We start from the raw sequence: 55,518 nt of genomic DNA, 5'->3' as shown, positions 1-55,518 counted from the left end.
AGCCGGTCGACCGAAACGACCTCCATCGTGATGCTGCCCTTGAGCGGCGCCAGGTGGTCGTGCAGGTCGGCGAAGTGCACCTCGCTGCCGCCGAAGCCGAACTGGAAGAAGTCGGGGTGGACGTACCGCTGCCACTGCGCGGCGTCGTGGCGCACGTCGTCACGGAGCATCAGGCGGGCCCGCTCGATGACCTCGAGCTGGTCGTCGTCCAGGGCAGCGGGAGCCATGTCAGTCATGGTCAGCATTATGGGCCACGGCATCGGCTCGCGAAGGGGATTCGGTGAGCACCTACGATGGCCGACATGAGCAGAGCTGGCTGGTACCCGGATCCGGGTGGCGCCCCGGGCATGTTCCGGTACTGGGACGGCACCTCTTGGGCGTCCACCGTCAGTTCGCAGCCCTTCGGCCCTCCTCAGCCGGACGCCGGTGGCGGCCAGCCGCTGACGTCGCGTCCGCAGCCGACGTACGCGTCGGCGTCCTATCAGCAGCCCGGAAAGCCCACCTCGGGGCTGAAGCAGCTCGCCTGGGGCGTGCTCGTCCTGGCCGTCGTAGGCGCGCTGGTGTTCGGCGGGCTGCAGCTGCTGCGCAGCATCGGGCTCAGCCCGTTCGAGCCGAACACCCCCAGCAACCCGAGTACCAACCCCTGCCCGCCCGAGAAGCTGACGCCGCCGACCATTCCGCCGCCGGCCAACGACGGACGCGTCCACGGCGGCAAGCTGTCCTATCCGATGCTCGGCTCCCCCTGGGGCGCGCCGAAGGACGACCAGCGGCTGCCGTTCGGACGGGACGTCTCCGTCCAGGACGTCATGGTCGAGCAGAACTTCGACGGCAAGGGCAGCTCGTGGGTGGCGTCCGTGCTGGTGGGCGAGCTGATCGCCGGTGACGGCTTCTTCAGCCCCAAGGAGGGCGCCGACCTGATCGCCAAGTGCGCGATGGCGCGGTTCTACAGCGACGCGCTCGTGCAGCGCAACGACCAGGTCAGCAAGGCGATCACCATCTCGGGCAAGGAGGGCTGGGTCATCGAGACCCACCTGACCTTCGACATCAAGGGTCTGCAGACGAAGGGCGAGACGGCGATCTTCCTGGTGATGCCGACGTCGGCGACGTCGTCCAGCATCTACTACGCCTCGATCCCAGACACGACGCCGCAGTACCTGAGCGTGGCCCGCGACGTGATGGCCCAGCTCCAGGTCGACCCCTAGCGGGGGCCTAGCCTCGGACGGCGATGCAGTCCGACAGCCCGACCTTCGACTTCAGCGCCAGCACGTTCGCCGTCGCCGTCGCCAGCCGCTTGGCCAGGTCCGGGTCGGACGCCGCCGCTGCGGCCAGCCCGCCGATGGCGGCCTCGGCCACGCTCGGATCGGACACCACGGCGAGTTCTCCGCCGACCTTGATGAAGCGCCAGACCCGCTCTGACGCCGGCACGGCGGCCAGCGACTTCGCCGCCAGGTCGTCGCTGAGCAGGACGCCGTCGAAGCGAAGGTCCTCGCGGGCCATCGCCATGACGGCGGCCGAGTACACCGCGGGCGAGGCCGGATCGATCTTCGCGAACGTCGCCGTCGAGACACCGATGGCGTCAGCGCCCGAGCCGGACGCCATCCGGTAGGTCGCTTGGGACTCGTCGGCGGGAGCAACGGTCGTGTCCGTGGCCGGTCCGGCGTCGGTCGCGTCCGGGCCGGCGGGCAGGGCGCCCATGCCGGGATAGTGGGTGACCGCGACCGCGACGCCAGTGTTGTCAGCGCCGGCGAGGATGCCGTCGAGCAGGTCGGCGACTGTGTTGACGTCCTTGCCGAGCAAGCGCGGGTTCTTGGTGGCGCCCAGCGCCAGGTCGCCGGACGGCGCGAGGTTGAGGTTGACGCCGGCGTCCGCCAGCTGGCCGTACCAGGTCTGCCAGGACGTCTGGGCCTTGTCGGGCGGCAGCACGCCCTGGTCGGCGGGCGCCGGGATGGCGTCGAAACCGGGTCCGGACAAGGACTGATGCGCGCCGCCCTCCTGGGCGACGGCGACGAGCAGCCCGGCGTCCGTCAGCGGCTTCGTGACCGCGCTGATGGCGCCGACGCCGGTGCGGAAGGTGCCCGTGAGGACGACTCCCCCGGCATGCGTCTTGGTGAGCAGGGCGGTCGTGGCGGCGTCCGGGGCGTGGGCGAGCCCGATGAGCACGACCTCGCCGGCCTGCTGCTGGACGGTGAGCTTGGTCGCGGCCGCGGCGCAGTCCTGGTCGGAGAGGTCGAGCGTGGGGCCGTCGGACGGCCCCGGAGACGCCGTGGTCAGCGACGGCTCCGGCTGCGTCGGACGCGTCTGCGCGCAGCCCGTGAGGGCCAGCGAGCCGACCGTAAGGGCGGCGGCCCAGCGACGTGCGCTCATGCGGACTCCTCCGTCAGGTTCAAGGCCAGCAACGCGTTCTCGACGACCTCGGTCAGCGCCGGATGGATCCAGTACTGACCGCGCGCCATCGTCACCACGTCGGTGCCCAGCGTCATCGCCTGGATCAGCGGCTGGATCAGCAGCGACGCCTGCATGCCGATGAGGTGGGCGCCGACGAGGCGTCCCGTCGCGCGGTCGGCGACGAGCTTGCAGCAGCTCGTGTCGTCCGCGGTGGCCCAACCGTAGGCGACCGAGCCGAACTCCTGGACGGCGACCGCGACGTCGAGACCGGCCGCGCGGGCGGCGTCCTCGGTGAGCCCCACGGAGGCAATCTGCGGGTGCGTGAACACCGCGTGCGGCACCGGGCGGTCGTCGTTGCTGCGGGGCGCGTCCGGGTGGAGCAGGTTGTGCTGGACGATCCGCGCCTCGTGGTTGGCGACGTGCTTGAGCTGCCCATGGGAGCAGACATCCCCCAGCGCCCAGACGCCCTCGGCGGTGGTCCGCTGTTGGGCGTCCACGACGACGTAACCGTCGGCGTCCAGCTCGATGCCCGCGGCCTGGACGCCGAGCCGGTCGCCGTTGGGGTGGCGTCCGGTGGCGATCAGAACGAGTTCGGCGGTCACCTCGGACGGCCCGTCGGGGCCGTCCAGCGACAGCCGGACGCCGTCGGCGGCGGCGTCCGCCCTGGTCACGCGAGTGTTCAGCCGGAGGTCGACGTAGGACGCCGCGGCGCGCGTGTAGCGGCGCGCGATCTCGGCGTCCTCGCGGGCGAGCATCCGTTGGCCGCGGTGGATCACGGTCACGTGGACGCCGTACGCCGAGAACACGTGTGCGAACTCGGCCGCGATGAACCCGCCGCCGATGATCGCCAGCGACGTCGGCAGGGCGTCCAGGCGCATGATCGTGTCGGAGGTGTGCACGCGGTCCGCGACGGCGTCCAGGCCCTCGATGTCGGGCCGCACCGCGCGGGAGCCGGCGGCGATCACGAACCGGTCCGCGGTGATCGTCTCGTCGCCGATCTGCAGCGTCTTGGGGGCGACGAAGCGTGCGGTCTGCCGGTACAGCGTCAGGTTGGACGCCGACGCGCGCCACCGCTCGCCGCCCTCCGCGATGGGATCGATGCGTCCGAAGACGCGGTCGCGGACGCCCGCGAAGTCGACGCTCGGGGCGTCCATGGAGACGTTGACGCGGGCGGCCTCCCCGGGCGTCCGGAGCAGGTCGGCCGGGTAGACGAACATCTTCGTCGGGATGCAGCCCTTGTTCAGACACGTGCCCCCGAACGGCACCCCGTCGTCCACAAGCGCGACGGACAGGTCAGCGAACCGCTCGTCGATCAGGCTGTTGCCCGATCCCGAGCCGATCACGCAGAGGTCGAAGTGCGGCATGGGTCGAGTCTTTCACGCGGACAAACACTGGCAGGATCGGCTCTCATGGGGATCTCAGAGACCGACTACGCCTTCCTGGTCCGCTCCGTGGACCTCGCCGAGCAGGCACTGGACGCCGGGGACGAGCCGTTCGGCTCGTTGCTGGTGGACGCCTCCGGTGCGGTGCTGCGGGAAGAGCGCAATCACGTCGGCGGCGGCGACCACACGAGGCATCCGGAGCTGGCGCTTGCCGTGTGGGCGGCGTCCGAACTCGGCCACGAGGAGCGGGGCCGGGCGACGGTCTACACCTCCGGCGAGCACTGCCCGATGTGCGCGGCCGCCCACGCCTGGGTGGGCCTCGGGCGGATCGTGTACGCCGCTTCGTCCGCGCAGTTGGGCGAGTGGCTGGCCGAGTGGGGCGTCCCTGAGGGGCCGGTGAACTGCCTGCCGATCTCCGAGATCGCGCCCGGGGTGCCGACCGATGGGCCCGCTCCAGAACTCACCGGACGCCTCCGCGAGCTCCACCGGCGCTCCCGGCAGCGCTGACGGCGCAGGGGCCTTGGTCAACGATCATCGGTTGGCCGAGGGCGTCGGGTTCACGGCACCTGGGGCTTCGGCAAGCTCAGCCATCGGCACGATGTGGGGCTACCGGCGTCCGAAGGGCAGCAGCACCGGCGTCCGACGCTTGTACTCCTCGTAGTCGGCCTGGCCGCCCCACTTCTTGTCGGCCTTCGCCTCCAAGAGCGGGATGCCGGACAGCTTGATGAGCAGCAGCGCCACGAACACCGGCGACAGCAGCGCGATGTACTGCCAGCCGCTCAGGGCGGGCAAGGCGATGATGGCGACGCCGATCCAGAGCAGGATCTCGCCGAAGTAGTTCGGGTGGCGCGAGACGGACCACAGGCCAGTACTGATGAAGCGTCCGGCGTTGGCGGGATCGGCCTTGAAGCGCGACTTCTGCAGGTCGGCGACGACCTCGAAACCGAATCCGATCAGCCAGACCACGAGGCCGACCGCAGCGAAGGCGTCCAACGGCACCTTGGACGCCGACGTCATGGCGATCCAGGCGGCCGCGGCGGTCATGGTGACCCAGAGGCCCTGGATGGTCCAGACGGACAGGAAGCGGGTCAGGTTGGGCTTGATCTCGTCGAACCGATCGTCGGCGCCACTACGCCGGACGCGTGTGAACAGGAACGAGCCCAGCCGGGCCGCCCAGATGACGACCAGTGCCCCGAGCAGCCAGCCGCGGGCGTCCTGGCCGGGCGTGAGCAGCGCGATGAGGACCGTCAGCGAGATGTAGGTGAGGCTGCCGGTGAGGTCGAAGAAGTGCTCGGTCTGCGCCCGGTACGAGGGCACGAACACGATCCACTGGATGACGAACGCCGCGGCGACCGCGAGTGCGAACACCGGCCAGCCGGCGACGCGCGCGCCACCTTGGCTGCCGGCGAGGGCGACGAGGGCGCCCAGGACGACGACGATGAGGGTCCGGACGAGTCCGGCGCGGTCGAGTTTCATGGCAGCTCCTCGGATGGCACACGTTTGAAAGTCATGAACTATTCAATCCGTGAACATAGTGGGTTATTCCGCGTCCCGCCAGATCATCGGCCACGAGCAACGGTGCGCGAGAGGTGTCCGAGAGGTGTCCGTGAGTGAGGAGGCGAGCAGAGGCGTCCAAGCTCGTCGACGCAGGCGTCCGAGCAGGTGAACTCAGCGGAGGCGTCCGAGCAGGTCGACGAGCGACACCCCGTCGGGACCCACCTCGACCACCACCGCACCGGACGCCCGCGCAGACTCCAGTCCGCCGGGCGAGTCCTCGACGGCGAGGCAGCGCTCGATCGGGACGCCGAGGCGCCGAGCCCCCTCGAGGAACGGATCCGGGGCCGGCTTGCCGCGCGCGGTGTCGAGCGGGGTGACCAACACTGTCGGCTCGAAGCCGGCGGCCCGCAGCCGGACCCACGCCAGCCGCGGCACCGCGCTGGTGACGACCGCCCAGGGCGTCCTGCGCTCGTCCAGCCAGGCGATCAGCTCGTGCGCTCCAGGTAGCGCCCGGACGCCGTCGGTCACTTCGCACTCCCGGTCGAGCAGGCGATCGAACTCGGCGGCGATGAACTCGGCGGACGCCTCGGGGAAGAGTCGGCGCAGCGAATAGTCCGCCGGGACGCCGTGGATCATCGCCAGCACGGATGCCGGGTCGAGGCCGTGCCGGACGGCGACCTCGGTCCAGCAGCGCTCGACGACGGGATAGGAGTCCAGGAGGGTGCCGTCCATATCGAACAGGACGGCGTCCAGGACGCCGACGTCGACGTGGTCCAACCGGTCGCGAGTCATGAGCCCATTCTCACCCGAGCCCGCCGCCTGTCCGGACGCGTCCGGGCTCGCTCGCCCCGGGAGGGCTGAGGCTGGACTCAGCAGCAGCCGGACGCGCGCTCGTCGGGCGAGCAGCACGGCACGATGTCAACGACCTCGACGCCCAACTCGCCCAGCAGCTCGGCCACGCGGGCCTTGATGTCGTCGCGGATCGGCCGGACGGCGTCCACGCCCTGCCCCGCGGGGTCGGCGAGCGTCCAGTCGAGGTAGCGCTTGCCCGGGAAGTACGGGCACGTGTCGCCGCAGCCCATCGTGATGACGACATCGGACGCCTCGACGGCTTCGGCGGTCAGGACCTTCGGGACCTCGGCCGAGATGTCGATCCCCTCCTCGAGCATCGCCTCACGGACGGCGGGGTTGATGGACGCCGCGGGCGCCGATCCCGCCGAGCGCACCTCGACGGCGCCCCCGGACAGGTGGTGGGCGTAGGCCGCGCCCATCTGGGACCGTCCGGCGTTGTGGACGCAGACGAACATCACGGACGGCTTGGCGTGGGTCATGGCGGCTCCTTCGAGGGCTGGCTACTGGGGTTGGTTAGTCGGGCGGTGGATCGGGATTCGGGTGGTGTCTGAGTGCTCACTGTGTCGGATATCCGAAACCTCGGGCACTCAGTCAGCCCCGATAGGGGCCGGAAGCAGTGGGGTCAGCGACCTGGGTCGCGGCGGGAGCCGGGAACAGCCGCGGACGCAGCCACAGCGAGACGTAGACGAGGGCGACCAACACGGGCACCTCGATGAGCGGACCGACCACCCCGGCCAGCGCCTGCCCGGACGTGACCCCGAAGGTGCCGATGGCGACCGCGATGGCGAGCTCGAAGTTGTTGCCGGCCGCCGTGAACGCGACCGTCGTGGCGTGCGCGTAGTCGAGCCCGGCGGCCCGGGAGGCGAACAGCGAGCCCGTCCACATCACCGCGAAGTAGGCGACGAGCGGCACCGCGATGCGGGCCACGTCGAAGGGCCGCGATGTGATCGTTTCCCCTTGCAGGGCGAACAGCAGCACGATGGTGAAGAGCAGTCCGACCAGCGCCCAAGGCCCGAGCTTCGGCAGCAGGACGGACTCGTACCAACGGCGTCCCTTGGTCTTCTCACCGACGTAGCGGGTCAGGAAGCCGGCCGCCAAAGGAATCCCCAGGAACACCAGCACCGAGACGAAGATCGCCCAGAACGAGAAGTCCGCGGACGCCGTGGGCAGGCCCAGCCAGCCCGGCAGCACGACCAGGTAGAACCAGCCGAGCGCCGAGAACGCCAGCACTTGGAACACCGAGTTGATGGCCACCAACACCGCGGCGGCCTCCCGGTCGCCGCAGGCGAGGTCGTTCCAGATCAGCACCATCGCGATGCACCGCGCGAGCCCCACGATGATCAACCCGGTGCGGTAGGCGGGCAGGTCGGGCAGGAAGACCCAGGCCAGGGCGAACATCAACGCCGGCCCGAGCACCCAGTTGAGCACCAGCGACAGGCCCATCAGGCGGCGATCGGCGGTGATCCGGCGGGTCTCGTCGTAGCGGACCTTCGCCAGCACCGGGTACATCATCACCAGTAGTCCCAGCGCGATCGGCAGCGAGACGGAGCCGATCTTGACGGCGTCCAGGGCGGAGTTCAGCCCGGGGACGAGGCGTCCGAGGGCCAGCCCCAGGGCCATGGCCGCGAGGATCCACACCGGCAGGTAGCGATCGAGAAAAGACAGCTGCTTCGCGACGGTCGGGGCAGGTGAGGTCACGACGCTCCTTGGTGATATCGACGGTTGTCGATCCGATCCAACCAGCGCGTATCGATTCCTGTCAATGTGACCCAGGCCGTCCACGTCAGGGGGCGAGGCGTCCGCAATTGGGGTCGCACACCCATGGTCGACCGGCGCAGGCGTCCCTAGGCTTGCCGACGTGAGGCGTCCGCCTCGGAAAGGCCGCAGCATGAGCGACGACAAGCAGACCCCCAGCCTCGAGGACCTGGCCGGCACCTCCCGGTTCGCCATGTTCACCACCACGGACGCCGAGGGCCGGCTCGTGAGCCGCCCGATGGCCGTGCAGGAGTACGCCGACGGGGTGTTCCGCTTCATCACCCAGGCCGCCAACGACGTCGCGCGCGACTCGGACGGCAAGCAGGTCAACCTGACACTGGTCGACTCGACCACGTGGGTGTCGGTCTCGGGCACCGGCGCGATCAACACCTCGGTCGAACTCAAGCAGCGCCTCTGGAACGTCTTCAACGACGCGTACACCACGGGCGGCCCGGAGAACCCGGACAACATCGTGCTCGAGGTCGACCCGGGCACCGTGTCGTACTGGGACAGCCCCAACGCGGCCGTCCAACTGCTCGACATGATCAAGGCCAAGGTCACGGGCACCATGCCTACGGCCGGCGATCACGGGACCTTCGACGCGTGAGCGACAGCGTCCGGCGCTGGGGAGTCGCCTACCTGCTGGCCGCCGCGACCTTCGCGGCCCTCGACGTCGTCTGGATCAGCCTCGTCGCTGGCCAGCAGTACCGGAGCCAGATCCCGCAACTGATGGCCGACAGCCCCAACGGAGCCGCCGCGGGCTTGTTCTACGCCCTTTTCGTCTGCGGCATCGTCGCGTTCGGCGTCCGGCCCCACGACCCGGACGCCTCGCTGGCGTCGCGGGCGGCGTCCGGCGCGCTCTTCGGACTGCTCGCCTACGCGACCTGGGGGCTGACCGGGGTGGCCGTGCTGAAGGGCTTCCCGTGGGGCCTGGCCCTGCTCGACATGGCGTGGGGCGCCGTCGCGAGCGGCGTCGTGACCGCGGTCACGGCGACGATCCTCGGACGCCTCAAGGCGCTCGGGTCCGGCGCTAACTGATCGCCCGCCTCGGCTTCGGCGCCGCCGTGCGGCGTCGCCACACCCAGAGCGCCACGGCCGCCGCCGGGGCGAGGAACGACGCCCAGCTGTAGTAGAAAGTGCCCGCGTCACGGACGAGGCCCCAGACGGCATAGGCGATCAAGGCTGCAGCGGCTACCGCCAGCAGCGCGCGCTCGACGGTCGGCCGGGGCAGCACCGCGGTGCCGAGCAGCAGGCCGGCCACCGCCAGGGTCGAGATGACACCCACCGTCCACTGCATGACTACCTCCGCACGTCCGTGATCACCAGGTCAGCAGGTTCGACGTGACGCCGTTGCACACTGCCCACACCTGACGACCGGCCTGGCCGAAGACCCAGAGCGGTCTATTCGTAGCACCTCCGGTGAGGACCGACGTCGTCCAGACGCTGCCATGGTCGAAAGCCCGGCACGTGTAGTCGCCGCTGAAGCATGTCGTCGACACCTGGACCCAGGCGCAGCGCATCGCTGGCAAGTACCGCGCAGATGATGTTTGTCGCCCCCCTCGGGCGCGGATTAGGGTCGCCTCACCCGGACCGTCGGTTCGGGACGGGTTGGGAGGCGTTGTGGGCAGGCTGGAGATCACCGTGAACGGGATCGTGCGGGACGCCACGGGGACGCCGCCACAGACCAACCTACTGACCTGGCTCCGCTCGATCGGCCTGACCGCCGCGAAGGAAGGCTGCGCCGAGGGCGAGTGCGGCGCCTGCGCGGTGCTCATCGTCCGCCCGGACGGCGCCCGCAGCCGTCTCGACTCCGTCAACTCGTGCCTGGTGACGCTCGGCTCCCTGCACGGCGCCGAGGTCGTCACCGTCGAGGGGCTCGGGACGCCGGATCGCCTGCATCCCACCCAGGCCGTCCTCGCCGCCGCCGGCGGCTCCCAGTGCGGCTACTGCACGCCGGGCTTCGTCTCCAGCCTCGCCGGCGAGTACTACCGCGCCGACCGGACGCCCGGGCAGCACGGCTGCGGCAACGGCGTCCACCTAGAAGCCCTCGCCGGCAACCTGTGCCGGTGCACCGGCTACCGGCCCATCAAGGACGCCGCGCTGGCGATCGAGTCGCCGCCCGCGGACGATCCTTGGGTCGAGCGCCTCGCGCAGCCCAGCTCGTGGCCCAGCCCCGTTTCGGTCTCGGACGCCGCGGGTGCGGTCGTGCGTCCGGCCAGTCTCGCCGAGGCCTTCGATGCCCTGGACGCCGACGGTGCGGCCCCCCTGGCCGGCGGCACGGACCTGAACGTGGAGCGCAACATCCTCGGCCGCACCAAGGCGACGCTGGTCGCCGTCGAGGCGCTGCCCGAGCTGCGCTGCCTGGAATTCACTGATGACCACATCGAGATCGGCGCCGGGCTCACGTTGAGCGAGATCGAGCGCCGCCTCGCCGGACGCGTCCCGCTGCTGGACGCCCTCTGGCCGCAGTTCGCCTCGCCGCTCATCCGGAACGCGGCCACGCTCGGCGGCAACCTGGGCACGGCGTCCCCGATCGGCGACAGCCCGCCGACGCTGCTGGCCCTGGAGGCGTCCGTGGTGTTGATCGGACGCCGCGGCGAACGCGAGGTGCCGCTCGCCGACTACTTCACCGGCTATCGCCAGACACTTCGCGAACCGGGAGAACTCATCAAGAGCGTGCGGGTTCCGCTGCCGCTGGCCCCGCTGACGGCGTTCCACAAGATCGCCAAGCGCCGCATGGACGACATCTCGAGCGTCGCCGTCGGCTACGCGGTCGAGCTGAGCGATGGCGTCGTGAGTCGCGTCCGGATCGGCCTGGGTGGCGTCGCCGCCACCCCGATTCGCGCGCTGGCTACCGAGGACGCCCTGCTCGGTTGCGCCTGGACCCCCGAGACGGCCGCGGCGGCGGCGTCCGTGATGAAGACCGAAGGGACGCCGATCAGCGACGCCCGGGCGAGCGCGGCCTACCGCAGCGCCATGCTGGAACAGTCGCTGCTGAAATTCTTCGCCTCGACCCGTGAGGAGGTGGCCCGATGACGAGCCTGTGGGAGCGTCCGGACGGCCCCGTCGTGGGCCAGGCCAAGCCGCACGAGAGCGCGGTCGGCCACGTCACCGGCACGGCGTACTTCACTGACGACCTCGTTGGACGCCTCACCGGCGTCCTGCACGCGTACCCGGTTCGGTCCCCGCAGACGCACGCGCTCGTCACGCGACTCGACACCGAGCCCGCGCTCGGCGTCCCGGGGGTCGTCCGAGTCCTGACCGCAGCCGACGTGCCCGGCGTCAACGACGCGGGGATTCATCACGACGAGCCGCTCTTCCCGTCCGAGGTCATGTTCCGCGGCCACGCGGTCGCCTGGGTGCTGGCCGAGTCACTCGAGGCCGCCAAGGCGGGTGCGGCGGCGGTCGTCGTCGAGTACGACCCGCTGCCGTCCATCGTTTCCATCGCGGACGCCGAGGCCGCCGGCTCGTTCCAGGGCACCACGTCCGTCGTCCGGCGGGGCGACGTGGACGCGGCGTTCGCGTCGGCGTCCCACGTCTTCTCCGGCGAACTGGAGATCGGCGGCCAGGAGCACTTCTACCTCGAGACGCACGCGGCGCTGGCCATGGTGGACGGGTCCGGGCAGGTGTTCGTGCAGTCGAGCACGCAGCACCCGAGCGAGACCCAGGAGATCACCGCGCACGTGCTCGGCCTCGGCTCGCACGCCGTCACCGTCGAGTGCCTGCGGATGGGCGGCGGCTTCGGCGGCAAGGAGTGGCAGCCCCACGGGCTGGCCGCGATCGCCGCACTGGGTGCGGTGCTGACCGGACGACCCGTCCGGCTGCGGCTGGAGCGCTCGCTCGACATCACGATGACCGGCAAGCGGCACCCCTTCCTGGCGCGCTGGAAACTCGGCTTCGACGACGAACTCCACCTCGTCGCCATGAGCGGCGAATTCATCGCCGACGGCGGCTGGTGCCTGGACCTTTCGGCCCCCGTCCTGGCCCGCGCGCTCACCCACTGCGACAACGCCTACAACATTCCCAACGTCGAGGTCGTCGGCCGCATCGCCAAGACCAACAAGACCTCGCAGACCGCCTTCCGCGGCTTCGGTGGTCCGCAGGGCATGTTGTTCATCGAGGACGCCCTGGGCCGCTGCGCGCCTCAACTCGGCGTCTCACCCGAGGACCTGCGGCGCCGCAACCTCTACCGCGACGGCGATTCGACGCCCTACGGCCAGCCGGTCAAGGACGCCGGACGCCTCGCCACGATCTGGGACCGCGCCTTCACCACCAGCGAGTTCGAGCGTCGGCGGGCCGAGGTGGACGCCTTCAACGCGGCGTCCCCGCACGTGAAGCGCGGCCTCGCGATCACCCCCCAGAAATTCGGCATCTCGTTCAACACGGCGGCGTTCAACCAGGCCGGGGCGCTCGTCCAGATCTACAAGGACGGCTCCGTCCTGATCAACCACGGCGGCACCGAGATGGGCCAGGGGCTGCACACCAAGATGATCCAGGTGGCGGCAACGGCGCTCGGCGTCCCGTACGAGCTGGTGAAGCTCGCCCCGACCCGCACCGACAAGGTGCCGAACACGTCGGCGACGGCGGCGTCCACGGGGGCCGACCTGAACGGTGCCGCGGTGAAGAACGCCTGCGACCAGCTGCGCGAGCGGCTGGCCAACGTCGCGGCAGGCTGGCTGTCGCACGACACGGTCGAGCAGTGGAACCTGCCGCTGCAGCCCGACGACGTGCGCTTCGCCGACGGGCTCGTCTACCCGGTGGGGCATCCCGAGATGGGCAAGCCGTGGGCCGAGGTCGTCAACGCCGCGTACTGGAGCCGCGTCCACCTGTCGGCGGCCGGCTTCTATCGGACCCAGGGCCTGCACTGGGACGCCAAGAACATGTGGGGCTCGCCCTTCAAGTACTTCAGCATGGGCGCGGCGGTCAGCGAGGTCGAGGTGGACGGCTTCACGGGCGCCCACCGGCTGCTGCGGGTCGACATCGTTCAAGACATCGGCAACTCGCTGAGCCCGTTGATCGACCTCGGCCAGATCGAGGGCGGGTTCGCTCAGGGCGTCGGCTGGCTGACCATGGAGGAACTGCGCTGGGACACGTCCGACGGCGAAGGCCGCGGGCGCCTGCTCACCAACTCGGCGTCCACCTACAAGCTGCCGAGCCTCGGCGAACTGCCGGAGGTCTTCAACATCGAGGTGGTGCCGAACCTGAGCGAGCGCGGCGCGATCTACGGCTCCAAGGCCGTCGGCGAGCCGCCGTTGACGCTCGCGATGAGCACCTTCGAGGCGATTCGGGACGCCGCGGCGGCGTTTGGTCCTGCTGGGCGCGATCCCAAACTCGGGCTTCCGTCGACGCCGGAGGCGGTCTTCTGGGCGCTCACCGAGGCCCGCGAGGCGTCCGCGCCGCCAAGCACCTAAGGAAACACAGATCAACGGGGTCACTCGTTGGCTGATCAACGGGGTCACTCGTTGGCTGATCAACGGGGTCACTCGTTCGCTGAGCAACGGGGTCATTCGTTGGCTGAGCTTGTCGAAGCCCTCGCACAGGCGGCTTCGACAAGCTCAGCCAGCGATCGATCAGTGCTTACCTGGGTCTCGTTATCGCCCGACTGGTAGTGCCCGCACGGTCACGACGGCCTCGCCCAGCGCCTCCGACCTGGCCGTCACGACGATCTCGCCGGGCCCGGTCGGCCGGACCACCGCCAGCGCCCGCCCGTCGAAGGTCCGCCATGTCGAACCTTCGAACCGTTCGGTCGTGCTCGGGTTCGCCGAGCACATCCCGGCCAGGACGCCGGGGCCGCTCACCTCGACGGTCACGTCGGCCTCCGCGCAGGTCACCAGCACTCCGGACGCGTCCCGCAGCTCGATGGTCACGTAGGCCAGGTCGGACGCCTCCGCGCGGATCGCCGGACGGTCGACCGACAACACCAGGGACGCCGCCCCGGCGGTCGCGAGGCCGTGGCGTCCGACCTCGTCGGAGCCTCGATAGGCGACGGCGACCAACTCACCGGGCTGGTACTCGATCGAGAACGACGCCAGCAGCGGACGCCTCTCCCCGACCGGCCCGCGCGCAACCTCCGCGCCGTTCAAGACCAAAGCCACCTCGTCGGCGTCCGCGTAGACCTCGACTTCGACGACACGCCCCTCGAATCCGGGCCACGTCCAGGCCGACACCGAATCCGACCAGGCCCACGGCGAGTTCGAGACCACCGGATCCCCGGCCCGCGACGGGCGCAGCACCGCCAGATAGGGCTCGGACCGCAGCCCGAACGCGATCTCGCGGTAGAACGACAGCGGACGCCGCCAGCCGGTGATGTCCAGGTCGCCGCACCAGGCGGTCAGCCACGGGAACTCGCGCTCCAGGCCCGGCGGGGCGGCGTCCGATGCGTAGGCGACCGACCCGATGCCGACCTCGCCGAGGTAGTCCCAGCCGGTCCAGCAGAAGTCGCCGATGACGTGCGGGTGCTCCACCACCAGCGGCCAGAGGCGTCCGATCTCGGGGCCGAAGGTCTCAGAGCCGACGATCACGCGCGCCGGGAACAGCTCGGCGTCCATCGCGTACCGGGTCTCGCCGTAGTTCAGCCCGACGACGTCCAGCACCGAATGCGATTCCGCGGTGCGGCGCGTGACGTTCTCGCCCGCGGCGGCGCCCGTCATGGACGCCCCGGGGTCCTCGGCCATCAGCTCGTTCAGCCCGCCGGCGGCGGCGACCTGGGCGGCGAAGTCGTCCATCACGGCGAGCAGCGAGTTGACGCCGTTGGTCACGAGCCGAGTCGGGTCCAGGATGCGGACGTGTTCGGCCATCGACCGAGCGAGGAAGGCGCCGTGCGGCGTCCCGACCTCGGCGATCTCGTTGCCGAGGGAGTACATGATCACGGACGGGTGGTTGCGGTCCTTGGCGACCAGCGCGGCCAGGTCGGCGCGCCACCACTGCGGGAAGTCGAGGGCGTAGTCGTAGGGGGATTTGCCGCGGACCCACATGTCGAACGCCTCGTCCATGACGAGCATGCCGAGCCGATCGCAGGCGTGCAACATCGCGGGCGAGAGCGGGTTGTGCGCCGACCGGATGGCGTTGAATCCGGCCGCCCGCAGCAGCTCGACGCGCCGCTCCTCGGCGCGCGCGATGGCGGCGCCGCCCAGCGGCCCGTTGTCGTGGTGAAGGCACGCCCCCCGCAGCTTGACGGGGCGTCCGTTGAGCAGCAGCCCCCGCTTGGGGTCGACGGCGATGGTCCGGACGCCGAACGTCACGGTCGTCTCTGCGGCGTCCAGCGACACGGACGCCTCGTACAGCGCCGGTGACTCGTCGGACCACAGCTCGGGGTCGGGCAGGTAGAACCGCTGCCGCGCCACCACCGTCTCGCCGGGCGGCACGGTCACCGGGACGCCGTCGCGGCCGACCTCCGCCCCGGACGGGCCACGCAGAACCGTCAGCAGGGACGCGGTCGCCGTCCGCGCGGACGCGTTGGCGACCCGCGTGGCGACCTCGACGACGGCCTGACCGTCGTCCACCCGGACGGTTGTCACTGTGACCCCGTCGGGCGCGACGTGCACCAGCTCGTCGACGTGCAGCACGACCGAGCGATGCAGCCCGGCGCCGGAGTACCAGCGGGAGTCCTCGCCGGTGCGCACCTCGACCCGCAGTTCGTTGGCGCCCTCGCGCAGGAACGGCGTGGCGTCCACCCAGAAGCGCGCGTAGCCGTCGGACCGGTTGCCCGCCAGCTCGTCGTTCACGTAGACCATCGCGTGCCGCATCGCCCCCTGGAATTCCAGCCTGACCAGGCAATTTGCCCACTCGGCCGGCACGTCGAACGTCTTCAGGTACGTGTACGCGCCGTTCGGGTAGTAGGCGGACGCCCCGCGCGCCGGGGCGCCCGGGGTGCGCTCGGCGTCGCGGAGGGCGTCATGCGGCAAGGTGACCGGCTTGGGGTCGGCCGTGACGCCCTGGACAACGGCGAACGGGCCCAGCGGCGTCCGGACGAACCAGTCGTGGTCGAACTCGATGCGCATGTCAGGCCGGCCCGCCCGAGGACGCCCGAATCACCAGCTCGGGCCGGAACACCTGGTGAACGTCGCGTCCGGCGCCTGACAGCAGCAGGTCCGCGGCGGCGTACCCGATCTCGTGGGTCGGCTGCCGGACCGATGTCAGCGGCGTCATCAGCTCGGACGCGAACGGCACGTCGTCGTAGCCGACGACGGCCACCCTGGACGGCATGTCGTAGCCGCGCAGCCGGCATTCCCGTTGGACGCCCAGCGCCACGATGTCGTTGATGCAGAAGAACGCGGTCGGCTTGGCAGCCTCGCCGTCGTAGACGTCGATGAAGGCGCGCTGGCCGTCGTCGGCGCTCATCCCGGGCAGCCAGCGGCTCACGATGACCTCGTCGGAGTTGAGCCCCGCCTCGACCACGGCCTGGACAGCGCCGGCGAGCCGGTCCCGGGACTGCTCCAGGTGCTCTGGACCACCCAGGTAGGCGATCCGGCGATGGCCGCGCTCGATCAGGTGCCGGACGACCTGGCGTCCACCGGAGACGTTGTCCATCCCGACCGACGCGTGCCTCTTGCTCTGCGAATCGAGCAGCACGGACGGGATGCCGAAGGCGTCCAGGCGCTCGAGGCGCTTCTTGGTCGTCTTGGTCGGCGTGATGACCAGCCCGCGGATGCCCTGCTCGGCGAACAGCTGCAGCACCCGCTCTTCACGCTCGGGGTCCTGGTCGGAGCTGGCGACCATCAGGGTGAGGTTGTCCAGCGCGAGCCGGTCCTCGATGCCTCGGGCGAGCGCGGTGTAGAAGGGGTTCGACAGGTCGAGCAGCACCGCGCCGACCGCGGTCGACTGGCCGGCCCGCAGCTGCCGCGCGGACGCGTTGCGCACGAAGTCCAGCTCGCGCATCGCCGCCTCGACGCGCTCGCGGGTGGCGTCCGCGACGGCGTCCGGTCGGTTGAGGACGTTCGAGACGGTCCCGACCGACACTCCGGCCCTCTTGGCGACGTCCTTGACCCCGGCTCGCATCACTGCCCCTTCGCTCCAACCCGGACGATCATCCCACACCGATGAATCCGTTCAGAGGCCCAGGAGACCCCTGATGTCGTCGGCGCTCAGCGGTGCGGCCAGCTCGCCGTCGTCGCCCAGCACCTCGTCGAACAGGTCCCGCTTGCGCTGCTGCAGGGCCACGACCTTCTCCTCGATGGTGTCCGCGCTGACCAGGCGGTACACCATGACGTTCTTGTCCTGACCGATGCGGTGCGTCCGGTCGATGGCCTGCAGCTCGGCGGCCGGGTTCCACCACGGGTCGAGCACGAACACGTAGTCGGCCTCGGTCAGCGTCAGCCCGAAGCCGCCCGCCTTGAGCGAGATCAGGAACGCCGGATCGTCGCCCTCCTTGAACGCCGCGATCCGCGCCGCGCGGTCGCGTGTGCGTCCGTCCAGGTACTGGTAGCGGACGCCCTCGGCGTCCAGTCGCTTGCGGACCAGCGCCAGAAACGACGTGAACTGGCTGAAGACGAGCGCCCGGTGACCCTCGGCGGCCACCTCGGTGAGCAGGTCGACGAGCGTGTCGATCTTCGCGGACGCCGCGGCGTGCGTCGGGTCGATCAGCGCCGGCGACAACGACAGCTGCCGCAGGGTCGTCAGCGAGCGCAGGATCGCGATGCGGTTGCGGGTGACGTCACCGACCAGGCCCAGGACCTTCTTGCGCTCGGCCTGTAGCTGCCGGTCGTAGAGGCGGCGGTGCGCGGGCGCAAGGTCGATCGACAGCACTTGGGTCTGCTTCGGGGGCAGGTCGGCGGCGACGGCCTCCTTCGTCCGGCGCAGCAGCACCGGCCGGATCCGCCGCCGCAGACGAGGCAGCGCGTCGGCGTCCGTCCTGCGTTCGATCGGACGCCGATAGAACTCCTCGAACGAGTCCGGACGCGGGAACAGGCCGGGGCAGGTGATCGACAGCAGGGACCACAGGTCCATGAGGTTGTTCTCGAGCGGGGTGCCCGTCAGGGCGAACCGGACGCCGGCGCGCAGCTTTCGGACGGCCTGGTAGGCCTTCGACTGGCGGTTCTTGACGAACTGCGCCTCGTCCAGCACGACCGCGCTCCAGGCGCGTTCGGCGTAGTCGGACGCCTCGAGGCGTAGCAGCGTGTACGAGGTGACGACGATGTCGGCGTCCCCGATGACCTCGGCCAGCGTCGCCCCGCGCTTGCCCCCGGTCTGGGTGATCGAGCGCACCGAGAGGCCGGGGGTGAACGTCGCGGCCTCAGCGACCCAGGTGCCCAGGACGCTCGTGGGCGCGATAACGAGCACCGGTTCGGTCAGCTCGCCGGCTTCCTTCGCGGACGCCACGGCCGTCAGCACCTGCAGCGTCTTGCCCAGCCCCATGTCGTCGGCGAGGATCCCGCCCAGCCGGGACGCCCACAAGAACCGAAGCCAGCGGAAGCCCTCGTCCTGGTACGGACGCAGGGTCGCGTTGAGGCCCGTGGGCGGCTCGACCGCGGGGATGGCGTCCAGGTTGAGCAGCCCGTCGACGGCCTTCCGCCAGGACGCCGCCTGCTCGGCGACGATCCCGAGGCCGACGAGCTCGTCCCAGAGTCCGGCGTGCTCGACGCGCAGCCGCAGCGAGCCGGGCTCGTCGGCGTCCGCCAGGTCGCGGGCCTCGGCGATGAGCTGGCGCAGGCGATCGAGCTCGGGGACGTCCAGGCTGAACCAGACGCCGGAGTCGAGGATCAGGTGATCGTCGCCGCGGCTCAGGGCCGTGAAGAGCTCCGCGAAGGGGACCGTCTCGTCGCCCAGCTTCACCTCGACGCCGAGATCGAACCAGTCGTTGTGGCCGGGGCGCTCGGCGATCCTCAGCTCGACCGTGGGCGCTTCGTCGGCCTCGCGGAAGTCTGGCAGGTCGGCGTCCAGGATCACGTCGACGGCATCGGACGCCTCCAGCGCGGGCAGCACCCGGGTGGCGAAGTCGATCAGCTCGCGTCCGGTGACCTGCTGCTCGTCGGCGACCCAGAAGCCGTCCGGCAGGGACGCCAGCAGCGCGGCTTCGGCGTCCGGGTCGCGGACCGGCGGCTCGTCGAAGCGCTGTCGCACGCTCAGGCGCGTCGTCGCGTCTCCGCTGGTGTAGGTGATCGCGCAGCGGATCAGCGCCGCGGTCTGCCCCCGCGGCGTCACGCGGACCTCGAAGCGCGGCAGCGCCGGCTCGGGTAGGTCGAGCCCATCGGCGACGATGACGCGTCCGAGGCGCCTCAGTGCGGGCAGGTAGCCGGTGGCGAACGCACCGACGTCCTCGGTCGGAACCACGAGCGGACTCGGGCTGTCGAGCAGCGCCTGCTCGGCGTCCGACGCCTGGCGCTGCAGGCCCGCCAGGATCAACTCCCCTTGTGAGAGGCAGTGCAGCCCGTGCGCGGGGCGTCCGACGACGGTCACCCGAGCACCGCGTTGGGCGCCCACGACGGCGAAGCGCCGCACGATCTCGACGCCGTCGTCGGCTTCCATGATCTCGACCACCAGCGACGCCGGGGACGCGGCGAGCCGCACCGGCGGCGTCCCGTTGGCGCTCACGAAGACGACCCCGACGGACGCCGCATGCTCGAGCGCGGACCAGACCGTCGGGCCGGCGTCGGCGAGCGACCGGACGTCGGAGGCGCCGTGGTAGTAGCGGCCGAGCGTCCCGTCGCCGTCGAGGGCGCGGCCCAGAGTCAGCAGCGCGCGGCGGTGGGCGGCGAGGTAGGAGCTGCGGTAGTCGTAGGCGAGGGCGTCCCAGGTGATGCCGGACTTGATCCACTTGCCGGACTTGCCCCAGACCAGCGGCCGCAGCCGCAGCTGCGACTCGCCCGTGAGCGTGAACTCGACCGCCAGCGGGGCGCCTTGGTGCACGGCGGACGCGGCGGCGGCGACCTCGCGGAGGGTGCGCTCCCAGGCGGGGACGATCCGGGTCGCGGCCTGGGCCTGGGCGGCGATGATGACCGCGACGCCGTGCTTGCAGTCGTGGCCGATCGGGCAGGTGCAGCGGACGTGGACCGTGATCCCGCGCGGACCCTGGCCCTGGATGACGGTCGTCTTGTAGGTCGACCCGCCGCCCACCTTGGCCGTGATGATCGTGGTGCCCGGGGCCTGCTCGATCTGGATGTCGCGGACGCGTCCCTGCACGGCATAGGCCCGGCCGCGCATGAACGTATCCGGCCCGAACCGCAGGCGCAGGGCGGCGACCGTCCAGTCCCGTCCCCAGGGTGCTTCGCTCACGGGGCGTCCTTGGTGCGCGGCTGGCCCTTCTCGGGGTGATGAACCGTGATCGGCAGGAAGCTCAGGTCGACGACGTACTCGACGTCGGCGTCGAAGTCGGTGTCGCGACGCGCAACGTCCAGGGCCTGGATCTCGTCGAGGATGGTACACAGGCGCGCCCAGTAGTCGTCGGCCTCGTCACGCGTGAGGTGGACCGTGTAGAGGTTCTGGACGCCGTGCCAGGCCCGGTCGTGGTTCAGCGCGTACGAGCGGCGTTCGAGCTGGCCGCGCAGGTCGGAGGTCAGCGTGTGCAGGTCGGCCGCGACGGGCTGGCTCGCCGGATCGTTCGGGTCGTACGTCAGTCCGGACGGGTTGGCGAGGGTCCACCAGGTCTCGCGTCCGTCGGTGTGGTGCTTGGACGCCGTCTTGGCGATGAGTCCCGCCTCGGCCAGCAGCTTGAGGTGATACGAGACCTTGTTGACCGGCTCGCCCACGGCGGCAGCGAGATCACCGGTGCGCAGCTGCGCGGTCGAACCGAGCTCCCAGACCAGGCGGACGCGGATCGGGTGGGCGAGGACGCGCATCGTGGCCGCGTCCAGCATGACCGGCTCGGGCAGCTGGGGTCGCGGCGCCTCGGTCACAGCGGGGCCTCCTCCCAACGGTCCGGTCTGGGGATCGAGCGTACGGCGTCCGAGAGTGCGGCGGCGACCGTGGCCAGGGCGAGGATGGCCAAGAAGGCGCCCATCGTCGGGGTGAGGCCGACGGCCGGCAGGAGGAGTCCGGCGGCCAGGGGCGCGAGGGCGGACAGCCCGCCGACGAAGAGTCCCAGCAGGGTCTGGACGCGGCCCTGCAGTTCGACGGGCGTCTGGGCGAACAGGTAGCCGCCCATCGCGGCGTTGAGGGCGGGCAGGAGCAGGCCGCCGAGGCCCATCGCACCTAGCCAGATAGGGTAGGAGTCGGTCAGGGCGGTGGGGATCTGGCACAGGGTGACCCAAATGAGGGCGGCGATGGCGAGACCTCCGGTCGGCACGCGCTGGACGAGGCGTCCGGCCAGGAGCGCGCCCAGGAGGAACGAGCCCGAGAGGACGGCCGAGAGGGTGCCGATCTGGACCGGGCTGGCGCCGCGCTCGAGCAGCGCCAGTTGCAGCGTGAACATGACACCGGCCTCGCCCACGTTGACGGCGGCGAAGATCGGCAGCATGACCTGGAGGCGGCGCTTCGACCACAGCCACCGCCAAGCGTGGGCGATCTCGCGCACGATGGACGTCCGGTCGAAGGCGGGCGGCGTCAGGTCGGTCTTGATGCCCCAGGTGGACGCCGCGAGCGTCGCATAACCGAGCAGGGCCGTCAGGAACGGCGCGGCCAGGCTCACGGCGTACAGAGCGCCGCCGAGTGGTCCGGCAGCAAGCTGGACGCCGGCGTCCCGGCCCTCGTTGGTGGCCATGGCCTTGGGGTAGTCGGACTGATCCACGATCGTCCGGAGCGCGGCGTCCGTGGCGTAGCCGAAGAGTCCGGCGAAGGCGGCGCCGATGGTGGCGAGGGCGAAGAAGAGCCAAAACGTGAGGCGTCCGCTGAGGGCTAGGAGGCCGACGGCCGCCCAGATGGACGCCCCGGCGAGGGCGTAGCCGCGGATGATCCGGCGGCGGTCGTGACGATCGATCAGGACGCCGCCGGGCAGTGACGCAGCGGTGGCGACCGCGACCTGGACGGCGCCGAGGAGGCCGGCGAGGGCCGGTGATCCCGACAGCGCGTAGGCCGCCAGCGGGACCGCGAACTGCCTGATCGCGATCGCCGACGCGCCCGCGGTGTCGCCGACGAACCACCAGCGGTAGTCGCGGCTCTTGAAGAGGTTCACGGGCCCAAAGCTAAAAGATCAAATCCTCTTGCGCAATGGTCTTTGATCAAAGTTGTCTGAGCGGTGATGGGCGACGCTCGCGCCCCGGACGACGGGGCCGCGGGCGCCAGCCACCCTGAATGTTCACCCGGGGCTGCGCGCTAACGCCTACCTCGCACTTTGATGCCGAGGATGCATCCTCGGCATCGCTGCCGATCCTCGGCATCCTCGACCAGCCTCGGCCCGCTCAGCGTCCGTCGCGCGGCTTCGTCGCCCGGATGAACGCGCTCGCGAACGCGCCGTCGAGGGTGGCGATGGCGTCGTCGATGGAGGTGCCCGGCGGCAGCTGACTCGGATCGAGCGATCCGGCGAGCTCTTCGAGCTCGGCGCGGTCGTAGCTCCGCGTGACCTGGACGCCGGCGTCCGTGAATCCGGCAGCCGTCAGCTTGGCGACGTAGTCCCGATCGAGCAGGGACCCGGAGATGCAGCCGGTCCAGAGGGAGACGACGCGACGGAGGGCGTCCGGGATCTCGCGAAGCAGCACGATGTCGGAGACGGCGAAGCGTCCGCCCGGGCGCAGCACGCGGAACGACTCGGCCAGGACGGCGTCCTTGTCGGGCGACAGGTTGATGACGCAGTTGGAGATGACGACGTCGACGGACGCGTCGGGCAGCGGCACCTGCTCGATCTGCCCTTTGAGGAAGGTGGCGTTCGTCACGCCGGCCTCGGCCTGGTTGCGGCGGGCCAGGGCGAGCATGTCGTCGGTCATGTCGAGGCCGTAGGCATGGCCGTCCGGGGCGACGCGGCGGGCGGACAGCAGCACGTCGAGTCCGCCACCGGAGCCGAGGTCGAGCACCACCTCACCCGGCGTCAGTTCGGCGAGCGCGGTCGGGTTTCCACAGCCGAGGGAAGCCGCGAGCGCGGCATCGAAGGGCGTCGAGGGGTCGTAGAGGTTGCGTGAGATGGGGTCGACGGCGCCGATCGTGCCCGCCTTGGCGCCTTCCCCGCAGCAGCCCGTCGGGCCACAGCAGGACGCCGTCGCCGGCGCATCCAGCACCTGCAGTTGGGCGCGTGCGGCCGCGCCGTAGCGTTCCTTGACCACCTCGTGAACGTCGCCCTCGTTGCCGATCGTCGCCATCGCCCTCTCCGTCCCAGCCTCTATGACTCACTTGAATCGACGTTTGTCGAATCAATCGCAGTGTGGACCTCTGTTTCGAAAACTGTCAAGATCGTCCCATGAAGGGTGATGCGAGCAGGGTCACCGCGTTGGTCAGGGCTGCCACGAAGGCGGTGCCGGGGACGAACTCCCCCACCATGGGCGGCTGTTGCGGCGCCTCGCGCGAGACGCATCCGGTGGCGGGGCTGGCGACGGCCGATGCCGACCGGTTGGCGGCCATGTTCAAGGCCCTCGGCGAACCTGTGCGACTACGGATGATGGCGATGATCGCCGCCACGGACGAGCTGTGCGTGTGCGAGATCACGCCCGCGTTTGAGTTGTCCTCTGCGACCGTGTCGCACCACCTCAAGACCCTCCGAGCAGCGGGACTGATCGACGGCGAGCGCCGAGGCACGTTCGTCTACTACTGGGCCCAGCCGGACGCCCTTGATGCCCTGGCCGACCTGCTGGGCCACCGCTGCGTGCGCACCAAGTAGCGTCCGGGCACCCCACCGCGGCGCACTCCGTGTCGGGCGACGATTGCCCCGCGGTGGCAGGTTCGCTGCCGCGGACAACGGCGGGGGCGACCCTCGACGACAGTTTCGTTGCCGCGGACAAAGGCGGGGTCGCCCCTCGCCCGTGGAGACGCAAGCCTCCTCGTTCCTTGGAGCCTGGCGTCTCCTTTACGCCCGACCGCACCCGGGACGACCCCGCCGCCGTCCGCTTCTGGGTGCCGTCCGTGCCCCTTGAGTCCAAGGCCGGGGCCGCCGTCCCGAACGAAGTTGGCTGGCCTACAGCGCAACGTGCCGTTGAAGCGGAGGACGCCGATGCCGGCCTGGGTGCGGTCGGGCGTAAAGCCGGGAGACCGCGAGGAACGAGCGGGGTCGCCGGACTCACGGGCGAGGACGGCATCGGCGTCCGCAGCGGAACGTCACTCGACCACCCACAACCCCAACGACATCGCCAGGCAACCCACTGCCCACTACCGGCGGAGTTGCTGTTCTCCTACAACAGCAACTCCGCCTGCACCGTCTTGACGCCGCAGCCATACCCGGTATCTACTTTTACATACCCGGTATGAAAGGCGCTTCCCCATGTCGATCAAGTACGGACTCCTCGCGATCCTTGACGAGTCCCCCGCCTACGGCTACCAGCTCAAGACCGAGTTCGAGCGCCGGACGGCGTCCGCGTGGCCGCTGAACATCGGGCAGGTCTACACGACCCTCGACCGTCTTTCGCGCGACGGCCTCGTCACCCCGCTCGACCCGACCGACGACACCCGTACCTACGCGATCACTCCCGCGGGCCGCGCCGAACTCAAGACCTGGTTCACCACCCCGATCGAGCAGACCACCCCGCCCCGCAACGACCTGGCGATCAAGCTGGCGCTCGCGGCGTCCACTCATGCGGATCTCACCGCGATCATCCAGGCCCAGCGCACCGCAACGATGCGGACGCTGCAGCACTACACCTTGGCCAAGCGCCAGGCGGACGCCTCCGACACGGCTTGGCTCATGGTTGTCGAGTTGATGATCTTCACCGCCGAGGCCGAGATCCGTTGGCTCGATCACTGCGAGGGCCTCGCGAGTCGTCCCACCCCCACCCGCTCGGACGCCCCAGCCGCGGTCACCGCCCCGGCGCAGTCGAAAGACAAGGCCGTCCGATGAGCGTCTTGCAGTTGGACGCCGTCACGCGCATCTACGGTGCGGGGGCGTCCGAGGTGCGCGCCCTGGACGACGTGACCCTCACCGTCGACGAGGGCGACTTCGTGGCGATCATGGGCCCCTCGGGTTCGGGCAAGTCGACGCTGCTCGCGATCGCCGGGGGCCTGGACCAGGGCTGGACCGGCTCCGTCACCGTCGCCGGCCACCCGCTCCAAGGCCTCAAGCGGGACGCCCTCGCCCGTCTCCGACGACGCCACGTCGGCTACGTCTTCCAGGACTACAACCTGGTCCCCACCCTCAACGTCATCGAGAACGTCGCCCTGCCGCTCGAGCTCGACCGCACCGATCCCAGCTGGGCGCGCCAGTCCGCCCGCGCGGCCCTCAAACGGCTCGGCATCGCCGACTTGGCCGGACGCCGCCTCGACCAGATCTCCGGCGGCCAGCGCCAACGCGTCGCGATCGCCCGCGCGATCGTCGGCGACCGCAAGCTGGTCCTCGCCGACGAGCCCACCGGCGCCCTGGACTCGGCCACCGGCGACGACGTCATGCAGCGCCTGCGCCTGCTCGCCGACGACGGCGTCGCCGTCGTCCTCGTCACCCACGAGGCCCGCCACGCCGGCTGGGCCGACCGGATCGTCTTCCTCCGCGACGGCCGCGTCGTCGACTCGACCCGCGTCGCCAACGACCCCGCCGTCCTGTTGGCCGGCGCCTGATGTTCAAGATGCCGGACGCCGCACGCGCCAGTTCGCCTCGTGCTCGGCGCTTCCCGTCCGTCGCCCAGCGGCTGGCCTGGCGCGACGTGCTAGCCCACCGCGGACGCAGCCTGCTCGTCGCCGTCCTGATCGGGCTGCCGGTGGCCGGCGTGGTCGCCGGAGTGACGCTCGCGGCGTCCGGCTACCCGACGCCTCAACAGCGGGTGGCGCGGCAGCTGGGCCAGGCCCAGGCGTCGTTGACGCCCGGCAACGTCTACGGGGACAGGAGCTTATGCCCGCAGACCGCCAACGGTCTGAGCCTGTGCAGCGACGAGCGCAGGCTGGTCAAGCTGGCGGGCCCGCCCGCGGCACCGAGCTCCGCAGTTCCGCCCGGTTACCGGACGCTCACCATCTCGGTCGGCCGCGCGAAGGTGCAGCGCAGCCTCTCCGACGGCCAAAAGCTGCCTACCGAGGTGCTGCTGAAGGTCGTGGACGCCGCCTCGCCCGACGTCGCCGGCCGCTGGGACCTCGCCGCGGGCAGCTACCCGACCGGGGCGTCCGTGCTGGTTAGCCGCACCTTCAGCCGCGACTTCGCCAAGGGCGTCGGCGACACCATCGAAACGCCGAAGGGCGTCTTCACGATCGCGGGCGTACTGTCGTCGCCGACGCTGTGGGACGCGACGGTCTTCGCATCGCCGAACCACCCGCTGGCCGTGGGCGCCGCCGAGGACGAAGTGCTGCTGTTCGGTGAGCGACCGTTCACGATGATGGACGTGGCAGCGGCCAACCAGGCCGGGGTGTTCGCCTATGGACGCCAACTGCTGCTCACCTCGCCGCGCAGCCTCTACGACGACCTCGGGGGTCAGTGGTTCACGGCGACGGTTCTGATCGGCTCGCTGGCAATGGTCCTGATCACATTCGTCGCAGGCTCGGCGTTCGCGATCGGCGTCCGGTCGTCGCGCCGCCAGCTCGGGCTGCTCGGCGCCGTCGGCGCCCCGACCCGCACGCTGCGGCGCATCACGCTGTGGAACGCCATCTGGATCGCCGGACTCGGCACCCTGGCCGGGCTCGCCGTCGGGCTGGTCGGTGGGGCCTCGGCGGTCGCCGCCGTCGCCACCACCGACCGCTCCTACCCGATCTGGGGGCTCAACATCACCCCGGGCGGCGTCGCAATCGCCGCGTGCTTGGGCATCGCGTCCGGACTGCTGGCGGCCATCGCCCCCACCCATTGGGTGGGCAAGGTGGACGCCCTCGAGGCGGTCCGCTCTCCGGAAGGTCAGGCGCCGCCCGCCCGCATCCCGTTCGGCGGACTGATCGTCCTCGCGCTCGGCGGCGTGGCCTACGCCGCGGCCACGGTGCTGGCTCAAGAGCGGCGACCTGGCTCGGTGCGTCGCGCCCTGATCACGGCCTGCGAGGCGGGCATCGTGGTGGCGCTCGTCCTGGGGACGGTTCTTTGCCTGGCTCCGGCCATCTCGGGCCTGGCGCGGCTCGCGCCGCGGCGTCCGCTGGCGATGCGGGTGGTGCTGCGCGACCTGGACCGCCACCGCGGACGCGTCGTGCCCGCGGTTGGCGCCGTGCTCACGGCCGCGACGCTGGCGTCCGCGCTGATGACGCTGACCCAAGGCGCGCTGGCCGCGCAGCGGGCCGAGCGCGTCTGGCTCGTGCACCCGATGCACGTGCTGCTCAGCGCCCAGGACGGTCCCACCGCCCAGCCCCGCGACCTCACCGCCGCCGCCAACGCGGTCGACGCCCTGCTGGGCGTCACCGCCACCTCGACCAAGCTTGTCCAGGGCTCCGTCGTGCTTGAAGTGCCCGAGTCCAACAGGTGCCCCGACCAGGAGTTCCCCAACCGCGAGGACTGGCGCTGCGTCTGGCCGGTCGCGATGGGAGGTGCCGACTACCAGACGGTGGTCGGCGGCCCGTCCGAGCTGCAGGTGTTGCTGGGTCGCGTCCCAACGACCGCCGAGACGGACGCGCTGGCGTCCGGCGTCGTGCTGACGACCCAGCGGGCGGCGGTCGCCGACGGGCAGGTGCTCGTGCTGGTCATCCCGGCGGACCGGAGCGAAGCGATCGCCGAGAACGAGGGCGAGCAAACCGCGATCAAGCCCATACCGCACGCGGGGCTGCTGATGAGCGTCCCTGACGGGGTCGCCGGCTGGTCCTTCATGAGCCCCGAGACGGCGAAGAAGCTGGGCATCGTCACCTATCCCGGGTCGCTCGTGCTCGACGTCGGACGCCGCGTCACCGCCGACGAGAACGACCGCTTGCAGGCCAGGCTGGCCTCACTCGGCGTCCAGAACGTCGCCCTTCCGCGCGACCCGAACCGTCCGGAAGAGCCCATCGTCTGGGCCGTGCTCGGCGTCGCTACCCTGCTGGTGCTGATGGTCGCCGGACTGACCACTGCGCTGGCCGTCGCCGACGGCGTCCGGGACGAGTCGACGCTCGCCGCGATCGGGGCACCGCCGAAGCTGCGCAAGGCCACCACAGCCGCCCACCTGGCGGTGGTGGTCTTCCTGGGCTGCGTGGTCGGCTCGGCGGTCGGCGTAGCGCTGGTCAAGGTGCTGAATCAGTTCGGGTTCGAACACCTCTACACTGGCGCCTTCGCGATCCCCTGGACGCACCTGGCGGTGCTGATCGTGGGCGTCCCGGCGGTCGGGGCGGCGGTCGCGTGGGTGGTGACGCCGGCGTCCAAGGCGCTGGCGCGCCGCCGGGATTGACCGCTGGCTACATTGGAGTCAGGCCCACCTAGAAAGGTCACCCCCATGCCCGGTGCGTTGCTGAGCATCCTGCCCATCCTCATCGCTGTCGTCGCCGTTTTGGCGCTCGCGTTCGTCCTGTTCAAGGCGTCCTGGCGGGTCGCGGAGCCGAATGAAGCCCTCATCATCTCCGGACGCAACGTCGGCGACGGCGCCGCGATCACCACGGGCGCGGACGAGTCGATGCGGTTCCGCATCATCACCGGCCAGGGCACCCTGGTGATCCCCGGCATCGAGACCGTCCGGCGCCTCGACCTGAACCTCATCGAGACCAACCTCACCATCAAGTGCCGCACCCGCCAGGCCATCGACGTCAACATCGAGGGCAGCGTGATCTTCAAGATCGGCGACACCTACGGCGAGATCGCCAACGCCGCCCGCCGCTTCCTGGGCAAGGACCCGGCCTACATGCTCAACCAGGTTCACTCGATTTTCGCGGGCCACCTCCGCGCCATCGTCGGCAACATGACGATGGAGGAGCTGCTCAGCGACCGCGACAAGCTGCGCGACGAGGTCCGCGCGGCGTCCAGCACCGAGATGGCGAACCTGGGCCTCAAGATCGACTCGATGCAGCTGCTCGAGATCGAGGACCCGTCCGGTTACATCGGTTTGATTCGGACGCCGCACGTCGCGGCCGCCGAGGCTGTCGCCCGCATGGCGAAGGCCCAGCAGGATCAGACCGCCACTGAGAAGGAACAGGCCGCCGCGATCGCCATGGCCGAGGCGCGCACGGCCGCGACGAAGCGTCAGGCCGAACTGCAGGCCGAGGCCGAGACCGCGCTGAAGAAGGCTGCGCAGGCCGGTCCGCTCGCGGACGCCATCGCCAAGCAGCAGGTCGTCGAGGCCGAGACCCGCACCGCCGAACTGCGCGCCGACCTGACGGCCAAGCAGCTCGAGACCGACGTCCGCAAGCCCGCGGACGCCGAGGCCTACGCCGCCAAGGTCACGGCCGAGGGCAAGAGGGACGCCGACATCGCGGCGTCCGAGGCCGCCGCCCGGCAGGTCCAGCTGAGCGCGGCCGCTGAGGCGGAGCGCGTCAAGGTCAGCGCCGCCGCCAACGCCGAGAGCGTGAAGCTCGCCGCGGAGGCCGAGGCCGCCCGCACGAAGCTGCAGGCCGAGGCGAACGCCAACGCCACCCGCGCGACCGGCGAGGCCGAGGCCGCCGCCACCCAGGCCAAGGGGCTCGCCTCCGCCAAGGCCGTCCAGGCCGCCGGCGAGGCCGAGGCCGCCGCGATGAGCGCCCGTGCCGACGCGCTGGCCAAGGGCCAGGACGGCCTCATCGCCCAGCAGGTCGCCACCAACATGCCGGCCATCGTCGAGGCCGCCGTGAAGCCGTTCGCCAACATCAAGGACCTCACCGTCCTCAACGGCGGCGAGGGCCTCGGCCAGGTCGTCGTCGGCGCGATCATGAAGGCCCGCGACCTGATCCCGCAGATCATGTCGATGACCTCCGACATCGCCGCGTCGTCGAAGTCCAAAGAGAAGAGCTAGGGGCGCCGCATGTCGCGACACCTGGTTGGCAAGGTCGGACGCGTCACCGGGACGATTCGTCCCGGTGGCGTGGGCGAAGTTGAACTGCCCTTCGGCGGCGGATCGAACACCTACCTCGCCTACCCGTACGACGGCGAGACGACCATCGGCGTCGGCAAGTCCGTCGAGGTCGTCGCGTTCACCCCGCCCAGCTCGGTGCACGTCCGGGAGCTCAACCGCGCGCCCGGCGTCCGCTACGAAGGGGACGCCGCGCCCCGCTGACGTCGAACGCCGACCTCGCGCATCAACGCCGACCTTCCACCTCCCTGCCGAGGATGCAAGCTCGGCACGAAGGTGGAACCTCGGCCCCGACGCGCTCAGCCAACGGCGTCCGGGCCGCGGCGTCCGAAGCCGACGGCGTCCGGGCTTAACGACGAAGGCACCCGGCTCAGCCGGGTGCCTTCGTGGAATTCAGTCTGAGGCGAAGCTCAGTTGATGACCGTGATGTTGGCGGCCTGGATGCCCTTCGGGCCGGGAACGGTGTCGTAGGAGACACGATCGTTCTCGTTGAGGGTGCGGAAGCCGTTGCTCTTGATGGCGGAGAAGTGCGCGAACACGTCGGCCGAGCCATCCTCGGGAGCGATGAAGCCGAAGCCCTTGTCAGCGTTGAACCACTTGACGGTGCCGATAGCCATGGGGGTACTTCCTTTCGAGAAGCGGAGCGAACACGGACCTCGTGACGCTCAGTGATGCTGACTGCTACAAACGCTTCCGAAGGACTTCCACACCGTTTCAGGCGGTGGTTCAACCAAACAGCTCACGAAATATCAACCAAACAACACGTCCAAACTTATCAGGTCGCCCGAACGAAACCTAACCCTGCGACGTCCGAACGGCGCTCACCCGCCAGTACCCACTGCCTAGTCGCCCGGACGCCTCGGGCGCGACACAGCGGAACCCGCCAGCGCGGCGCCTCTGACCTAGAGTCAAGGGCTGTGAGCGAGCCCGCCCTGAGCGCAACGCAGTCCACCTTGCGCGAGCTCAACCTGGCTCTCGTCGCCCGCGCAGCCTTCGCCCGCCCCGGCGAACTGACCCGCGCCGACATCGCCGCCACCACGGGCATGACCCGCTCGACGGCGTCCAGACTGGTCGACGAACTGCTGGAGTCCGGCGTCCTGGTCGAGAACGCTCCCGTCAAGCCCACCGGCCGGGGGCTCGGCGTCGGCTCGGCCTTCGTCTTCAGCGGCGAGGTGTTCTCCGGCCGCCACGGCTGGGCGGGCGAGCTCGGGCACGTCTGCGTCGACCCGTCCGGGGCGATCTGCGGCTGCGGGGCGCAGGGCTGCCTGGAGACCATCGCCGGACGCGGAGCCATCCTGGCCGCGGCCGGGCGCGACGACTGGGACGCCCTGGTGGCGGACGCCGCCGCTCCGGACGCCGCGCTCGGCGAGGTGCTCGGACGCGTCGGCCGCGCCCTCGGCATCGCCCTCGCCGGGACGCTCAACCTGCTGGACGTCTCGCACGTCACGCTGGGCGGCACCCTGGCCGACCTCGCGCCCGCGCTGATCCCGACGCTGGTCGACGAGCTCAACGCGCGCGTCCTGTCGGCGCCCTTCGACGCCATCACCGTCGAGACCGTCGCCACCGCCGAGACCGGCGCCGCCCTCGGAGCTGCCTACGCGGGCGCCCAGGTGATTCTGACCGACCCGGCTCGGTGGGCGTCCGGCTGAACTGCCTTTCCGTCGGGACGGGACCCGCGGCCAGCGGCGCCGGGCGCGTGGCCGAACCGGACGGACCTGGAGCTAGTGGCGCGTGATTGGTCCGCGACGTACCTAGGTGCGGCTCACGCGTGAAGTCCCCGGCGTCCCGATTCGGACGACACGGAGGCGGGCGTCCCGCTGAGTTGCGGCTCTTCCGCCGGGGACTCCTCCTGCCCGAGACTTGACGCTCGCCGGGGGCGTCCGAGAGGGACGCGTCGGCGTCCGAGCCCTGGAGGACCCATGCTGTCGGAACCCGTCGACCTGCTCGTCCGCAACGCGCGGCTGGTCGCCACGATGTCGGACGCCGGCGAGCTGGCCGACGGCTGGGTCGCCATCTCCGGCGGGCTGGTGGTGGGGACGGGGTCGTCAGCGGACGCCGCGCCGGCGGCGTCCGAGGTGGTGGACGCCTCGGGCTGCCTGGTGACGCCGGGCCTGATCAACACCCATCACCACCTCTACCAAAACCTGACGCGCGCCTACCCGCCCATGACGACGGCGCCGCTGTTCGGCTGGCTGCAGACGCTGTACCCGCTCTGGAGCCGGCTCGACGAGGAGGGCTCGTACGTGTCGGCGTGGGTCGGACTCGCCGAGCTGGCGCTGTCGGGGTGCACGACGTCGACCGATCACCTGTATCTGCACCCCCACAAGGGCGGGGATCTGTTGAGCGCGGAGATCGCGGCGGCGTCCGAGCTGGGGATGCGGTTCCACCCGACGCGCGGCTCCATGTCGCTGTCGGTCAAGGACGGCGGCCTGCCGCCCGACGACGTGGTGAGCGACGACGACTCGATCCTGGCGGCGTCCGAGGAGGCCGTTCGACGGCATCACGACCCGAGTTATGGGTCGATGGTTCAGATCGCACTGGCGCCGTGTTCGCCGTTCTCGGTGACGCGGGAGTTGATGGTCCGGTCGGCCGAGCTGGCAGAGAAGCTGGACGTCCGGCTGCACACGCACTTCGCCGAGAACGCAGAGGACGACGCGTTCTCGCTGCAGATGTTCGGCTGTCGGCCGTTCGACTACCTGAGCGACGTCGGCTGGGTGTCGGATCGAACGTGGGTGGCGCACTGCGTCCAACCGAACGCGGACGAGATCGTGAAGCTGGGCGCGGCGGGGGTCGGGGTGGCGCACTGCCCGTCCTCGAATCTCATCCTGGCTTCGGGCATCGCTCCCGTCGTGGACCTGGCGCGGGCCGGGGCGCGGGTGGGTCTCGGGGTCGACGGTTCGTCGTCGGCCGACTCGGCGTCGCTGTGGCTGGAGGCCCGGCAGGCGATGTTGCTGGCCAAGCTGCGCTCGGGGGCGTCCGCGGCGGACGCCCGCCTGGCGCTGCGGATGGCGACCGTGGGCGGGGCCGGTTGCCTCGGACGCGAGGGCGAGTTGGGCGTCCTGGCGCCGGGAGCAGTCGCCGACCTGGCCATCTGGGATCTCACCGGCGTCCAGTTCGCGGGGGCCATCGCCGATCCGATCGAGGCCTGGCTGCGCTGCGGGCCGACGTTCGCCCGCGACACGATCGTCGCCGGGCGCGCGGTGGTCCGGGACGGGCGCCTGGTCTCAGGGAAGCTCGACGAGATGCTCACCTGGCACGGCAAGGTCGCGGCCGCGATGCAGGCGCCGCTGAGCTGAAGGGCTTCGACAGGGCCTGTCCTGAGCTTGTCGACGGGCTCAGCCAACGGTTCCTGAGCTTGTCGAAGGATGATCCCTGAGCTTGTCGAAGGGCCCTCGGTGGTGGCCTAGACTGGTCGCACCAAACACCGTGGGAGCTCACCGAACCGTGGGCTGAGAGGACGCCGGGCGGGCGTCGACCGCAGAACCTGCCGGGTAATGCCGGCGAAGGGAGTGGAGATGTCCGACACCGTCGACCTGGCCCGCGCGCTCACCGAGCTGCGCGCCAAGACCCCGCTGGTGCAGTGCCTCACCAACATCGTCGTCGCCAACTGGACGGCCAACGTCCTGCTCGCGGCCGGCGCAGCACCGGCGATGGTCGACAACGCCGCCGAGGCGTCCATGTTCGCCGGCATCGCCGGCGGCGTCCTGATCAACACCGGGACGCCCTACGCCGAGACCGCCGAGGCGATGCGCGAGGCCGTCCGCGGCGCCGCCAAGAGCGGGACGCCGTGGGTGCTCGACCCCGTCGCCTTCGGACTCCCGTTCCGCAGCGAGATCGCCCGCGACGTGCTCGCCCTCGGGGGTCCGGCAATCATCCGCGGCAACGCGTCCGAGATCATGGGTCTCGCCGGCGTCGAGGCCTCCGGACGCGGCGTTGACGCGGGTGATCCGGTCGAGGCCGCCCTCGCCGCCGCCCGCGAGCTGGCCGGCAAGCACGGCTGCGTGGTCGCGGTCAGCGGCCCGGTCGACCACATCACCGATGGACGCCGCACCGTCACCGTGGCCAACGGCCACGACTGGATGACCAAGGTCACCGGCGTCGGCTGCTCGCTCGGCGCCCTCATGGCCGCCTTCGCCGCGGTCGCCGAGCCCCTGGACGCCGCCGTCGCCGCCACGGCCCTGCTGTGCGTCGCCGCCGATCGCGCGGCCGACGGCGCCCCCGCACCAGGCTCGTTCGCCGAGGCCCTCATCGATCACCTTTTCCTGCTGACGCCCGACGAGCTGGCGGCTTCCGCACGCCTCGGCCATGCCTAGGCCGCCGCTCGATCTGTCCGTCTACCTCGTCACCGACACCGCCCTGTGCGGCGGTCCCGACGGGGTCGTCACGACGGTTCGGGACGCCGTCGCCGCCGGCGTGACGGTGGTCCAGTTGCGTGATCCGGACGCCTCCGAGGCCGACTTCATCGCGCTGGGCCGGGCGCTGGCGTCCGAACTGGCCGGGACCGGCGTCCCGCTGATCGTCAACGACCGGGTGCACCTCGTCGACGTCATCGGCGCCCACGGGGCTCACGTGGGGCAAGGCGATCTGTCGATCGCGGAGGCGCGGCGCCTTCTCGGGCCCGACAAACTTCTTGGCCTGTCCGTGAGCTCGCCCGCGCAGGTCGCAGCGGCGTCCCGAATCCCATCCTCGATGACCGACACGCCGTGCGAAAGCGCTCCTGGGCCCATCGAGCATGGGGTTTTGGACTACCTGGGCGCCCAGTCCCTGCACGCGACCGGCACGAAGCCCGAGGCCGGCGAGGTGGGGCTCAACGTGATCGCCGCCTGCGCCGCCGCGAGCCCGTTGCCCGTGGTGGCGATCGGCGGGGTGAAGGCGTCCGACGCGGCTGACCTGCGCCGTGTCGGCATCGACGGCATGGCCGTCGTGAGCGCGATCTGCGGCCAGCCCGACGTGACTGCGGCCACCCGTGCCCTCGTTCAGGCATGGGCGAACGCCCAGCCCGGCGTTAACAGCACGGTCACACCCCCACCTAGGCATGTGAACGTGCTGTTAACCCGGCCAGAGGGGGCCGAGGAAGGGAGCTACACCGCTCCGCGACCCGTCCAGGAGGACCGATGAAGCCGGTCGTCGCCGTCGGTGCGGGACGAGGCGTCGAGTACGCAGCCACGCCCCGCAACATTTCCAGGAGGTGCCCATGACGAGCCGTCCACCCGTCGCCCTGACCATCGCGGGCAGCGACCCCTCCGGGGGCGCCGGCATCCAGGCCGACCTCAAGAGCTTCTCAGCGCTCGGCGCGTACGGCATGAGCGTGATCGTCGCGCTCACCGCGCAGTCGACCCAGGGCGTCACGGGCGTCCACGCCGTGCCCGCCGATTTCGTCAAACTGCAGCTCGATACGGTCGCGGACGACGTCCGCATCGATGCCGTCAAGGTCGGCATGCTCGGCACCGCCGAGCTGGCGGACGCCGTGGCGTCCGGCCTGGACGACCTGCGCCGCCGCTACCCCGGACTCCCCATCGTGGTCGACCCCGTCATGGTCTCGACGTCCGGCTCCCGGCTGCTGGCCGAGGACGCCGTCGCCGCCGTCAAACGCGTGCTGACCAGGGCCTCCCTGGCCACGCCGAACCTCCCGGAGGCCGCCGTCCTGCTCGGCGAGCCGCAGGCGTCCGACCTCGACGGCATGGTCGACCAGGCCCGCCGGATCAAAGACCTCGGACCCGAGCGCGTCCTGGTCAAGGGCGGCCACGGCCACCCGGTTGAGGCCACCGACGTCTTCGTGGACGCCGACGGCACCGTCACCATCCTGCGCGGCCGCCGCATCGACACGGCCAACACCCACGGCACCGGCTGCTCGTTGAGCTCGGCGATCGCGGCCCTGACTCCGCAGCGCGACTCCTGGCTGGACGCCGTCCGCGACGCCAAGGACTGGCTGACCGGCGCGCTCGAGCACGCCGACTCCCTCGACATCGGACGCGGCCCCGGACCCGTCCACCACTTCTACAGAACCTGGTGACATGACCACAGCCGCTACCAAGACCTTCGTCGAAGCCCCACTGACCCTGACGGACGCGCCCCCGCGCACCCTCGGCTTCTGGGCCCAGACCGCCATGTGGGCGTCCTTCGGCGTGACCCTGTTCGGCCCGCTGACCGGCGCGCTGGTCGCCCTGTCGGCCGGCTCCGTCGAGCTGGGCCTCCTCGCCGCGTTCGTCGGAGCGGTGATCGGCGCCCTCCTGCTCGGGGCGTCCGCCGCGATCGGCGCCCGACTCGGGACGCCGTCCATGGTCGGCCTGCGCGGCCTGCTCGGCTACCGCGGATCACTCGCCCCGACCGTCCTCAACATCGTCCAGAACGTCGGCTGGGCGATGATGGAGATCATCGTCATCTCATCGGCGGCGGCCGTGATCGCCGGCGAGCAGTGGCGCTGGCCGTTCGTGATCCTGGCCGGCGCGCTGACGACGCTGATGGCGATCTTCCCGCTCAACTCGGTGCGGATCCTGCGTCTGGTCATGCTGTGGCTCGTCATCATCGGCTCGGCGGTGCTGTTCTACATGGTGTTGCAGTCGCCGGCGCGGCCCCTGGACCAGTCGGGCGTCATCGGGTTCTGGCCCGCCGTCGACCTGGCCGCCGCTCAGGTGATCTCGTTCTGCCCGCTGGCGGCCGACTACTCGCGGCACTCGAAGACGACCAAGGCGGCCTTCTCGGGGGCGTCCGTGGGCTACGGCGTCGCGATCTTCTCGTACTACGCCCTCGGCGTCTTCGCGGTCGGTCACCTCGGCGGCGACCTGACCGGCACCAACTTGATCGCCGCCCTCATGGCCCTGCCGGCCGGCGTCATCGCGATCAGCCTGCTGCTCTTCGACGAGCTGGACGACGCCTTCGCCAACGTCTACTCGACCACCGTCTCGGTCCACAACCTGGCCCCGCGCGTCGACCGGCGCATCGTCTCGGTGGTCGTCGGCGTCGTCGCGACCCTGCTGGCCGGCTTCGTCGGCTTCGGGGCGTACGAGAGCTTCCTGTTAATGATCGGGTCGGTCTTCGTGCCCCTGTTCGCGGTGGCGGTCGCCGACTTCTTCGTCGTCCGCCGGGGAGCCTGGGACACCTCGGACGCCGCCCCCTTCCGCTGGACGCCCGCCGTCGCCTGGTTCATCGGCTTCGTCGCCTACCAGCTGATCTACCCGGGGACGGTCCCCGGCTGGTCGGACCTGTGGGCCGGCATCGCCGGTGGACTCGGCTTCGTCGCCCCGTCCTGGCTGGGCGCGACCCTGGGCAGCATCGTGATCGCGGGGGCGTCCGCGATCGCGCTGGGCAAGCTCAACGGACGCCGCCGCGCCTGAGGCGTCCTGCTGGGGGCTGACACTCAATTCACCGGACGCCCGGCGGTAGGAACCCGCCCCGAGCGCGACAGGCGCCGACGGCGTCCGTACGTTTCTGGATAGCGGCAGCACGGCCGCACCTAGGAAGCGAAAGGAAACGCCATGCGTTACGGAGCCGGAGTTCTTCTCATCCTCGTCGGGGCGATCCTCGCCTTCGCCGTCTCGGACATGGTCAAGGGTGTCGACACGCACCTCATCGGGTACATCTGCATGGGCGTCGGTGTGCTGGCGCTGATCCTGGGCTTCATCAGCCAGACCCAGGCCACGAACACCTCGCACAAGGAAGTCATCGAGCAGCAGTAACCCCCCACCGTCGAAGCGCTCCCGGACCACTCCGGGAGCGCTTTCGTTCGTTGTGGCTCAGCCCACGGCCAGCCCGGACGCGGCCAGAGCGCGCGGGAACAGGACGTTGTTCTCCTTGTGGATATGGGTGAAGAGGTCGAGTTCCAGCATGTGCAGGCGGTACATCAGCTGCCGGTAGGATGCGCAGCCGTCGTCCGGCACGGCGTAGCCGTCGGTGATCGTGCGCATGTGCTCGAGCAGCCCACCGGCCAGGTCATGCTCGACCATCATCTGCTTGATGGGCCCGTCGACGCCGCAGCCCGGCCCATCGGACGCCGTCCCGTCGGTCACCTTGATCGCCGGGAACAGGATCCGCTCCTCCTTCATCAGGTGCTGGGCGAGGTCGTTGGCCAGCGCGGCGTAGTCGGCGCGCAGGGCGGCCAGTTCGGGATGGTTCTCGCCGTGCGCCGCCAGCACCTTCTCGACGAGCGAGCCGAGCGGGCCGAGCTCCTCCCAGAGGTAGGCGTGGTGGGTGTCGAGGATGTGGTCGGCCAGCCCGGTCAGCCCGAGCGACTGCCACTCGGGCGCCGGCTCGGGATCGGGCAGGTCCACCGCGGCGGCGACGCGATCGGCGTCCAGGCCCTTCAGCTCGGACGCCTCGGCGATCGTCCGGTGGCCGTTGCAGCAGTAGTCGAGGCCGAGCTGTTCGAGGATGCGCGCGCGGCGCGGATCTTCGGTGACGAGGTCGCCGAGGGTGGTCGTGAGGTCGATCATGGCGTGCTCCTTGTTCTCAGGCGGCGGCCACGGGCGTGGCCTTGAGGGTCTCGATGAGGGCGGCGCGGGCGCTCGCCCAGGCGCCGTGCAGGGTGCAGGGCTGGTCCGGGTCGCAGGGCGTGGAGGCCACGACGCAGCGTCCGTCGTCGGTGGGTCCGTCGACGGCCTCGATCACGTCGAGGGCGCTCAGGTCGGCCGTGGTGGCGGCGTAGCCGCCGTTGGGTCCGGGCACGGACGCGACCCAGCCGAGCCGGACCAGCGGGGTCAGCACCTGCGCCAAGAACCCGCGCGTCGTGCCGAGTTCGCCGGCGAGATCGGACGCCTTCCGTCGCGTCCCGACCGGCTGCAGGGCGCCGAGCGCTCGAACGGCAAGGTCCGCGCTGCGCGTAATCTCTAGTCTCACACTAGAAGACTAATCGATGGGTTCCTCAGTCGACAAGACCACCCTCGCCGCGCCTCCGAATGGAGTACTTTTCTGCCACCAGACCACGAGGGGGAGAAGTAGATGGCCCGGACAGCGCTGACCCAGGCTGTAGCCCTGACAGGCATCGCCCTGCTGGCCGTGGGCTGCAGCGTCCCCGGCGGCACGGTCAAGACGACCTCGGCCGCAGCCCCCGCGCCGGCCACGGTGACCGTGGTGGCGCCGGCCAGTTCGTCGACCACCACCACGCCCGCCGTCGCGACCAGCTCCACGAGCCTGCCGGCGCCCGCCGCCGACCCCTCCGGGCCCAAGGTGATCAGCATCGCGCCGGGCGGCGAACGCGTCCTCACCAAGGCGGACGCCTTCTCGTCGGAGTACTGGGACGAGGGCAGCTACCAGCCGGTTGGTCAGCCCGCGCAGCAAGCCATGGCCTTCGACGCCCGCTGCAGGTCGAGCCGTTATCCAGTCGAGTTCAGATTCGGCCAGAGCACGGGAACCTTGACGTTCACGGTCGGGCAGGCCCTCTCGTCGCGCTCCTCGTCAGAGCGACTGGAGTTCGCCCTGATCGTCGACGGTCGCCAAGTGGAGAGCAAGATGGTGGCCTTCAAGGACGTCGAACATCTAAGCACGCCCCTGGCAGGCGTCGCGGCGGTGCAACTCGTCGTCACCCCCAATCCGTGCCGGGACGGGGCCACCGCACTCATCACCAAAGCCGTCATCGTCGGCTGACCGATGGCCACTGACTGGGGCAAGATCGGCGCCATCGGCAGCCTGATCGGCGGCCTCGCTGCCGCAGCGGCACTGATTCCGACGGTGCTCGTCCCCATGCTCAACACGCCGAACCAGGCCCAGCCGGCGGTGTCCACGAGCCCGGCCGCGCCAGCGGCGTCCAGCGGTCAGCCCGCACCGGCGGCGTCCGCTAGTCCAGCCCGTCCGGCGGTCGCCGGGGACTGCGTGTCCAGCACGGGCGCCTCTGCGTCCTGCGCAGAGCCTGGGAGCCTCCTCGTCACGAGCGCCAATCCGTGCACATCGGACGCCGCTCAGGCCGCGCTCACGATTGACACGCACCTGCGTCCGCTCAACGTCGAGGCCATCACCATCAAGACGATGTGCGCCCTTAGACCATCCGCCCTCGCAACAGCGGCCGGCGCGACGGCCGAGGACATTCGGCGCGCGGCAGCTGGTGAGGCCATCGCGTCCCTCGCTTCCTGTTACGCCACGACAGCCGGGCCGGAGGTGGCCTGCTCGCAGCCGCACGTCATCGAGTTCATCGGCCGCTGGACCGCGTGGGACGGGCACTCGCCCGCCAAGACCCTGTGCGACGACGCAGCGCGGCGCTACACCGGACGCACCTTCGACGAACCGTCCCAACCGCTGAAGCTCATCCTCCCGACCGGGTCGGGCCAGTATCGCTGCGCCGTGCAAGCGCCGAGTCCGCTGACGAAGTCCGTGTGGCGGATCGGCGGCAATCCGTTGTAGGGACCACAATCCGGGGGGATCCGGTCATGCGCGTGACCAACAAGGTGGACGTCTTCCACCGCTGGGTCCGGCCGGGCGATGTCATCGCCTTCGACACCTTGAAGTCGTTGTCGGGGCTGGTCCAATGGGCCGACAACGCCCCCGTCAACCACGTCGCGGTGATGATCGACGATCAGCACTGCGCGATGGCGAACAAGCCCACCAAGGGGACGCCGAGGACGTCCGCGATCACGACCCCGCCCCTGAAGACCCTCTTGGACGCCGAGAAGATCCGTGCAGCCCAAATCCTGCGTCCCCGTCGGCTCACGCCGGCCCGACTGGAGCGATTGCTCGAGGCCATCGCCGGCTTCGAAGCCGAGAAGACCGACTTTTCAGTCGGCCACATGTTCGCGCTGGCGCCGACGTCCGTCATCCGCGCCTACGCCGAGCTGGATGCACCCGACGATCACACGTCCGTTCTCCTGAAGCGGATGGTCAGGGCATTGCAGCGGGCGGCGCTCGCCGGCCTGAAGAACGTCAGAAACGACGCCCGCACCTTGACGTGCTCCGAGTTCGTCTATCGCTCCTTCTGCCGAGCGGGCATCAAGCTGGAGATTGTCGAGCCGCTGGCCGGTCTGCCGGCGGACCACCCCTGGGATGAGGACATCACCCGCTCGGACGAGAAGTACTGGCGCCGCGTCCGACGGCACAACGACCGGGCCGGGACTCCACCCGAGGAGGACTTCGGCGTCCAGCCCGAGACCGTCACCCCGGGCGATCTGTGGCGCTCCCCGACGCTCGACCCGGTCGGATACGTGGTCAAGACGCCGCCGCGCTGAACCGCGCCAGGCACCCCTGCAGCCCCAGCCGGGCAGCCGTTGTCCGATGCTCGGACGCCAGCGCCTCGGCCTCCGCGAGGCGTCCACTCGACCGCAGGACGCCGACCGCGTCCGCCGCGGACAGCACCTCCCAGGGCACCAGCGCAGCCGTGGCCGCCTGCCGCTGCGCCGCCGCCAGCAGAGCGACGGAACGGTCGGCGTCCCCCTGAAGAGCGGAGAGCAGCCCGAGGCATCGGTCGACGGGGCCGAAGGTCGCGGTGACCTGGCCGAACGTGGCGAACTGGCCCGAGTAGGGCCGCAGTTCGGCGTCCAGGCGGGGGGCGAGGTCAGCGAGTCCGGACGCCGCGGCGGCCTGGGCGGCGCAGGCCAGCGCGACCGGCTTGGCCTCGAGGGAGTCCTGAGGGAGGCGGTCGAGCGCCCGCCCGATCAGCGCGCCCGCCGCGGCGCGGTTGCCGGCCTGGGCCTCCGCGATTGCCACGATCGCGAGGGCCATCGCGTGCTCCGCGCCCTGCTGCGCGGACGCGTGCAGGTGCGGCAGCAGGGCGGCCGTCGATCCCCGCAGGAAGACCACCAGAAACTGGTTCAAGGCGGACGCCGCCGGCGCGTCCGGGATGCCCGCCTCGGCGCCCCGCAGCAGACCGCGCTCTCCCCAGCGGATCGCGGACGCGAGATCCCCGCGGTCGCGGGCCAACGACGCCTGCGTCAGCGCATGGTGCCACGACACCCGCGTGGCCGCGGAGTTGCCACCCGGCAGATCGAGGCGCATGAGCAGCTCGGGCACCTCGGCGTGCCGGCCCACCACGAACAGGTCGTAGAGGCGTCCGAGCAGTGAGATCGCTGCCCACCACTCGTCCCCGGTCTGCTGGGCCGCAGCGAGGAAGGCGTCCAGGGCCTGGGCGCGGGCGGCGAAGTCAGGATGTCCGCGCAGCACCGTGTGCCGCGCCCGGCAGGCCGACGCCAGCGCCACCGGATCACCGGTCGCCTCGGCGTCAGACCGAATCTCGTCGGCCAGCCTCTCGGTCTCGGCGAGCTGGGCCGTGCCGAGCATCCCGTCCATCATCAGGGCGCAGACGAGCCGAGTCCGCAGCGCGGTCGGTCCCGGTCCGACCCGGGCCAGCGCCTCGGTCAGCAGCGTCCGCAGGTCGCGGTTGACCACGTGGAAGGACCGCATCGCCCACTCCTGGGCCAGCACTGCGAGCGCGAACCTGCTGGCGTCCCCGGACGCGCGCGCCGCCTCGATCGCCGCCCGCCACACGGCCTCGACCTCGGCGGTGCGGCCGAGGAGGGTCAGCGTCCGGACGCGTCGCGTGAGCAGGTCGACGGCGACCGGGCTGGACGCGGGCAGCACGTCGAGCGCCGCCAGGCACAGGTCGTCCGCCGTCCTGGACGCCCCCTGTTCGAGGCAGGCGTCCACGGCTCGGACGGCCGCCCGACCGGCGCCGAGCGCGTCGCGTCCGGACTCGATCAGGTGCCACGCGCCGCGGACCAGCGCCGGGACGGTCCCGCGTTTGAGCAGCGCCTGCCCCGCCAGGGCGTGCAGCGCCGCCCGCTCGCCGTCGCTCAGGCTCTGCAGGACCGCGTTGCGACGTTCGCGCCGCGGGACCCGCCAGGCCCGCCCCTCGCCCGCCAGCTCGAGCAGGCCGGAGGCTGCCGCCCGGGAACCGAGGGCGGCCAGGTCCGATTCCTCGCGCCCCATCGCGGACGCCAGCACCGCCGGTCGCGCCGCGTCGTCCATGATCGCGGCCAGTTTCACCAGCCGTGCGGTCGCCTCGTCGAGGGCGGCGAGGCGTCCGGCCACGACCATGAGCAGCACGTCCGTGGACGCCGCCGCCGGACGCAGCGCCCGCGGGCGTCCGGCGTCGGTGAGCTTGGCGGGCCCGGGCTGGGGGCCGCGCAGCGTGAGCGAGGCGTCCTGGCGCAGGATCTGCACCTCCAGCTCGCGCGCCTCGCTGCTGGGGTCGAGTCCGAGCTCCTCGCTGAGTCGGTTGCGCAAGTCGCCGTAGGTCGCCAGGGCCTCGGCCTGGCGTCCGGACCGGTATTGGGCCAGCATCAGCAACCGACTGCGCCGTTCGCGTAGCGGCTGCGCCCGGACCAGCTTCACGAGCTCCGTGGACGCCTCGCCGTGGCGTCCGAGGGCGAGCAGCAACTCGGCCCGGGACTCCTCGAGGTCCAGGCGCAGCTCGTCGAGGCGTCCGGCCTCGGCTCGCAGTTCGTCGTCGTCCACGAAGCCCGCGAAGGCCCGGCCCTGGAACAGCGCCAGGGCGCGGTCGACCCGGGCGAGCGCCTCGGCCGGATCCGGGACGGCCTCCAGCCCGGCGGTCAGCGTCGCCAGCTCGGCAACGTCGGTCGACACCACGGCCGGGTCGAGCCGGTAGCCGCGGGCCGTGGTCGCAAGGCCCGTCGGCAGCGGCGCGAACGCTTGCCTGATCTTGGTGATGTGGACGCGCAGGGCCGATCCGGCGGTGGGCGGCGGCGAGCCCGTCCAGGCCCGTTCGATGAGTTGGTCGGCGCTGAGGGTGCGTCCGGGCTGAACCGCCAGCAGCGACAACAGCACGGCCGGCAGGCGTCCGCGCAGCGCCGTCGATCGGCCCTCGATCGTGGCCGACACGGGCCCCAACAGTTGCACTCGAATCACGCGCTGATCCCCCATCACCCGCGTGGCGCTCCGTTGCGCCCGAGGGCACGTTAGCGCTTTGCGCCGCCTTTGCGCAGGAGGGCCAGAGTCTTCCTCGGTCACTCGAAGGTCTACCCACTCCCACTTTCGAGGGCCGAGGCCACACGGCTCCGGGGCGGGGGGATCCCCGGGGGCGGGTGGCCTTTTCTACGCCTCCGTGCGAGCCCCCGGCCGAGCCAGGGCGTGCCGCAGCGCCGCCGTCAGCGTCGGCTGGCCGAACACGAACCCGGACGCCTCCAGCTTTGCGCTCGACACCCGCTGATCGGTGTCGATGAGCTGGTCGGCGCCCTCGCTGCCGAGGACGAGCTTCGGGCCGAAGTCCGGGGTCGGGAGCAAGGCCGGACGCCGCAGCGTTCGTCCGAGTTCGCGTGCGAACTCGCCGGCCGTGACCGGCTGGGGGGCGACCGCGTTGACCGGCCCGTCGAGGCCAGGCGTGAAGAGGGCGTGCGCGTAGGCGCGGGCCATGTCGTCGAGGCCGATCCAGCTGAGCCAAGCGTCAGCGGCGGTGAGGCGTCCGCCGGCGCCGATCAGGAACAGCGGCAGCTGCGGCAGCAGGGCGCCGCCCCCTCCGCTCAGGACGATGCCCGTCCGCAGAAAGGCCGCCCGGACGCCGGCGTCGACGGCCGGCTGCGCGGACGCCTCCCAGGCCTCGACGACCTCGGCGAGGAAGCCCGTGCCCGGCGCGGACGCCTCGGTGAGCAGGTCCCCCGGACGCCTCGCCCCGTAGACCCCGATGCCGGACGCCTGGACGAGCGTCCGGGGCATGCCACCGGACGCCAGCGCCCTCGCCAGCGTGGTGGTGCCGTCGACGCGGGAGCGAAGGATGGCTTCTTTGTGGGCCGGGGTGAACCGTCCGGCGATGGACGCCCCGGCCAGGTGCACGACGGCGTCCGCGCCCTCCAGCGCGGCGCGGTCGATGTGTCCGGACGCCGGATCCCAGGACGCCTCCCCCGGACCCGGCTTCTTCGACCTGACCAGGCGCGTTACCCGGTGCCCGCCGGTGGTGAGCAGTGCGCAGACCTGCGTCCCGATCAGCCCGGACGCCCCCGTCACGACCACGTGCGCGGGTGCGGCGCCGAGCCGGGAGTGCAGCGCCAGGTCGTCGCGCAGCTGGGCCTCACGGAAGGTGAACATGCCGGCGAGGCGTCCGGTGATGATGTCGATCGCGAAGCCGGGCAGCGGGATGGGCGGCTCCCAGGTGACGCGGTCGGTGATGGTCGTGCCGCCGCCGGGGGCGTCCGAAAACAGATGCTCGTGGCGCCACGACTTGAGCGGGCCGCGGACCTGCTCGTCGACGAACCGCTCCCCCGGCACCAGCTCGACGTGCCGGACCAGCCACGGCAGACCGACGCCCAGCAGGCCGTTGAGCACGGGGTCGGAGATCTTGAGTCGCAGCTCCGAGCCCACCTCGATGCCGTCGGTGGGGCCGGCCAGCAGGGTGGCCATGCCAGGCGGCGTCAGCCGGACGAACCCGCCCGGACGCGTGTGCCACGCGAAGACCTCCTCGCGCGGGTGGGGGTAGTGGCTGACGTGTTCGAAGACCGGCATGCGACCACTGTGCCCACCCGGACGCCGCCCCGCCAGACCGCGCGGGGTCCGATGGGCCAAACTTGGGTGTGCACCACCACCATCGCCACCACGAACGCACCGATGAAGGGACGCCGATGCCGCTCAGCCAGGACGAACTGAAGGCCCGGGTCGGGCGCGCGGCGATCGACTATGTGCGTCCGGGCACGGTCATCGGCGTCGGGACCGGGTCGACGGTCGCCCACTTCATCGCGGCCCTCGGCGCGATGCCGGAGCGGATCGCCGCAGCCGTGTCGAGTTCGGAGCGGTCGACGGCCGCCTTGCGCGCGCTGGGCATCGACGTGCTGGATGCCAACGACGTCGAGCACCTCGACGTCTACGTCGACGGCGCCGATGAGGTCGACCCGTCCGGCTACCTGATCAAGGGCGGCGGCGGCGCCTTGACGCGCGAGAAGATCGTCGCCGCGCTCGCCCAGCGCTTCGTGTGCATCGTGGACGCCTCGAAGGCCGTGCCGGTGCTGGGCGCGTTCCCGCTGCCGGTCGAGGTCGTGCCGATGGCGGAGGCGTCCGTGCGGCGGCGCTTCGCCGGCGGCGTGCTGGGCACATCGGGGGACGCCGTCCTGCGGCTCGCGTCCGATGGGACGCCGTACGTCACCGACAACGGCCAGCACATCCTGGACGTCCACGGTCTGCGGATCGCCGACCCGGTCGCGTTCGAGTCGGCCGTCAACGACATCCCCGGCGTGGTAACCGTCGGCGTCTTCGCTCATCAGAAGGCTGATGTGTGTTTGCTAGGGACGGCCGACGGCGTCCGGACGATCACGTACTGACACCAGCCGGCACTCGGTACGAATCCGTGACCCGGGTGGCCTTCCTTCCACGGTGGGGGTGGGTCAGGCTCAAGGAACCATCCACTACGGCGAACAGGAGAGACCCATGACGGACGAGAAGCTGGACGCGGGCGCGGATCACGGCGCAGACGAAGGTGCTGACCACGGCGCCGATCACGGCGCCGAGAAGTCCGCCGATCACGGCTCGGATCACGGTGCGGATCACGGCGCCGACGAGGTCATCGAGGTTCACGACTCCGGAGCCGACCGCGGCGCGGACGGCGTGGCGGGCGAGCTGAACTTCGGCTCCCACTAGCCCCAACCCCGTGGGGCGAACCACCCCCGCGCTGGGACGGCTCCTGGGCACGGCGCTGCCGGCCCTCCCCCCGGCCTGGGGACGAGACGCGTTGCTGGCGTCCCGCGACGATCGGGACGCCGGTGACGTCTTCGCCGACCTCCTTTCACCGGACGCCGTCGACGAGCTGATCGCTGACCGGGGCCTCAGGGCGCCGTTCGTGCGCCTGGCCAAGGGCGGCTCGACGCTGCCCGAGTCGGCGTTCACGGGCGGCGGGGGGGTCGGCGCCGGCGTCCGGGATCAGGTGAGCGACGACCTCGTCCGGCGCCAGTTCGCGGACGGCGCGACGATCGTCCTGCAGGGCCTGCACCGCACCTGGACGCCCATCAAGACCTTCAGCCAGGCGCTCGCCGCCGAGCTGGGGCATCCGGTGCAGGTCAACGCCTACGTCACGCCGGCCGGCAACCAGGGCTTCTCGGCGCACTATGACGTCCACGACGTGTTCGTCGTCCAGATCACCGGCACCAAGCATTGGGTCGTCCACGATCCCGTCTGGCCGTCGCCGCTGCGCAGCCAGCCGTGGGAACAGCACGCGGACGCCGTCGCGGCCGCGGCGTCCGGGCCGCCGTTGGTCGAGACTGACCTGACCCCCGGCGACGTGCTCTACCTGCCGCGCGGGTTCGTCCACGCGGCGCGGGCGCTGGGCGGGCTGACGATCCACCTGACGATCGGCGTCCACACCTGGACGCGCCACCACCTCGCCGAGGCCCTGCTGGACGCCGCCCGCGACGCGCTCGCAGCCGACTCCGACGCGCGGTCGTCGCTCCCGCTGGGCGTGGACGTGGCGTCCACCGCCGACCTCGACTCGGACGCCGAGGCGGTCCGGGCTGCGGTGCTCGCGGTGATCTCCGCGGTGCCTGTCGAGACGCTCACCGATCATCTGCTGCAGCAGGCGCGCGGCAGCCAGCGCCCGGCGTCCGTGCCGCCCATCGCCCAGCTGGCAAGGGCGGACGCCCTGGCCCCGAACGCGGTCTTACGCCTGCGCCCGCACCTCCTGGCGACGATCGAGGAGGCCTCCGAGGGGTTCGTCGTCCGCTCGCGGGCGGGCCGCTGCGCGCTGCCGGCGGGCGTCCGGGCCGCGGTCGATCGGCTGCTGGCCGGCGAGCAGGTGCCGGCGTCCGAGCTGGGTGACGCCGCCCGGGCGCTGCTCGTCGAGGGCGTGGCGGTGGTCGCGTGACCGAGGTCCGCTGCTCGGACGCCGCCCGCGCCCGCTGCGACGTGGCGCTCGGCACGGCGCCGCCGGCGATGCGCTGGCTGCTCGTCGAGCAGGACGGCGGCTGGCTGCCCGACACGCGGTCGTCCGTTCAGGCACCCGAGGCCGCGCTGGCGCTGCTGGACGCGGCCCTGGCGCAGGCGAAGGCCCGGCTGCAGTTGATCCGGCGTCCGGGGCGGGACGCCGACGCCGAGGAGGCGCCGTCCGGGCACCTGGGGCGCGGGGCGTCCTTCGAGCACGCGCTGGCCGCGGGCGCGCCCACCGAGGATCGCGACGACCGCCAGCGCCGCTGGTGCGTCATCGACGCCCGGCTCGGCGTCGAGGTGTGGGGCGTCCGGGACGCCGACGGCGGCTGGGGCGGAGCGCTCGAGGCGCTGGCCGACCCGCTCGCTGCGGGGGCGGTGCGGGCCGCGGGAGTCTTGTTGGTCTGCTGCCATGGCCGCCACGACGCGTGCTGCGCGCTGCGGGGGCGTCCGGTCGCGGGCGTCCTGGCGACGCAGTGGCCCGCCGAGACCTGGGAGACCTCGCATCTCGGAGGGGACCGGTTCGCGGCCAACCTCGCGGTGCTGCCGGACGGGGTCTTGTACGGCTACGTGTCGGCCGAGTCGGCGGTGAAGCTCGTTCGCGACCACCAGGCCGGACGCCCCGACGCGGCCCACGTCCGCGGGATCGTCGGGCGCGACCCCGACGAACAAGCGGCTCTGCTCGCGGCGGCTCCCCTGCTGGACGAGAAGCCCTGGGACCGACGCCTCACCACCGCTCGGGTCGCGCCTGGTCCGGCGTGGCGGGTGGTGGTCCGGATGGGCGAGCGTCGCGTCGAGGTCCGCGGGCACGATCGACTCACCGAGCCGGCCCGGCTCACCTGCGGCGCGTCGAACCCCAGGAGCGCCCTGGTCCCCGTCGTGGACGCCGCCCGTCTGGTGTAGGCGCCGTGGACGTCTCCCGACCTGACCGGTTGTCCACTCAGCAGCACGCACTGGCCGGTCTGGCGACGCCCCCGCTGCAGACCTCAATCCCGGCAGGCCGCCCACAGGTCCGCGAGCGCCGCGAGGGCGGCGTCCGGGGCCTCGAACGGGATCAGGTGACCGACGGCGTCCAGTTCGATCACCGAGACCCCCAAAGCGGACGCCATCATCGGCTGCGTGTCGGGACCCATCAGCGCATCCTCGGACCCGTGCACCACGACCGCCGGGACGCCGAGCCCGGCGAGGACGTCGGTGCGGTCCGGACGCGCGGCCATGGCCCGCTGCGCCCACGCGACACCTTCGGGCGTCGCGGCGATGAGGGCGTCGAGTTCGGCGTCCACGCCCGGACGCCCCGCCCGCGTGGACGCCCCGAGCAGCTTCTCCTTCAACGGCGCCAGGACCTCGTCCAGCGGCTTGCCGGACTCGACCGCCGCGGCCATCGACAGGCGCCCTGCGATGGCCTCGGGGGCGTCCGCGGTGGACTTCGTCCCGAACAGCCCGATCCCGGCGACGCGCGACGGCGCCAGCTCGGCCAGGCACATCGCCGCGTACCCGCCCATCGAGTTGCCGGCGACCACGAAGCGGCCGACGCCGCGGGCGTCCAACGCTTTGAGCAGCGCCCGGACGTACCCCTCCAGGCTCGGCGCGGCGTCCGGCTCGCCACCGAAACCGGGCGGGTCGACGGTGATGACGTCCCCGCCGAGGGCCGCGGCGACGCTCGCCCAGACGCGTCCGTTGCAGGGGAAGGGCGCCAGCAGCACGAGCGGCAGCGCGGACGGGTCAGCCTGGGTGTGAAGAGTGACGGAAGCCATGCCTCAGCCTCGCATCAGAGCCCCCGAAGCCCAAGCGCCCCGCCCTAGATTGGGGTGCGTGAGCAGCGACTCCCGTCCCGTGGTGGCCATCGTCACGAACCTCGAACGCGACCTCAATTACCCCTTCCCCGGCTACCCGCGCGCCATGCTGAACGAGGACTACCCCCGCTCCGTCGCGGCCGCCGGCGGCGTCCCGATCCTGCTGCCGCCCATGCGGGACGTCTCCTTGCTCAGTCGTCAGTTGGACGCCGCGGGCGCGCTCCTGCTCGCCGGCGGCCAGGACGTGGACCCCCTGCTGTACGACCAATCGCCCCTGGTCGGGACGCAGATGCCCAGCCCCGTCCGGGACGCCTACGAGTACGAGGCCCTGCGGTTGGCGTTCGAGCGGAACCTGCCGATCCTGGCGATCTGCCGCGGCGTCCAGCTCCTGAACGTCTTCCTGGGCGGCACTCTGCACCAGGACCTGGAGCGGGCCGGCACCAACCTGCGCCACGTCGGGACGGACGAGCCCGAGGCCGGGGCGCACCGGGTCGCGATCGCGGCCGACTCGACGCTGGCCGGCGTCCTCGGACGCACCGAGGCGACCGTCAACTCGTTCCACCACCAGGCCATCGACCGGGTCGCGGACGGCCTGCGCGTCGTCGCCACCGCCCCGGACGGCATCGTCGAGGCCGTCGAGTTCCCCGGACGGCCGCTGCTCGGCGTCCAGTGGCACCCCGAGATGATGAGCCGAACGTCAGCGGACGCCCAGGCGATCTTCCGGTGGTTCGTGGGACTCGCGTCCCGGCGTCCGGTCTCAGGACGTCAGGTCAGCGAGGACGGGTCGTCCGGCACGTCCACGGACGCCGCCATCAGGTAGCGCAGCGGCACGATCTCGAGCGCGGCGACGCTGGTTGCCGCCAGCACGACGGGGGCCGGGACGCCCGCCCGGTACGACTGCAGCCACCGCGCCGCGACGACGCACCAGCGGTCGCCGGGCACCAGGCCGGGAAAGCCCCACTGCGGCGCCGGGCTGATCAGGTCGTTGCCCAGGGCGCGCTGGTGGGCGAGGAACTCGGCGGTCATCACCGCGCACACGGTGTGGCTGCCCAGGTCCTCGGCGCAGGTCCGGCAGGTGCCGTCGCGGAAGAAACCCGTCACCGGGTCGCCGCCGCACAGCTGCAGGTCACCGCCCAGCACATTCTTCTCAGCCATGGCGAAACCCTAAGCCTTGGCGTCGGCGCGAACTAGGCCCAAAAGAGCGGGTCCGGATCGCTGGCCAGGAAGTCGAGGATCTCGCTCACGGCGTCCACCGCGGGAAGGTTGCGGTAGATCTGGAACGTGCCCTCGGCGTCCCGCCAGTGCAGCACCCACGAGCCCTCGCCGCGCGGCGAGCCGAAGTACCGCAGGCGCGCGATGGGAGTCTTGATGCCGTCGGCGTCCGCGATCAGGTCGATGTGGCGTCCGGTGATCTGCGGGACGACTGGGTGATGCTTCCACCCGTTTTCCGGGGTGCGTTCGCGGCACCACAGCTCGACGAGATCGATCTCTCGCCGCTGCATCGACACCGCGCACCCCGCTTCCTCAGGCGGCGAGCTTACCCAGGTTGAAGGTGGCGAGCTGGTTGACCGCGCGTCCGCCGTGGCCGTGTTGCGCGGTGAAGGCGGCGGTGCCGTCCGTGCCACAGAGCGACTTGATCGGCGAGGCGCCGCCCGGGTGGGCGCTGACCCAGGCCGTCAGGTCGTACACGTTGCCGTTGATCGCGGACCAGCAGCTGGACGCCGTGTTGTGCTTCTGGACGGCGGCCATGGTCAGAGCGTCCGTCGTCGAGTTCGCCGTCGGGGTCGTGGACGCCGCGGGCGAGCTCGAGCTGGACGCCGCAGGCGCGGCGCTCGCCGCGGGTGCCGGGGTGGCGGACGCGGTCGTGGCAGGGGTCGTCGCCGAGTCGTCGATGCGTCCGGCCCAGGCGGACACGGCACCGGAGTGGCCGACCAGGATGGTCAGCCCGACGACGCCGACGGCGAGCACCGCGGACAGCGCACCGGCCGTCTGCTGCGGCAACCCAGCGGGCTGCTGGGTCACCGACCGGCGGCTGGACAGCCGGCGCTGCAGGACCCACCAGACCAGGGCGACCACGGTCAGCACGGCGGCGATGAACGGCAGGATCGAGCCCCAGGTGGCGTGGGTCTGCGGGAGTCCCATCCGCTCGGCGAGCTTCTCTCCGGACTCCTTGGACGCGAACGCGGCGACGGTGCCGGCGGCGAGTCCGAGCAGGGCGAGGGTGGCCCAGCGGGCGCGCAGCCCGCGGATGAGCACGACCGCGATCTGCAGCAGGGCCGCCAGCGGAAGAATGACCACCGCAAAGTGCACCACCAGCGGGTGTACGGGTAGGCCGGCAACGACGTCGAAGAGGGAGTCCATACCGTCAGCGTAGGGACGGCCTGTCGCCATCGCCATTCGCCAATGGCCTTACGACCTGGCGAGATCGGGTCCTACTACCTCGGTGGCGTTACGGCATCCCGGCCATCCGGGCCAGTCCGGCGACCAGCGCGCCGACCAGGACCACCACGATGTACGGCGCCTTCAGCTTCAGCGCGATGATGGCGGCCACGAGGGCCGCGACGCGGGCGTCCAGTTCGAGACGTTGACCGGACGCGAACGCGTTCGTCACCACGAGCGACGTCAGCAGCCCGACTGTGATGGACGCGCTGGCCCGCCGCATCATCGGCGAGTCGACGAGCGAGTCCGGGGCGAGGTAGCCGGCGAGCTTGATCAGGAAGGAGATCAGGCACGCCCCGAGCACCCACAGCCAGGCGGTCATGCCGACCTCCGGTGCTGCCAGCTGGCCAGGGCGAACGCGACGCCGCCGGCCACAACGATCGGGATGCCGGGCGGCACCGCCGGCACCAGCAGCGCCGTCACCACGCCGCACAGCGCGGCGGTGGCCCAGGCGTCGGCGTCCTTCAGACGCGGCCAAAGCAGCCCGGCGAAGGCGGCGACGGCCGCGCCGTCGAGGCCGAACTGCTTGGCGTCCACCCCGGCGCCGACGAAGGCGCCGAGGGCGGTGAAGAGGTTCCAGGTGATGAAGACCCCGACGCCCGCGGTGAAGAACCCGCGACGCTGCTCGTCGACGCTGTCTTGGGCGGACGCCGTCGCCATCGACTCGTCGATGGTCAGGTGGGCGTACAGGACCTTGGCGAGTCCGCGCGGGTGGAGCATGCCGTCGAGCCCGACGCCGTAGACGCCGTTGCGCAGCCCGAGCAGCGAGGACGCCGCGAGAGCCGCCGGGAACGACCCGCCGCCGCCGACCACGCCCACGAACGCGAACTGCGAGCCGCCGGTGAACATCAGCGCCGAGAGCGCGATGGTCTGCGCGATCGACAACCCAGCGGCCACCGACAGCGCCCCGAACGAGATGCCGTAGACCCCGACCGCGAGGGCGATGGACACGCCCATGCGCACGGCGGGGGTCAGAGGCGGCATCGATGCAGGATAGGCGCATCAGCGACTTTGACCCAACCAGTCACGAACACCAGTAGCCCAGGCGGGAACCAACTACCGATTCCGACGAGCCTGCCACTGACCTGGATCACCACGGAGATCCCGTGGTATGAGCCATTTCGGCCACGCAAACCAATAAACGACTTGAACCAAGAGGAAGAATGCCAGCATCGAAGCCAGTCCGACTCCGCCTACAGCAAGACAAACCGAGGATATGGTCGGGACTACTTGCGCGATGGCAATCGCGACAGCAGCCAGAATCAAGGAAGAGAAACCATAACCCACCGCAAGGTGCTGGCGAACAAATGCCCGACCCTCCAGGTCATCGATACTCATGATCTCCGCTCCACGACGAAACAGGCCGCGGAAAGAAGAGGAGAAGAGGAATGATCCAGCGAACAGTATGCCGATAACCATCAGGGCCATAGGGCCGATTTCCATATCGCTTGACTCCACCATCTACACCACCCATATAGTCATAGTGAAGCGGCGAGGCGATTGGGGCGAAGCCCCACGATTTCAACACTTCGCCTCCACATGCTCCAAATCCGAGCCCCTTGCGCCGTCCCCGACTAACGCAACCTCCGACCCGCCCGCCGAGCCAAGAACTTCACCCCTCACGGCAGCCACCACCCACCTTCAGCGTCTGGCCCGCCCGAGTCAGCGAACTCGAACTCGGCCGACGACCCAACGACGAACTCGTCACCCGCTACCACGCCTGGCTCAACACCGCTTGACACCCAATTAGGAGAATCAGTCCCTCACAGGTCAGTGGATCGATTTCCTGAATCAAAAAAGAATCGGTCAAGGTATTCGTTGAGCGAGAGACTACTAGATCTCATGAGACTAAACACCTCGTGGCCGGATTTGGGGGCCCCCGTCAAGGAATACGCTTGGTAGGCACCCAAGTTAATTGCTCCGTTCACGCTCGCATAAGCTTCTGCCTCAACCCCGCCCCGGGTCACAGCGTCTTCAATCGATGAGCACCGCCACAGCGTTATCCTCTCTTCATACACGGGGCAATCATCTAAGTCGTCGAATTTAATGAATGCCCGGACTGCAAACCATGAACTTTTCGAGTGCGCACTCACTATCTTCCCGTCTATCGATCCGCTACAAAGCGGCTAATCCTGGTCGGGTTCACCTGGGCGTCCCACACCAACGGCGACCCCAACCGGGCCACCTTCGCACCCTGACCGTTCGAAATCTTCGCCTCAGCGCCGTCTTTGGCCCACTTGCCGCCCCCGGACACCTTCAGCCGGGCCGTCGCCGCCCGGGACTTGCCCGACCCCACCAGCAGCTTCTTCGCCGCCGCCGGCGTCTTCGCCACCCACGACCAACGGAACCCGCCAGCCGCCACATCCACCACCACATCCAAGCCCGGAGCCACATCGGTGTAAGTGGCCTTCGAACCCGACAACACCGGCTTGCCCAGCTTGACCCCAGGCGCCGGGTCCAGGCTGGCCTTCACCCCGGACGCCTCCGTCCGAGACAACATCTGACCTGCTTCGCTCAATGGGCCGTACCGGGGTGTGCTGGGACAACGCGGCTGCCGAATCGTTCTGGTCAACATTCAAGAACGAGTACTACCACCGGCACGTGTTCCCCACGATCGACGCCGCCCGCCGCGGCGCCTACACCTGGATCGACGCCTGGTACAACGCCCGCCGACGACACTCCGCCATCGGCTACCTCAGCCCACTACAGTACGAACACCAGCTGGCCGACCAGGCCACCCAGACGGTCCACCAGGCCGCCTGACCAAACAACCAGCTGTCCGGGATCAGGGGTCAACCTCAAACCAACTCAACGGAGGCTCATTCCAATAGGGCAGCTAAGGCACTCCGTGGAAAAAGGCTCCGAGCAATAGAAGCGGCACGATCCCTAATAGAATGCTGCACCCCAGAGCCGTACTCACCCTACAGATAGGCGCAAACCCGAGCTCACCTTCACATTTTGACCGCCCGCTCTCTCGCTTTGGTCCGGTACTTGGCTATCACGAGGGCTCAACAACGGACTTGTCGTCAGATACCCTCAAATACTGGCCACACTAGGTGCAGGTGAAATCTGTCGCCGGACGCTTTAGTCTCTCAGTTAGCGACGACTCACTATCATATGAGTAAGCTTGTCCCTCGATGGGTGGAACCGGAACCTCAATCCCGAACTTGTTCGGATCAAACACTACGAGGACGCTCTTGTAGCCTGCATCAATCTTCACGGGTGAGAGATTGACCGCGGCCACAGGCGTGGCCAGCACGATCCGTCCCAAATGCGTCGTGCCACCTGAGGCGGTTACGCCCTGGACTTCTATCGGTCCTCGAAACCCGCCTGGGCATCTTGAAACGAGTGTCAATTGAGCATTTTCGTATTTCACATAGACATCGTCAACAGGTGTGCATCCCGTCAGCAACCAGGGCGCTAAGAGGCAGAGAGTGAGGGCACGAATGCGGCGCCATCGCAGCTTGCCATGGCCTCTATCGGGTCGAGCAACCATAAACGTTGTACCCACGTAAATTCGCCTCCCTTTCGAACCTGTTATAACAGCCTTCTCTGCCGAAGCCCTGCAGAATTGGATAGCTTTCGTTCGCTTGCGCCGTCAAGTAGAGCGACATGAAATCGGGTCCATACATTTCCCATTGGCGATAATGAACGCCTTCATGGGCCATCAAATTGCGGAAGGCCAACGGTTGCAGACGCGGGTCACTTCTGCGGCTCTTCACAGACGAGGGTGTAGTCGGGGGCCCGGGTTGTGACCGGCGTGTCGGTGGCGGGACGGGGGTCGAGGTCTTCCGAGGATGGAGGTTC

55 protein-coding genes (1 of these 55 only partly in view) are annotated in these 55,518 nt (G+C 70.6%); 28 read left to right on the top strand and 27 right to left on the bottom strand.

Annotation, left to right across the window (positions count from 1 at the left end):
- On the bottom strand, window positions 1–236 hold the 5' portion of the coding sequence (locus FN821_RS11610; protein WP_131172771.1) for a nuclear transport factor 2 family protein. It extends 130 nt beyond the left edge of the window; only the first 236 of its 366 coding nucleotides appear in the window; its start codon is at window positions 234–236; its stop codon lies off the left edge, out of view.
- 66 nt (window positions 237–302) lie between these two features.
- On the opposite strand from FN821_RS11610, the gene FN821_RS11605 reads away from it, so the two are divergent.
- Window positions 303–1,202 (top strand): DUF2510 domain-containing protein, encoded by a 900-nt coding sequence (locus tag FN821_RS11605; RefSeq protein ID WP_165489354.1) that lies wholly within the window; start codon window positions 303–305, stop codon window positions 1,200–1,202.
- Window positions 1,203–1,209: 7 nt separating this feature from the next.
- Here FN821_RS11605 and FN821_RS11600 read toward each other — a convergent pair whose 3' ends face one another.
- Window positions 1,210–2,364 carry a glycoside hydrolase family 3 N-terminal domain-containing protein gene (locus FN821_RS11600; RefSeq protein WP_131172769.1) on the bottom strand — a complete coding sequence of 385 codons (1,155 nt, stop codon included), beginning with the start codon at window positions 2,362–2,364 and terminating at the stop codon, window positions 1,210–1,212.
- Window positions 2,361–3,749 (bottom strand): mycothione reductase, encoded by a 1,389-nt coding sequence (locus tag FN821_RS11595; protein WP_131172768.1) that lies wholly within the window; start codon window positions 3,747–3,749, stop codon window positions 2,361–2,363. The genes FN821_RS11600 and FN821_RS11595 overlap by 4 nt, the downstream gene beginning before the upstream one ends.
- Window positions 3,750–3,794: 45 nt before the next feature.
- Between FN821_RS11595 and FN821_RS11590 the strand changes: the two genes are divergently transcribed.
- Complete coding sequence (locus tag FN821_RS11590; protein ID WP_131172767.1) at window positions 3,795–4,274, top strand: nucleoside deaminase; 480 nt, start codon at window positions 3,795–3,797, stop codon at window positions 4,272–4,274.
- Between the two features lie 99 nt (window positions 4,275–4,373).
- On the opposite strand, the gene FN821_RS11585 is transcribed toward FN821_RS11590, so the two are convergent.
- From FN821_RS11585 to arsB, 4 genes are all read right to left on the bottom strand, one after another.
- Window positions 4,374–5,243: a DUF1295 domain-containing protein gene (locus FN821_RS11585; protein ID WP_131172766.1), complete on the bottom strand. Its 870-nt coding sequence runs from the start codon at window positions 5,241–5,243 to the stop codon at window positions 4,374–4,376.
- A gap of 192 nt (window positions 5,244–5,435) precedes the next feature.
- Window positions 5,436–6,056, bottom strand: a complete 621-nt coding sequence (locus FN821_RS11580; RefSeq protein WP_131172765.1) for an HAD-IA family hydrolase — start codon at window positions 6,054–6,056, stop codon at window positions 5,436–5,438.
- Window positions 6,057–6,133: 77 nt separating this feature from the next.
- Entirely contained in the window at window positions 6,134–6,595 is a 462-nt protein-coding gene (locus FN821_RS11575) for an arsenate reductase ArsC (protein ID WP_131172764.1), read from the bottom strand.
- A 112-nt stretch (window positions 6,596–6,707) separates the two neighbouring features.
- Window positions 6,708–7,814, bottom strand: coding sequence for an ACR3 family arsenite efflux transporter (gene arsB / locus FN821_RS11570; protein ID WP_277751032.1), 1,107 nt, complete (start codon window positions 7,812–7,814; stop codon window positions 6,708–6,710).
- Between the two features lie 190 nt (window positions 7,815–8,004).
- Here arsB and FN821_RS11565 point away from each other — a divergent pair, with 190 nt between their 5' ends.
- Entirely contained in the window at window positions 8,005–8,478 is a 474-nt protein-coding gene (locus tag FN821_RS11565; protein WP_131172763.1) for a pyridoxamine 5'-phosphate oxidase family protein, read from the top strand.
- Entirely contained in the window at window positions 8,475–8,909 is a 435-nt protein-coding gene (locus tag FN821_RS11560; protein ID WP_131172762.1) for a DUF2177 family protein, read from the top strand. Before FN821_RS11565 ends, FN821_RS11560 begins: the two co-directional genes overlap by 4 nt.
- Here FN821_RS11560 and FN821_RS11555 read toward each other — a convergent pair.
- Window positions 8,902–9,168, bottom strand: coding sequence for a hypothetical protein (locus FN821_RS11555; RefSeq protein ID WP_131172761.1), 267 nt, complete (start codon window positions 9,166–9,168; stop codon window positions 8,902–8,904). The two genes, FN821_RS11560 and FN821_RS11555, sit on opposite strands and share 8 nt — an antisense overlap.
- A 323-nt stretch (window positions 9,169–9,491) precedes the next feature.
- On the opposite strand from FN821_RS11555, the gene FN821_RS11550 reads away from it, so the two are divergent.
- Window positions 9,492–10,907: a xanthine dehydrogenase small subunit gene (locus FN821_RS11550; RefSeq protein WP_131172760.1), complete on the top strand. Its 1,416-nt coding sequence runs from the start codon at window positions 9,492–9,494 to the stop codon at window positions 10,905–10,907.
- Complete coding sequence (xdhB, locus tag FN821_RS11545) at window positions 10,904–13,282, top strand: xanthine dehydrogenase molybdopterin binding subunit (protein ID WP_131172759.1); 2,379 nt, start codon at window positions 10,904–10,906, stop codon at window positions 13,280–13,282. Before FN821_RS11550 ends, xdhB begins: the two co-directional genes overlap by 4 nt.
- A gap of 180 nt (window positions 13,283–13,462) precedes the next feature.
- Here the strand turns inward: xdhB and FN821_RS11540 are convergent, their stop codons facing one another.
- The 6 genes from FN821_RS11540 to arsM form a co-directional block, all read right to left on the bottom strand.
- A complete protein-coding gene (locus FN821_RS11540; RefSeq protein ID WP_131172758.1) occupies window positions 13,463–15,871 on the bottom strand; it encodes a glycoside hydrolase family 2 TIM barrel-domain containing protein in 2,409 nt (802 codons plus the stop codon).
- Window position 15,872: 1 nt separating this feature from the next.
- A complete protein-coding gene (locus FN821_RS11535; protein WP_131172757.1) occupies window positions 15,873–16,868 on the bottom strand; it encodes a LacI family DNA-binding transcriptional regulator in 996 nt (331 codons plus the stop codon).
- Window positions 16,869–16,919: 51 nt separating this feature from the next.
- Window positions 16,920–20,081: a DEAD/DEAH box helicase gene (locus FN821_RS11530; protein ID WP_206662100.1), complete on the bottom strand. Its 3,162-nt coding sequence runs from the start codon at window positions 20,079–20,081 to the stop codon at window positions 16,920–16,922.
- Window positions 20,078–20,701 (bottom strand): ArsR/SmtB family transcription factor, encoded by a 624-nt coding sequence (locus FN821_RS11525; protein ID WP_131172756.1) that lies wholly within the window; start codon window positions 20,699–20,701, stop codon window positions 20,078–20,080. The genes FN821_RS11530 and FN821_RS11525 overlap by 4 nt, the downstream gene beginning before the upstream one ends.
- Window positions 20,698–21,915, bottom strand: coding sequence for an MFS transporter (locus FN821_RS11520; protein WP_131172755.1), 1,218 nt, complete (start codon window positions 21,913–21,915; stop codon window positions 20,698–20,700). The genes FN821_RS11525 and FN821_RS11520 overlap by 4 nt, the downstream gene beginning before the upstream one ends.
- 226 nt (window positions 21,916–22,141) lie before the next feature.
- Complete coding sequence (arsM, locus tag FN821_RS11515; protein WP_131172754.1) at window positions 22,142–23,032, bottom strand: arsenite methyltransferase; 891 nt, start codon at window positions 23,030–23,032, stop codon at window positions 22,142–22,144.
- Window positions 23,033–23,130: 98 nt separating this feature from the next.
- Between arsM and FN821_RS11510 the strand changes: the two genes are divergently transcribed.
- From FN821_RS11510 to FN821_RS11485, 6 genes are all read left to right on the top strand, one after another.
- A complete protein-coding gene (locus FN821_RS11510) occupies window positions 23,131–23,547 on the top strand; it encodes an ArsR/SmtB family transcription factor (protein ID WP_241660235.1) in 417 nt (138 codons plus the stop codon).
- A gap of 597 nt (window positions 23,548–24,144) precedes the next feature.
- The gene (locus tag FN821_RS11505) at window positions 24,145–24,717 is read left to right on the top strand and encodes a PadR family transcriptional regulator (RefSeq protein ID WP_131172753.1); all 573 of its coding nucleotides are present in this window, start codon (window positions 24,145–24,147) and stop codon (window positions 24,715–24,717) included.
- Window positions 24,714–25,427 (top strand): ABC transporter ATP-binding protein, encoded by a 714-nt coding sequence (locus FN821_RS11500; RefSeq protein WP_131172752.1) that lies wholly within the window; start codon window positions 24,714–24,716, stop codon window positions 25,425–25,427. Before FN821_RS11505 ends, FN821_RS11500 begins: the two co-directional genes overlap by 4 nt.
- Entirely contained in the window at window positions 25,427–28,123 is a 2,697-nt protein-coding gene (locus tag FN821_RS11495; RefSeq protein ID WP_131172751.1) for an ABC transporter permease, read from the top strand. Before FN821_RS11500 ends, FN821_RS11495 begins: the two co-directional genes overlap by 1 nt.
- A 45-nt stretch (window positions 28,124–28,168) precedes the next feature.
- Window positions 28,169–29,653, top strand: a complete 1,485-nt coding sequence (locus FN821_RS11490) for an SPFH domain-containing protein (protein WP_131172750.1) — start codon at window positions 28,169–28,171, stop codon at window positions 29,651–29,653.
- Between the two features lie 9 nt (window positions 29,654–29,662).
- Entirely contained in the window at window positions 29,663–29,914 is a 252-nt protein-coding gene (locus tag FN821_RS11485) for a hypothetical protein (RefSeq protein WP_131172749.1), read from the top strand.
- A gap of 206 nt (window positions 29,915–30,120) precedes the next feature.
- Here FN821_RS11485 and FN821_RS11480 read toward each other — a convergent pair whose 3' ends face one another.
- Window positions 30,121–30,327 carry a cold-shock protein gene (locus FN821_RS11480; RefSeq protein WP_131172748.1) on the bottom strand — a complete coding sequence of 69 codons (207 nt, stop codon included), beginning with the start codon at window positions 30,325–30,327 and terminating at the stop codon, window positions 30,121–30,123.
- A gap of 300 nt (window positions 30,328–30,627) precedes the next feature.
- Here FN821_RS11480 and FN821_RS14520 point away from each other — a divergent pair, with 300 nt between their 5' ends.
- The 7 genes from FN821_RS14520 (at window position 30,628) to FN821_RS11445 (ending at window position 37,386) form a co-directional block, all read left to right on the top strand.
- A complete protein-coding gene (locus FN821_RS14520; RefSeq protein WP_241660234.1) occupies window positions 30,628–31,359 on the top strand; it encodes an ROK family protein in 732 nt (243 codons plus the stop codon).
- A 270-nt stretch (window positions 31,360–31,629) separates the two neighbouring features.
- On the top strand, window positions 31,630–33,006 hold the full coding sequence (locus tag FN821_RS11470; protein WP_131172746.1) for an 8-oxoguanine deaminase: 1,377 nt from the start codon (window positions 31,630–31,632) through the stop codon (window positions 33,004–33,006).
- Window positions 33,007–33,204: 198 nt separating this feature from the next.
- Entirely contained in the window at window positions 33,205–34,023 is an 819-nt protein-coding gene (gene thiM, locus FN821_RS11465) for a hydroxyethylthiazole kinase (RefSeq protein ID WP_165489353.1), read from the top strand.
- The gene (thiE, locus tag FN821_RS11460; RefSeq protein ID WP_131172744.1) at window positions 34,016–34,828 is read left to right on the top strand and encodes a thiamine phosphate synthase; all 813 of its coding nucleotides are present in this window, start codon (window positions 34,016–34,018) and stop codon (window positions 34,826–34,828) included. Before thiM ends, thiE begins: the two co-directional genes overlap by 8 nt.
- A 76-nt stretch (window positions 34,829–34,904) precedes the next feature.
- On the top strand, window positions 34,905–35,723 hold the full coding sequence (gene thiD / locus FN821_RS11455) for a bifunctional hydroxymethylpyrimidine kinase/phosphomethylpyrimidine kinase (RefSeq protein ID WP_131172743.1): 819 nt from the start codon (window positions 34,905–34,907) through the stop codon (window positions 35,721–35,723).
- A 1-nt stretch (window position 35,724) separates the two neighbouring features.
- Window positions 35,725–37,044 carry a purine-cytosine permease family protein gene (locus tag FN821_RS11450; RefSeq protein ID WP_131172742.1) on the top strand — a complete coding sequence of 440 codons (1,320 nt, stop codon included), beginning with the start codon at window positions 35,725–35,727 and terminating at the stop codon, window positions 37,042–37,044.
- A gap of 141 nt (window positions 37,045–37,185) precedes the next feature.
- On the top strand, window positions 37,186–37,386 hold the full coding sequence (locus tag FN821_RS11445; protein WP_131172741.1) for a DUF6458 family protein: 201 nt from the start codon (window positions 37,186–37,188) through the stop codon (window positions 37,384–37,386).
- A 57-nt stretch (window positions 37,387–37,443) separates the two neighbouring features.
- Here the strand turns inward: FN821_RS11445 and ric are convergent, their stop codons facing one another.
- On the bottom strand, window positions 37,444–38,139 hold the full coding sequence (ric, locus tag FN821_RS11440; RefSeq protein ID WP_131172740.1) for an iron-sulfur cluster repair di-iron protein: 696 nt from the start codon (window positions 38,137–38,139) through the stop codon (window positions 37,444–37,446).
- A gap of 16 nt (window positions 38,140–38,155) precedes the next feature.
- Window positions 38,156–38,542 carry an RrF2 family transcriptional regulator gene (locus FN821_RS11435; RefSeq protein ID WP_131172739.1) on the bottom strand — a complete coding sequence of 129 codons (387 nt, stop codon included), beginning with the start codon at window positions 38,540–38,542 and terminating at the stop codon, window positions 38,156–38,158.
- 102 nt (window positions 38,543–38,644) lie between these two features.
- Here FN821_RS11435 and FN821_RS11430 point away from each other — a divergent pair, with 102 nt between their 5' ends.
- From FN821_RS11430 to FN821_RS11420, 3 genes are read left to right on the top strand one after another with little or no spacing between them, the layout of a single operon-like run.
- Window positions 38,645–39,289, top strand: coding sequence for a hypothetical protein (locus tag FN821_RS11430; RefSeq protein ID WP_131172738.1), 645 nt, complete (start codon window positions 38,645–38,647; stop codon window positions 39,287–39,289).
- Between the two features lie 3 nt (window positions 39,290–39,292).
- Entirely contained in the window at window positions 39,293–40,039 is a 747-nt protein-coding gene (locus FN821_RS11425; RefSeq protein WP_131172737.1) for a hypothetical protein, read from the top strand.
- Between the two features lie 26 nt (window positions 40,040–40,065).
- The gene (locus tag FN821_RS11420; protein WP_165489352.1) at window positions 40,066–40,857 is read left to right on the top strand and encodes a C40 family peptidase; all 792 of its coding nucleotides are present in this window, start codon (window positions 40,066–40,068) and stop codon (window positions 40,855–40,857) included.
- Here the strand turns inward: FN821_RS11420 and FN821_RS11415 are convergent.
- Both FN821_RS11415 and FN821_RS11410 read right to left on the bottom strand, forming a co-directional pair.
- Window positions 40,838–43,492 carry an ATP-binding protein gene (locus tag FN821_RS11415; protein WP_165489351.1) on the bottom strand — a complete coding sequence of 885 codons (2,655 nt, stop codon included), beginning with the start codon at window positions 43,490–43,492 and terminating at the stop codon, window positions 40,838–40,840. The two genes, FN821_RS11420 and FN821_RS11415, sit on opposite strands and share 20 nt — an antisense overlap.
- 186 nt (window positions 43,493–43,678) lie before the next feature.
- The gene (locus tag FN821_RS11410; RefSeq protein WP_131172734.1) at window positions 43,679–45,079 is read right to left on the bottom strand and encodes a TIGR01777 family oxidoreductase; all 1,401 of its coding nucleotides are present in this window, start codon (window positions 45,077–45,079) and stop codon (window positions 43,679–43,681) included.
- Window positions 45,080–45,195: 116 nt separating this feature from the next.
- On the opposite strand from FN821_RS11410, the gene rpiA reads away from it, so the two are divergent.
- From rpiA to FN821_RS11390, 4 genes are all read left to right on the top strand, one after another.
- Window positions 45,196–45,888 (top strand): ribose-5-phosphate isomerase RpiA, encoded by a 693-nt coding sequence (rpiA, locus tag FN821_RS11405; protein WP_131172733.1) that lies wholly within the window; start codon window positions 45,196–45,198, stop codon window positions 45,886–45,888.
- 106 nt (window positions 45,889–45,994) lie between these two features.
- Window positions 45,995–46,204: a hypothetical protein gene (locus FN821_RS11400; RefSeq protein ID WP_131172732.1), complete on the top strand. Its 210-nt coding sequence runs from the start codon at window positions 45,995–45,997 to the stop codon at window positions 46,202–46,204.
- Window positions 46,205–46,214: 10 nt separating this feature from the next.
- Window positions 46,215–47,420 (top strand): cupin domain-containing protein, encoded by a 1,206-nt coding sequence (locus FN821_RS11395; RefSeq protein WP_131172731.1) that lies wholly within the window; start codon window positions 46,215–46,217, stop codon window positions 47,418–47,420.
- Complete coding sequence (locus FN821_RS11390) at window positions 47,417–48,382, top strand: sucrase ferredoxin (RefSeq protein WP_131172730.1); 966 nt, start codon at window positions 47,417–47,419, stop codon at window positions 48,380–48,382. The genes FN821_RS11395 and FN821_RS11390 overlap by 4 nt, the downstream gene beginning before the upstream one ends.
- 83 nt (window positions 48,383–48,465) lie before the next feature.
- Here FN821_RS11390 and FN821_RS11385 read toward each other — a convergent pair whose 3' ends face one another.
- Window positions 48,466–49,233, bottom strand: a complete 768-nt coding sequence (locus tag FN821_RS11385; RefSeq protein WP_131172729.1) for an alpha/beta fold hydrolase — start codon at window positions 49,231–49,233, stop codon at window positions 48,466–48,468.
- A 58-nt stretch (window positions 49,234–49,291) separates the two neighbouring features.
- On the opposite strand from FN821_RS11385, the gene FN821_RS11380 reads away from it, so the two are divergent.
- Entirely contained in the window at window positions 49,292–50,092 is an 801-nt protein-coding gene (locus FN821_RS11380) for a gamma-glutamyl-gamma-aminobutyrate hydrolase family protein (RefSeq protein WP_165489350.1), read from the top strand.
- On the opposite strand, the gene FN821_RS11375 is transcribed toward FN821_RS11380, so the two are convergent.
- From FN821_RS11375 to FN821_RS11345, 7 genes are all read right to left on the bottom strand, one after another.
- A complete protein-coding gene (locus tag FN821_RS11375) occupies window positions 50,038–50,427 on the bottom strand; it encodes a DUF2237 family protein (RefSeq protein ID WP_131172727.1) in 390 nt (129 codons plus the stop codon). The two genes, FN821_RS11380 and FN821_RS11375, sit on opposite strands and share 55 nt — an antisense overlap.
- A 32-nt stretch (window positions 50,428–50,459) precedes the next feature.
- The gene (locus FN821_RS11370; RefSeq protein ID WP_241660236.1) at window positions 50,460–50,774 is read right to left on the bottom strand and encodes a DUF3024 domain-containing protein; all 315 of its coding nucleotides are present in this window, start codon (window positions 50,772–50,774) and stop codon (window positions 50,460–50,462) included.
- A 22-nt stretch (window positions 50,775–50,796) separates the two neighbouring features.
- A complete protein-coding gene (locus FN821_RS11365) occupies window positions 50,797–51,633 on the bottom strand; it encodes a cytochrome b5-like heme/steroid binding domain-containing protein (RefSeq protein ID WP_131172725.1) in 837 nt (278 codons plus the stop codon).
- Window positions 51,634–51,721: 88 nt separating this feature from the next.
- Window positions 51,722–52,033 carry an AzlD domain-containing protein gene (locus FN821_RS11360; protein ID WP_131172724.1) on the bottom strand — a complete coding sequence of 104 codons (312 nt, stop codon included), beginning with the start codon at window positions 52,031–52,033 and terminating at the stop codon, window positions 51,722–51,724.
- The gene (locus FN821_RS11355) at window positions 52,030–52,695 is read right to left on the bottom strand and encodes an AzlC family ABC transporter permease (RefSeq protein WP_131172723.1); all 666 of its coding nucleotides are present in this window, start codon (window positions 52,693–52,695) and stop codon (window positions 52,030–52,032) included. The genes FN821_RS11360 and FN821_RS11355 overlap by 4 nt, the downstream gene beginning before the upstream one ends.
- Window positions 52,696–52,767: 72 nt before the next feature.
- Complete coding sequence (locus FN821_RS11350) at window positions 52,768–53,172, bottom strand: hypothetical protein (protein WP_131172722.1); 405 nt, start codon at window positions 53,170–53,172, stop codon at window positions 52,768–52,770.
- Between the two features lie 643 nt (window positions 53,173–53,815).
- Window positions 53,816–54,211 carry a hypothetical protein gene (locus tag FN821_RS11345; protein ID WP_131172721.1) on the bottom strand — a complete coding sequence of 132 codons (396 nt, stop codon included), beginning with the start codon at window positions 54,209–54,211 and terminating at the stop codon, window positions 53,816–53,818.
- Window positions 54,212–54,228: 17 nt separating this feature from the next.
- Between FN821_RS11345 and FN821_RS11340 the strand changes: the two genes are divergently transcribed.
- Window positions 54,229–54,474: an integrase core domain-containing protein gene (locus FN821_RS11340; RefSeq protein ID WP_131172720.1), complete on the top strand. Its 246-nt coding sequence runs from the start codon at window positions 54,229–54,231 to the stop codon at window positions 54,472–54,474.
- Window positions 54,475–55,518 lie beyond the last annotated feature (1,044 nt).

This window comes from Propioniciclava tarda (assembly GCF_900182665.1).
Classification (GTDB): domain Bacteria; phylum Actinomycetota; class Actinomycetes; order Propionibacteriales; family Propionibacteriaceae; genus Propioniciclava; species Propioniciclava tarda.
This window is presented reverse-complemented; position numbering and strand designations above follow the sequence as displayed.

What these genes read in the sequence shown, in the direction of transcription:
- FN821_RS11505 (WP_131172753.1), top strand. Translation starts at nt 24,145, where the DNA reads ATGTCGATCAAGTACGGACTCCTCGCGATCCTTGACGAGTCCCCCGCC.
- FN821_RS11480 (WP_131172748.1), bottom strand. Translation starts at nt 30,327, where the DNA reads ATGGCTATCGGCACCGTCAAGTGGTTCAACGCTGACAAGGGCTTCGGC.
- FN821_RS11355 (WP_131172723.1), bottom strand. Translation starts at nt 52,695, where the DNA reads ATGCCGCCTCTGACCCCCGCCGTGCGCATGGGCGTGTCCATCGCCCTC.
- thiE (WP_131172744.1), top strand. Translation starts at nt 34,016, where the DNA reads ATGCCTAGGCCGCCGCTCGATCTGTCCGTCTACCTCGTCACCGACACC.
- FN821_RS11490 (WP_131172750.1), top strand. Translation starts at nt 28,169, where the DNA reads ATGCCCGGTGCGTTGCTGAGCATCCTGCCCATCCTCATCGCTGTCGTC.
- FN821_RS11340 (WP_131172720.1), top strand. Translation starts at nt 54,229, where the DNA reads ATGGGCCGTACCGGGGTGTGCTGGGACAACGCGGCTGCCGAATCGTTC.
- FN821_RS11430 (WP_131172738.1), top strand. Translation starts at nt 38,645, where the DNA reads ATGGCCCGGACAGCGCTGACCCAGGCTGTAGCCCTGACAGGCATCGCC.
- FN821_RS11345 (WP_131172721.1), bottom strand. Translation starts at nt 54,211, where the DNA reads ATGTTGTCTCGGACGGAGGCGTCCGGGGTGAAGGCCAGCCTGGACCCG.
- FN821_RS11445 (WP_131172741.1), top strand. Translation starts at nt 37,186, where the DNA reads ATGCGTTACGGAGCCGGAGTTCTTCTCATCCTCGTCGGGGCGATCCTC.
- FN821_RS11580 (WP_131172765.1), bottom strand. Translation starts at nt 6,056, where the DNA reads ATGACTCGCGACCGGTTGGACCACGTCGACGTCGGCGTCCTGGACGCC.
- FN821_RS11495 (WP_131172751.1), top strand. Translation starts at nt 25,427, where the DNA reads ATGTTCAAGATGCCGGACGCCGCACGCGCCAGTTCGCCTCGTGCTCGG.
- FN821_RS11375 (WP_131172727.1), bottom strand. Translation starts at nt 50,427, where the DNA reads ATGGCTGAGAAGAATGTGCTGGGCGGTGACCTGCAGCTGTGCGGCGGC.
- ric (WP_131172740.1), bottom strand. Translation starts at nt 38,139, where the DNA reads ATGATCGACCTCACGACCACCCTCGGCGACCTCGTCACCGAAGATCCG.
- FN821_RS11605 (WP_165489354.1), top strand. Translation starts at nt 303, where the DNA reads ATGAGCAGAGCTGGCTGGTACCCGGATCCGGGTGGCGCCCCGGGCATG.
- FN821_RS11540 (WP_131172758.1), bottom strand. Translation starts at nt 15,871, where the DNA reads ATGCGCATCGAGTTCGACCACGACTGGTTCGTCCGGACGCCGCTGGGC.
- FN821_RS11370 (WP_241660236.1), bottom strand. Translation starts at nt 50,774, where the DNA reads ATGCAGCGGCGAGAGATCGATCTCGTCGAGCTGTGGTGCCGCGAACGC.
- FN821_RS11555 (WP_131172761.1), bottom strand. Translation starts at nt 9,168, where the DNA reads ATGCAGTGGACGGTGGGTGTCATCTCGACCCTGGCGGTGGCCGGCCTG.
- FN821_RS11485 (WP_131172749.1), top strand. Translation starts at nt 29,663, where the DNA reads ATGTCGCGACACCTGGTTGGCAAGGTCGGACGCGTCACCGGGACGATT.
- thiM (WP_165489353.1), top strand. Translation starts at nt 33,205, where the DNA reads ATGCCGGCGAAGGGAGTGGAGATGTCCGACACCGTCGACCTGGCCCGC.
- FN821_RS11575 (WP_131172764.1), bottom strand. Translation starts at nt 6,595, where the DNA reads ATGACCCACGCCAAGCCGTCCGTGATGTTCGTCTGCGTCCACAACGCC.
- FN821_RS11585 (WP_131172766.1), bottom strand. Translation starts at nt 5,243, where the DNA reads ATGAAACTCGACCGCGCCGGACTCGTCCGGACCCTCATCGTCGTCGTC.
- arsM (WP_131172754.1), bottom strand. Translation starts at nt 23,032, where the DNA reads ATGGCGACGATCGGCAACGAGGGCGACGTTCACGAGGTGGTCAAGGAA.
- FN821_RS11350 (WP_131172722.1), bottom strand. Translation starts at nt 53,172, where the DNA reads ATGGTGGAGTCAAGCGATATGGAAATCGGCCCTATGGCCCTGATGGTT.
- FN821_RS11420 (WP_165489352.1), top strand. Translation starts at nt 40,066, where the DNA reads ATGCGCGTGACCAACAAGGTGGACGTCTTCCACCGCTGGGTCCGGCCG.
- FN821_RS11565 (WP_131172763.1), top strand. Translation starts at nt 8,005, where the DNA reads ATGAGCGACGACAAGCAGACCCCCAGCCTCGAGGACCTGGCCGGCACC.
- FN821_RS11595 (WP_131172768.1), bottom strand. Translation starts at nt 3,749, where the DNA reads ATGCCGCACTTCGACCTCTGCGTGATCGGCTCGGGATCGGGCAACAGC.
- FN821_RS11600 (WP_131172769.1), bottom strand. Translation starts at nt 2,364, where the DNA reads ATGAGCGCACGTCGCTGGGCCGCCGCCCTTACGGTCGGCTCGCTGGCC.
- FN821_RS11360 (WP_131172724.1), bottom strand. Translation starts at nt 52,033, where the DNA reads ATGACCGCCTGGCTGTGGGTGCTCGGGGCGTGCCTGATCTCCTTCCTG.
- FN821_RS11590 (WP_131172767.1), top strand. Translation starts at nt 3,795, where the DNA reads ATGGGGATCTCAGAGACCGACTACGCCTTCCTGGTCCGCTCCGTGGAC.
- FN821_RS11400 (WP_131172732.1), top strand. Translation starts at nt 45,995, where the DNA reads ATGACGGACGAGAAGCTGGACGCGGGCGCGGATCACGGCGCAGACGAA.
- FN821_RS11470 (WP_131172746.1), top strand. Translation starts at nt 31,630, where the DNA reads ATGCTGTCGGAACCCGTCGACCTGCTCGTCCGCAACGCGCGGCTGGTC.
- xdhB (WP_131172759.1), top strand. Translation starts at nt 10,904, where the DNA reads ATGACGAGCCTGTGGGAGCGTCCGGACGGCCCCGTCGTGGGCCAGGCC.
- rpiA (WP_131172733.1), top strand. Translation starts at nt 45,196, where the DNA reads ATGCCGCTCAGCCAGGACGAACTGAAGGCCCGGGTCGGGCGCGCGGCG.
- FN821_RS11410 (WP_131172734.1), bottom strand. Translation starts at nt 45,079, where the DNA reads ATGCCGGTCTTCGAACACGTCAGCCACTACCCCCACCCGCGCGAGGAG.
- FN821_RS11425 (WP_131172737.1), top strand. Translation starts at nt 39,293, where the DNA reads ATGGCCACTGACTGGGGCAAGATCGGCGCCATCGGCAGCCTGATCGGC.
- FN821_RS11500 (WP_131172752.1), top strand. Translation starts at nt 24,714, where the DNA reads ATGAGCGTCTTGCAGTTGGACGCCGTCACGCGCATCTACGGTGCGGGG.
- FN821_RS11450 (WP_131172742.1), top strand. Translation starts at nt 35,725, where the DNA reads ATGACCACAGCCGCTACCAAGACCTTCGTCGAAGCCCCACTGACCCTG.
- FN821_RS11535 (WP_131172757.1), bottom strand. Translation starts at nt 16,868, where the DNA reads ATGCGAGCCGGGGTCAAGGACGTCGCCAAGAGGGCCGGAGTGTCGGTC.
- FN821_RS11385 (WP_131172729.1), bottom strand. Translation starts at nt 49,233, where the DNA reads ATGGCTTCCGTCACTCTTCACACCCAGGCTGACCCGTCCGCGCTGCCG.
- FN821_RS11510 (WP_241660235.1), top strand. Translation starts at nt 23,131, where the DNA reads ATGAAGGGTGATGCGAGCAGGGTCACCGCGTTGGTCAGGGCTGCCACG.
- FN821_RS11365 (WP_131172725.1), bottom strand. Translation starts at nt 51,633, where the DNA reads ATGGACTCCCTCTTCGACGTCGTTGCCGGCCTACCCGTACACCCGCTG.
- thiD (WP_131172743.1), top strand. Translation starts at nt 34,905, where the DNA reads ATGACGAGCCGTCCACCCGTCGCCCTGACCATCGCGGGCAGCGACCCC.